Below are 57,671 nucleotides of genomic sequence, written 5' to 3' on the forward strand. Positions count from 1 at the left end.
ATACACTTGATTTTCTAAAATATTTGCAACAATGACTCGGCTTCCGTTTCGACGAGCAACCTCAATTGCACGTTCATAAGCTAAATTGGCTTGATCACTACCGTCTACGCCGACAAGAATATTTTTATACATTTGTTCTTCCATTTTCGTCACCTTCCCGATGGAGGCTGATCTAAAAGGCTTCTTTGACTAAGAAACTAGAGTCAAAAATGAATTTAGGACCCTTGCGCAGAACGCCCTTTTGTCCAGCTGATTCTCTCTTAATTTAATGGTTCCTCTGGTTCATGAAAATTAGCCTAAGCTAGTTAAAAATGCACTGATTTCTTCTTTTGTTTTTCGATCTTTATTTACTAAGCGTCCTAACTCTTGACCGTTTTCAATTACGACAAAACTCGGAATACCAAAAATATTCCACTCGGCAGCCACGTCAATAAACTGATCACGGTCGACTTCGATAAATTGAAACGCTGGAAATGCTTCTTCAATTTCAGGCATGACTGGTTTAATGAAACGACAGTCTCCGCACCAATCAGCAGTAAAGAAGAAAACATTTTTACCTTTTTCAACATAAGTTGCTAGTTCTTCTAATGAATTAGGATAAATCATTTAAACATCCTCTACTTTCCGTAAACAATTGTATTAACTGTTGATTTATCCAAGCCACGTAATGCTTGTAACAACATTTCCCGCGCTGCTTCATAATCCGCAATACTAAACATTGTTTGATGCGTATGGATGTAACGACCACAAACGCCGATGACTGTACTTGGTACACCGTTATTAGTTGTGTGCGCAGCCCCAGCATCCGTTCCGCCTTTAGAAACAAAATATTGATACGGAATATTGTGTGTCGCTGCTGTATCTAATAAGTATTCACGTAAGCGAGGCAATGTGATCAAACCTGGGTCGAAAATCCGTAATAACGTTCCTTCACCTAAATGACCATATGTCCCTTTTTTCGTGTGAATATCATCTGCCGCTGAACAATCCACCGCAAAGAAGATATCTGGATTAAATTTATGAACAGATGGTTTAGAACCACGTAAACCAACTTCTTCTTGTACGTTTGCTCCAGCAATTAATGTGTGGCCTAATTCTTCATTTTGTAACGTTTCCAATGCATCTAATACCAACGTACAACCATAGCGGTTATCCCATGATTTGCTGATAATATTTTTGCCATTGGCTGTTTTAATCGTTTCTGTTTGTGGAACAATGGAATCCCCTGGACGAACGCCAAAGCTTTCAGCTTCTTCTTTTGAAGAGAATCCTGCATCAAATAACACATCAGAGACTTCTAATTGTTTTTGACCACTCGTACCACGCAACAAGTGTGGCGGAATAGATGAAGAAATACATGGATAGTTCCCTTTACTTGTTTTTAACGTAAAACGTTGTGCTGAAACAACATAAGGATTCCAGCCACCTAAAGGAACCACTTGGAATAAACCATTATCGTTAATTTGAGTTAACATGAAGCCAACTTCATCCATGTGGGCTGCTACCATTACGCGTGGCGCTGCTTCCACTTTTGAACGTTTAATCCCAAAAATACCACCTAAACCATCATATTGAACATCGTCCACTAACGGGGTGATATGTTCTTTCATGTACGCGCGAATGTCGTCTTCAAATCCGCTGGTTCCTTGTAATTCAGTTAATTCCTTGATTCGTTGAAATGTTTTTTCTTCCATAGATGTATGTCCTATTGCTTTTGATTTGTTGGAAATTACGCCAACCAAGCGTCACTTTTTCTCTAAAAAGTCACTTTATCCTGTCGATAAAAATAGGTACTCCTTTCATATGATTTCACTCTTATTATAACGCAAATACTAGAAAATGCACATCGCTTTCTCTTTTTAAACGTGACAATGAGAATGCCCTAAAAGAATGATTGAAAAACTTTTTTTATTTCTCAGCGGCCCCTTCTCTATGGTAAAATAAGAGTGATACTGACAAAAGTAATAGTAAGCAGAAACCGACCAAGGGAGGTCATACAAATGAACGAAGAAAATGAGTTGACATACTTTAAAGGCGGCTTAGCGCTAGGCGTTGGTCTTGGTTTAGTAGGCGGCATTGCCTCAACCTTGTTCTACCATAAGAAAAAAACAATCTCCGCTGATCTCGTCTTAGAAAATGTAAAAGCTGCTTTTTTAAAAGAAGGACCGATTGAAGGTTCGTGGATTGAGTTTGAGAAAAAGCCCTTGCGGAAATTCGCCATCCACTCCAAAACGTATACTGGAGGAATTTGCCGCATTGAAGACGACGGCATTGTTCAATACGAATTCACTGCAGATGCCTACACAGGAACTGTCATTGACATCCAACGATTAAAAGATTAAAAAGATTGTTACAAAAGCACTTATTTGCTTTTGTAACAATCTTTTTTTCTTCTCATTTGTTTTTTGTAAAAGGGATGTTTATTTTATGTCAAAAAAATCAAATCAATGATGAATAAATACTCTAAAATCGAATGCTTTCTGCATGGAAATCAGCTTAAATCTTTACTTATCAACGTTTGTCCACTTTTTTCATAAAAAAGATTAGACATTTTTTAAAAATTGATAAAAGAATAATCATTTCTAACGATTTTTTAATTTCTCCTTTTCATTTTTACATTATACTGAGAGTATTGCTAAAAATGAAAAGGAGCGTGTCAAATGAAGAAATCTGTTTTATTTACTTCATTACTTGTATTATCAAGCTTAGCTTTAGCGGCCTGCGGCGGTGGCAGTGACGATAAAGGAGCAAGCAACGGCGGTAGCAACAACCAAGTATACACAATGGTTGAATCCCAAGAAATGCCTAGTGCCGATCCGTCCCTTGCGACAGATGAAGTGAGTTTTACCACTTTAAATAATGTCTACGAAGGAATCTATCGTTTAGATAAAGACAACAAACCCGCGCCTGCTGGTGCAGCCGAAAAAGCAACTGTTTCAGAAGACGGTTTAGTTTACAAAGTTAAATTACGTGAAGAATCAAAATGGTCTGATGGCAAACCAGTTACTGCTGCAGATTACGTTTACGGTTGGCAACGAACAGTGGATCCTGCCACTGCTTCAGAATATGCCTACATGTTTGAACCAGTAAAAAATGCTGAAAAAATTTCTAAAGGGGAACTACCTAAAGAAGAATTGGGCATTAAAGCAATCAATGATCATGAATTGGAAATCACTTTAGAAACAGCAACACCATATTTTGACGATTTATTGGCTTTCCCTTCTTTCTTGCCGCAACGTCAAGATATCGTTGAACGTTTTGGTAAAGATTATACAAAGAGTAGCGATAAAGCAGTCTACAATGGTCCGTTTACGCTAACTGAGTTTGATGGTCCCGGAACAGATACTAAATGGTCTCTAACTAAAAATGAAGAATATTGGGACAAAGAGACTGTCAAGTTAGATAAAGTCGCTATCAACGTGGTGAAAGAAGCCCCAACTGCCTTAAATCTTTATGAAACTGGTGAAGTGGATGATACGTATTTATCTGGCGAACTGGCCCAACAAATGCAAAACTCGCCTGACTTGGTCCAATTAAAAGCCGCTTCTTCTTTCTATTTAGAAATGAATCAAGCAGATGAAAAATCACCATTGACCAACGCAAACTTACGTCGTGCTATGTCTTATGCCATCGATCGCGATTCATTAGCTAAAAACATTTTAGCCAATGGTTCTCTTCCTTCACAAGGCTTCGTTCCTGTGGATGTCGCGAAATCACCAAAAACGGGTGAAGACTTTGTTAAAGAAGCTGGTAGCGACAAATTAGTCAAATACGACAAGAAAAAAGCTGTGGAATACTGGAACAAAGCGAAACAAGAACTTGGTGTTTCCAACTTAACGGTTGATTTAATGGTAGACGACTCTGAAGGCGCTAAAAAAATGGGCGAATATCTTCAAGGATCACTGTCTGATACTTTGGAAGGCTTAAAAGTAACTGTGACGCCTGTCCCTATGGCTGTTCGCTTAGATCGTACCTTAAAAGGGGATTTCCAAATCGCTGTTCGTGGTTGGAGTGCCGACTATTCAGACCCAATTAACTTCTTAGATTTATTAGAAAGCTCAACTTCTAATAACCGTGGACGTTACAGCAATCCTGAATACGATAAATTCATTGCTGCGTCCAAAACCACAGATGTTAACGACCCTGAAAAACGCTGGGAAGATCTAATCAACGCTGAAAAAACAGTAATTGCTGATATGGGTGTTGTGCCAATTTACCAAAAAGCAGAATCACACTTACGTTCACCAAACGTGAAAGAAATTATTTATCATCCAACCGGTGCTAAATACGACTTCAAGTGGGCGTATAAAGAATAAAGTAAAGGTCTCCTTCAATTTTGGAAGGAGACCTTTATTATTTATACTGACACGTTTCTAAATGATCATTCACCAAACCCGCTGCCTGTAAAAAGGAATAGACTGTCGTGGCACCTAAAAATTTAAATCCTCGTTTCTTTAACGCTCGACTAATCTGTTGCGATAATTCCGTGGAGGCTGGAACCTCTTCTGGGTGCTGCCAGTGATTAACGATTGGTTGCTGATCGACAAAGTTCCAGAGGTAGCGATCAAAGGAGCCAAATTCTGCCTGAACTTCTTGAAAAACTTGCGCATTCGTAATGGTCGCTTGAATTTTTAAACGATGACGAATCACACCAGGATTTGCTAGTAAAGCTAAAATTTTTTCCTCATCATATCGCGCAATTTTCCGATAATCAAACGCATCATAAGCTGCTCTGAGCGTTTCTCGTTTATTCAAAATAATCGCCCAGCTTAAGCCCGCTTGCATACTTTCCAAGGTCAATAACTCAAATAACTGTTGCTCTTCATGAACTGGACGTCCCCATTCATCATCATGATAGGCTTGCATCTCTTCAGTTGTATTCGTTGCCCAAGTACATCGCTCCATTGTACTGCCTCCTTTTATTTGCTAAAAAAGATGCGAACAAAGGGTACTGCCTTTTGTTCCACACCTTTTCTTATTCCTAATAAAATGCCCAGAAGTTTAACGCTTCATTCATCACTTCTTCGGCTGTAAATGTCCGTTTTGAATGGCCCTTTTCTTCTGAATCGTTTGGATCATTAATCCAGAAATCGCCTTTTTCATCCACACCACTCATCACCATAATGTGACCAGTTGTAGTGAAATAGCCTGGTTTTACAGAAATAATGACTGGATGACCTTCCTTCAAGAAAGCTGCCACTGTTTCAATATTCCCAATTTCTTGACAGTTATAGCCTTTCATTTCAGCATATGCACTAAAAATAGACCACGCCGTCCCTTGTCCTTCCATAAAGAAGTCATTTTTTGCCCAAGCTAACACATCTAGCGGGGTAACCTCTTGGTGATCCATGTATGAACCAACCATTGCAAGCGACACAATCGCACAGCCATTAATTTCGATTGTATTCGGCTTATCTACATTGCCAAATCCGTACGCGGTGTCTTTCCATTTAGCATCTGTCTGCAATTCTAACGGCAAATCCAGATGTCCATCATATTGCTTCTTTTCAATTTCTTGATTGACCTGTTGTCCATAGCTTAAAGGTTTGACTTTTTTCTCAATTTTAACTGGTGCTGGTTCTTTTGTTTTACTTGATTCAGCACTAGCTTTAACATATGAATCATCAAACCAACTTGAAAACCCACCTGATTTCATCGGCGAAAACTGCGCTAACAATCCGCCAAAGCCAAACGATACCAACAACACCGTGAGAACTTTTTTTTGGTAACCTGATGGTTTTTTTGACATACTATTCATCCTTTTCTATCTATTGACTACATCCGATAATCTTATGTATTTCTTATATGCTCACACATTATACTACTTTCTTTTTCGAAAAACAGAAACGTTGGTAAATTCTCATAATTATTGAAGGCGAACATATTTTCTTGAATTTTATCACAAAATTAGGTAAAATACAGGTAATTAGTCATTTGAGTTTTATTCTATTTTATTCGTAAAGGAGGCAGAAGAATGGATCAACATAAAGCTACCATCAAGAGCATTTCTAAACTGATTACGCTCTCTTCCCAACATTTCTTTTCGGCATTTTTAGAAGATTCTCAAGATCAAAAGAATAAAGAAAAGGAACGCAGTGCGCTTTTACAAGAGCTCCAAGTCGCTGCCGCCCAAAAATCCTTAGTGGTCTTACAATTGAAAGAAGTCCCTACAGCGCATAAATTCGAAACGGTGATCGGCTGGATTGTCTCAAAAAATATTTCGGACAATATCGTCGTTCGTTTACAAACGGATGAACAACAGTTACGCATGATTCCTGTTGCTTCTGTCATGAAAGTCAGCACGTTAGCCAATCGTCACCAACGTCAAATTCACTAGAATATTGAAGTCTTTATAAAATAAATGGAAACCACCAACCCTGGCGATTGCAGGTTGGTGGTTTCTTTTATTTTAGGGATGCGCCAAAGCGACCTCAATTAAACGATTTTCTGTTTGTAAAAGATCAAACAGTGTGCCAATTCTTTCTAATTGTTCCAAGTCTATTTGATAAAGTTTCACTCTTGGTTTGGTGAGCCAGGAGCCTTGTGTAAGCTTCATTCGTTCTTTGATTAACACGCCTTGTTCATAGAGCGTTTTTATCTCTAATTCAGAAACTTGGTCTGTCAAAGAGGCCCAGCGACCATGGTGAGCCAATTCTGGTAAAAAAGTAGTGCCTTCTTTTTGAGGGAACGCCTTTAGTAACTGTTGATTAATCTCCCAAGCTTCTTTCAGAAATTTAGCTTTTTTTGATAACTCATCGTAGTAAAACAAATCAATTTTAACAAGATCGTACCATTCCTCTTCCTCTAATTCCTTGATTTGTTGCTCCTCAAAGTGTGCCCAACTACTTGCTAACAACTCTTTTTCTAATCTCAATAGCTCTTGTTCTGCTTTTTCTTTCGCTACTTTCATGCGCGCTTTAGCCGCTTTTTCTTGTCGTAAGCTTTCTTGTAGAAATTGAATTTGCTGCTCTTCTTTTGTTTTTATTTTAGATTGTCTGCCCACTTGTTGGGGTAAACTTGCCTGTTGATAATATGTACCCGTTACGGATGCTTGTTCTATTTGTCGTACATTATTTAGCCACTCGTTAACAATTTCTATCAATGATTGCGCGGTTGGATAATTCATTTGTTGTAAGCTTGCTTCGAGGTTGCAAGGTTGTGCTGCATTGGAACAGATTGGTATAAATTCACAAAAATAACAATTCTCTGTGTCGCTTGTTTCGACTTGTCCCTTTGTCCAGATAAAGAGAGGAAACAAGTGTTGCAACTTTTCTATCAAAATCTTCGGGTCTAAGGCCAGTCCTAAACAACGGATGCTTAAATAACTTTTGCTAGCTGATTGCTGTAACAGCTTTTCTGGCATTATTGTTCTTTCGTCCAGCCTAGCAAATGACTGTTTTTGTTGCCATTGCTCAACTAGCTCCTGCTCACTTAACGGACCGAAAATGGTTGCTCTTTTTGCCACCTGTGGCAAAGCCTTCGGATAAAAAGAGACTTCTAACAATTCACTCAGTGAAACCACCGCCTTTTTTCTTTTTTTATTCATATTATACAGTACTCGACAACGAAATAGCTAGTTGCTTTAAAAAGAAAAAAGTCCTGAGTCAGAAGTAAAGGAAACTTCTGACTCAGGACTCAACTTATTTCTTAGGAACAAATAATTGCGGTGCTACTTTTGCCAATAAGCCTAGAACTAGACTTACATACAAACAATTGACGACAGTACTTGTACCGTTTAGAACAAAGGAATAGAGATATGGGCTCATTCCTTCTGGTGCATACATGCCCCAAACCAATACACCCGCCCAAAAATGCCAAAACCAGCGGGCGAAGACTGCGACAACACTTCCTAAAATAATCGTACGAATGGCTGATTTTAAACGATTCGCTTGAAAATACAGTTGAATTTTTCTAGCGAATACGCCACCCATTCCTCCAAACGCAAAAGCAAAGGGATATTCAAAAATAATCTGTGGAACGGACAAGAAATTTTTCATGGCTGTACCGAGAATAATATTTAACATGCCCCAAACAAAGCCTGCTGCAACTCCAGGAAGCAACCCACGACGAAACGAATAAAGAACTAATGGGACCATTCCCAACGATAGGTCCAAGCCACTATTGGCAAATTCAATCGGTAAAAAAGAGAGGGCCATTGCCATTGCTGCGACGACTGTTCCTTCTACCCAAATACGTAAATCCATTTTTCTAGCCAAACAAATTTCCTCCTATGTTCTGACGCTCTCAACCACTAATACATCGTTATTTTACCATAGGGTCTTTAGAAAAACACGTTTGTCGAACAAGCAAAAAAATAGCTGATCAGCATTTAAGGGAATCAACTCCTACTCAAACGCATGCCAGCTACTTTTTATCCATTAATCGTCCCGCTCAGTTGTCAAAATTTTACCAGAATGAGCATCGATTTTTACCTCTATTTTTTGTTGGCCCTCTTTCACTTTCACTTCCCAATAGGTGATTCCTAATTCTTTCTCTAACTTCCAATCTGTTGCCTGGCCGACTTTCGCTTCTTTTTCAGCCAAGGTTGTGGCTTGTTCTCTGGAAATGATATTTGTTAAATCAAGTGCCTCTTCTTGCATTTTAACGCCATTTTGTTCATCGGCATCCAAGGTTTCGACTTTTTCTTTTGTGAATTCGCCTGTTTCTGCGTTCACTTCAACTTGATATTCTTTTTGCTGATCCACGCCTTCTATTTCATAAAAATAACGGCCAAAATCTGTATCTAACTGCAGACTTGTTATTTTAGCTTCTGGATATTTTTTCTCAAATGCTGTCGTTACTTTTTCTAAAGAGACAGCTACCACAGTTGCCTTCTCTGATGTCGTCGTTGCTTCTTGTTGTACGGATGAACTTGTTTCAGTAGTTGATATTACTGTTTCTTTTTGTTCATTTGTTGATGAAACAGTAGTAGGCGTTTTGGGTGTACAACCAGCTACCAAAAAGAGTGCCAAGCCAGTCAGAGCGCCATAGAGTATTTTTTTCATTAAACAACCTTCTTTCCTTTTTATCATTTTATTATACTTGATTTCTCATCCAAATCATAGCTACAAAAAAAAAGCCCTACTTTAGTTGATAAAGTTAGAGCTCTCTCAGCCTTCATGGGCCAACATAAAAATTTCACCGAAATCATTCTCTTGTTCAATGTGCCAAATGCGTTTTTCACTATTATAGACAAGCGTTGCCAAAATTTCTTCTTTTTGGTAAGAGGTATTTTTCATCTTGCTAAGTGAATCTTCCACCAAGTAAATAGGAATCCGATATTCTTCTTTATCCACTTCCGTTTGTTGGAAGCAAAAAATAACACCTTCTTGCAAGATACCTTTCATATTTTTAAGTAATTCAGGACTTAATTTTTCGACAGGCGTATTTCGTTTAAAGAAGGCCTTTTTCTGGTTGACTTTCTCTAAAACAACACGTGTAATTTTATCAGCAAAGATTCGATAAAATTCATCAATATAACGATAATAGACACGCGTCATCTGATCTGCAAATTCAAAAAAGACAAAATCATTTTGTAGCTTATAAAAGAAAGGCGAATGCAAACTATTCTTCATGTGTCCAAAATAAAGAAGTTCCGAAATTTCTAATGGCGTTAGCTCTTTTAGCATCGTCACATCGGAAAAGTCAATCCATTTAATTTCTTCAGTCATCCAACGACGTTGTAGCGATTGAAAATAGCGATTGACGCTTTCTTCTCCACGAATAATTTTCAAGCCTGAATGCATATCGTATTCGCCAGCTTCGGCAGAAGGATCTAATAATAGTAAGTTCTGTGGATGATGCACAATTGAACGAACAAAATCGGAATGGGTAATTCCTTTAGATAAAACCGCGTTGCTGGTTACATCTATATGTACATAAATTAAATCAAGCAAATTCCCATCTCCCCTCTACTAGCCTCCTTACCATTTTACAATATTTTCAAAAGAAAAGCTTGTTTCTTTTACTTTAAAATTCCATTACAAAATGAGGATTTTTTTGAAAAATCAATCGATTCAGTTGTTTTTTATTAAATTAAGGTCCGGCCAGCTTACCTATTCCCCAAAGAAAATAAATAGGTTTTTCAAATAAATTGTGGTAAACTTGATACATTAAAAGGAGGGAGAATATGCGCCCAAAAGAGAAAAAAAGAGGAAAAAATTGGTTAATCAACAGTTTATTAGTTTTACTATTTATCATTGGCTTGGCCTTAATTTTTAACAATCAGATACGCAGTTGGGTGGTTCAACAAAATAGCCGCTCGTACGCCGTTAGCAAGTTGAAACCAGCCGATGTGAAGAAAAATATGGCTCGTGAAACAACGTTTGACTTTGATTCAGTTGAGTCCTTGAGCACAGAAGCGGTGATGAAAGCCCAATTTGAAAACAAAAACTTACCTGTGATTGGTGCCATTGCGATACCAAGTGTCGAAATTAATTTGCCCATTTTTAAAGGATTATCAAATGTCGCTTTATTAACTGGTGCCGGGACCATGAAAGAAGATCAAGTCATGGGGAAAAACAATTATGCCTTGGCTAGTCATCGAACGGAAGATGGTGTTTCCTTATTTTCACCTTTAGAAAGAACCAAAAAAGACGAACTCATTTATATCACTGATTTATCTACTGTTTATACATACAAAATAACTTCTGTAGAAAAAATCGAACCAACCCGTGTTGAGTTAATTGATGACGTTCCTGGTCAAAATATGATTACCTTAATTACCTGTGGCGATTTACAAGCAACGACGCGAATTGCTGTTCAAGGAACATTAGCAGCAACAACGCCTATTAAAGACGCCAACGACGATATGTTGAAGGCTTTCCAATTGGAGCAAAAAACTTTAGCCGATTGGGTGGCTTAATAAAAAAATCCTTGAAAAGTTTTGACACTTTTCAAGGATTTTTTGCTTTATTTCATCACTTGGCGTTCTTGCTGTTTCAAACGAGCAAAACCATAACGAATACCTGCAAATAATAAAACTAACGGAGATAAGAAAACAGAGATTATTAACCATTCACTTGTATACATACTACTAAAAGATAAATGATACGTGACAGCATACACTAGCGGCAGACTCATTATCAACAATAAATAATACAAACTCAATTCAAAAACATAGGATAAATAACTACTGTTCATCTTACTTCCCTCCCGTCTCTTTTTCCCTGAACAATTTGTTAACACTATTGTACCAAGGGGAAACAGAAAGTACTATCGGACTATAGTCCTAATCTTTCAGCTGTGCTTTTATTTTTTTCAACCATTCTGAGGTACCTGCTTCCACTAAGCGGTAAGTTTCCTCAAAATCTCCAGTATAATAAGGATCAGGTACGTCCATGGTTTCTTTACCAGCCACAACTTCCATAAATAAATGAATCCGCGGTTGCTCTTCTTGAGGAGCTAATGCTTTTAAATCGGCCACATTATTCGTATCCATCCCAATGATATAGTCATATTTTTTAAAATCACTTGGCTGGATTTGTGTCGCCCGCATTCCTTGATAGGAAATTCCTTGTTGCTCCAAAATTTTTCTGGTTCCCTTATGTGGCTGACTGCCAACTTCCCAGTGGCTAGTAGCTGCTGAAAACACTTGAATAGTCGATTCTAAACCGGCTTGTTGGACTTTCTGACGAAAAATCGCTTCTGCCATTGGCGAGCGACAAATATTGCCTAAACAAACAAATAACACAGTTACCACAACGTTTCACTCCTTCATAAAACTTTTTATCCTTCACACATTACTCATTGGCTTCTTGTTCATACAAATGATAAGCCATAAATTCTGTATCTTTCGCTAAACGGAATAATTGCGTCGCCATTTCCAAAGGAGTCTGAGGATATTCCTCAAGAATCCATTTCGTTAAGACGCCGCTACATCCATAGGAAAAGAAATTCGCATAAAATTGTTTGTCTTTATCTGTTAAATGGTTCTCAACATCGACTTGTTCAAATAATGAAATAAATAAGCGATTGGTCGAAGCGGAAAAAACATTAAGAAGAACTTCTGAATCTGAGGTCACCGTTGTATAGTAAAAATGACTCTTCTCTTTAATCGCTTTTAATAACTTCAGGGCTTGTTCCTCCCAGTTTTCCAAACAAATATCTGTTTCTAAGTAAATCAATGCATCGTGACGATAAATCCAACGTAATAAATCATATTTATCTGTAAAGTGATAATAAAATGTTTGACGATTCAAGCCCACTTTTTTGGTAATATCTTGGACACTTATTTTACGAAAATCCTTTTGTTCACATAATTCTATTAAAGCTGAAGCGATTGCTTGTTTTGTATCGTGCGTTCCGCTCATGCTGATTCCTCCGCTCCTAATATGTATATACCTCTATAATTGCAAAAAAACGGCCAGATTACAATATTTTCAGATACATTTTATGCATATATTTAAAATTAAATGAATAAAAAAAGCGGCAACTAACGATTTTTGTTAGTTACCACTCCTTGTTATCAATTATTAATAGATGACTATTTAGCCTGGAAAACGCCATACAACAGCGCGGAATCCTGCTGGTGGTGCTGGTGACCAGTTAGAGTTAGAAGAAACATAACCAGAACCTCCTGGGTTGTTCGCTTCAACGATTTGAACACTTCCACCACTTACACCTGTAACCAAGACAGTATGCACGCCACCAATCCAGCTATCTGGACTATAGGCACTTTCATATTGAACAACATCGCCTGGTTGCACGTTACTCCAGCTAACTTGTGTTGCGCCAGAAGCAACATAGCCACTGTTTGGACCACCATAACCGAAGTTAATACCGCCTGCCGCTAACCAGCGACGAACAGATACTAAACATTCGCCTGGTTGATTCCAACCTGTTGCATAAGAATTACCAACATCTGCTAAAGCTGCATTAATTGCGGCTTGTTTTCCTGAAGTCACGCCACCATTCCCTGGTTTTGCTTCATTGCCTTTTTCAGGAGTCGTTGGGTTAGTTACAGGAACTTCTTTTTCTTTTTCAGGTGCTGCTGCCACAGGTGTTGTTACAACACTTTCTGTTTCAGTACTTGAAGTTGTTGTTTCTTGCGTTGTGGTACTTTCAGTAGTTGTTGATGATTCTACTACTGGTGTTGCGGCTTTTTCTTCAGCGGCGGATGCTGCTGCCTCATTGGCTGCTTTTGTTGCTTTCGCTTGCTCTGCTGCCGCTTTTTGTGCTGCGGCTTGTGCTTGCGCTGCCGCTTGTTCTTCTGCTTTTTTAGCAGCTGCACGTTGGCGTGCTTGTTCTTCTGCTAAACGTTTTTCCGCTTCTTTTTTCTGTTTAATGAAGCCGTCTTTTTTCCCTTGTTCTTCAGAACGTTGTGCTTCTAAATCATTTTTAGCCACTTCTTGTTGGATCTTCAATGTTTTTAATGATTCTGTTTTGTCATTTAATTCTTTTGTTGCTGCTTCTAATTCAGCAATTTGTTTTTCAACATTCTTTGTTTTCTTTTCAACAGTCGCTTTGTCTTCTTTTTGTTGTTCTAGTAATTCATTGTTGGCGCTCATCATTGTTGAGACCGCTTGAACGCGACCAATTGCATCTGCTACTGAATCTGCATCTAAGACAGCATCAATAATTGAATCACTTTGACCATTCACTTGGACATCGCGTGCTTGTTTTGTCATTTGTACTTCACGTTTTTGAATACGGACATTCAAATCAGAAATTTCACTATATAATTTAGATACTTCTGATGATAGCTTGTTCTTTTTAGCTGTTAATGTATCGATTTGTTTGGCCGTTTCAACCATATCATTTTCAATCGCGGCAACTTTTGCTTCTGCATCTGACATTTGGCTTGTTAACGCATTAATTTTTTGATCTTGTTGTTGAATCTTTGTATCGTATTCATCTGCAAATGCTGCGGATGGCAACGCTACGCTTGTTAATGTAATGGAACATACCATTAGAGCCGATAATACACTTTTCTTCAATCTGTTGTCCTCCGAAAATCCTTTTTTGTTAAGCTTTTTTATTATTTATTAAAATTTGAATAAATTTCTCTTTTTCAACGATAGAGCAATTGTAGCATAGCTGTATGTCACTGAGATAATATGGATGTTACAGTAATATTTCAATTTTCTTCTTGTAAATGACAAAAAAAGCTTCACTTTTTTCACAACTTTCTTCAAGGCTCCAGGGTAATCTTCTCATTGTTTTGTTATTTAAAGAAAATAAAAAAAGCGAAAAACGCTAACAAATGAGCATTTTTCGCACACGAACAAAATTTTCAATTTTTATTTTACGGAAAACAGTTTTTTCAGCGGATAAGATAAAATAACATACCAAACCATGTTCAATAGCAATGTAGGGCCCAACACACGCGTAATAAATAAAATCGGGCTGACATCCGCTAAATGAAAGGCCACTTGAATCAGTACCGCAATCAGTTCATACAACGTGGTAAAAATAACGATCCCAAAAAAACCAGTTAGTAAATTTGTTTGAATTACTTCTTTAAATGTATACATCAACATAACCGAAATCGTCAGTGCGACTGTATAAATCCCGATAATGCCAATGTAGTAGCTATCGCAAATAAAGCCTAAAATTAACGAAGTAATTAATAAATAACGTTTAGAAAAATTAGGAACGACGAACATAAACGCAAGTAACAGCAGATGAGAACTGGCGAAGTAAACATTACTTGTCCACGTTTCAAAAGACTTTGTTAAATGAGCATCAATTAACATTAAGAAAAACAAGAGAATAGGTGTGATGTATTTTAAATACTCTTTCCGAATCATTCGCTTTCCCCTGCCGATCTTTTCACGACCGTCACAACGGAGATACCATAGACATCCGCATAAGGTTTCACATAGACTTCACGATCTAAACCAAAACTATCTGGTTTCACTTTAATAACTGTTCCTACCGCTAAATCGGCTGGTGAATTACCCCCTAAGCCAGAAGTCTGAACGACATCGCCTTCTTTCAGAGTGGCATCGCCAGTTAATTGTGACACAATTAATGCATTTGTCTTATTGTCGTAATTTTTAAGTAAACCAAACGATTCGCCATTTGCGGAAGTTACTCGCACAGGGAAATGGTTCGAGTTAACATTTTTAGACGTTAGTAGTTCCACTTTTGCAGTCGTTGCATTGACTTCAATAACACGCCCCACTAACCCTTTTTGCGCCATGACCGCCATGCCCGCTTCAATGCCGTCATTGGTTCCTTTATCGATAATTAATAAGTCTTGCCAAGTATCCGGCGAACGCGTAATGACATTCGCAGTTACTTTTTCATAGTTAGCTAACGTTTCGTTCAGATTCAATTCTTGTTTTAAACTATCAATTTCGCGTTTATAGTTATTGTTTTGGACAGCTAATTCATTATAGCTATCAATTTTTTCTTTTAGACGTTCATTTTCTTTAAACGTGTTAATTAAATTGCCCATTGAAGACAAGCCGTTTTCCACCACACGAGCTGGAAAAGAAATCACACGATCCACCATACTAACGCTATTGTTGACGCCACCTTGAACGACATTGGTTTTGCCTTTTTCAGAACGTTGCGCAGCAGTTAAACTAATAATGGTTACTAAAATAATGACTAAAATTAAGGTAATGATTATATTTTTATTTGGATTAAATTTTTTCACAAAGACACCCCAGATATTCTTCAGACTGATAGTATTAATTTTACCACTAATTGACTATAAACAAAAGAGTTGGCGATCGTCTTTAGCTTTTTTTATCATTTCTTTTTTAGGGCTTATTTTCAACGAAAAAACCAACGAAAAGAAAGGAAACTTCCTTGGTTTTCGTTGGTTTAAAAAGAAATTATTTTTCTTTGTTTTCTTCGTTTAATAATGCTTTTCTTGACACGTTGACACGGCCTTGTTTGTCAATTTCAGTTACTTTGACAAGGACTTCGTCGCCTAATTTCACGACATCTTCAACGTTGTTCACACGTTCGTTTGCTAATTGAGAAATATGAATCAAGCCATCTTTGCCTTTAATTAGGTTAACAAACGCACCAAATTTTTCAATGCGGACAACTTTTGCTAAGTAAACTTGACCGACTTCAACTTCTTTGGTTAATTCTTCAATAATCTTGATGGCTTTTTTAATCATTTCAGCATCTGATGAAGCAATACTTACGTTACCGTCTTGATCGATATCAATCTTAACACCAGTTTCATCAATGATGCTGTTGATTGTTTCGCCACCTTTACCAATGACATCTTTAATTTTCGCTGGTTTAATTTGAATCATTTCAATTTTCGGTGCATATTGACTTAATTCTTCACGAGGAGCAGCAATCGTTGTTGTTAATTCTTCTAGAATTTCCATCCGTGCTTTCTTCGCTTGGTCTAATGCTTCCGTTAAAATTTGTTCTGTAATTCCTTGGATTTTGATGTCCATTTGTAAAGCAGTGATTCCGTCTTTCGTTCCTGCTACTTTAAAGTCCATATCGCCAAGGTGGTCTTCTAAACCTTGAATATCTGTTAAGATTGTATAGTTTTCGCCATCACTAACAAGACCCATTGCAATACCTGCAACTGGCGCTTTAATTGGCACACCCGCATCCATTAATGCTAATGTTCCCGCGCAAATACTTGCTTGTGAAGAAGAACCATTTGATTCTAACACTTCTGCTACTAAGCGGATTGTGTAAGGGAAGTCTTCTTCTGATGGAATAATTTGTGCTAAGGCACGTTCACCTAACGCACCGTGACCGATTTCACGACGACCTGGTGAGCCCGCGCGTCCTGTTGAACCAACAGAGAATTGCGGGAAGTTATAATGATGGATGAAACGTTTGCTATCTTGGACACCCAATCCATCGATAATTTGATGTTCCCCTAAAGGCGCTAATGTACAAACGGATAAAGCTTGTGTTTGACCCCGAGTAAATAAGCCAGAACCATGCACACGTGGTAAAATACTTACTTCTGATGATAAATGACGAATTTCGTCTAATTTACGGCCATCCGGGCGAATCTTATCAATCGTGATTAACTCACGTACGACATCTTTTTCAAGATCTTCCGCAATTTGTTTCACTTCTTTTAGTAATTGCGCTTCTTCTTCGTGTTCCGCAAATTTTTCAGCGTAAACTTCTTTGACTGTATCTTTTACTTTGTCAATTTCAACTTCACGTGCTAATTTTTCTTCCGTCATTACGGCTGTTTTCATTGTATTGTAGTACGCATCAAAAATTTCTTTTTTAAGATCAGCGTCCACTTGTAATAAGTCCACGTCCATTTTTGGTTTACCTACAGCGGCAACGATTTCTTCTTGGAACGCCACTAGTTCTTTAATGGCATCAAAACCGAAAAGTAAGGCACCTAACATATCTTCTTCTGATACTTCTTTAGCACCACTTTCAACCATGTTGATGGCTTCTTTTGTTCCAGCAACAGTTAATTCAATATCTGTTTGTTCCGCTTGTTCTACCGTTGGGTTTAAAACATATTCGCCATTAATACGACCAACGTCAACACCAGCAATTGGTCCATCAAACGGAATATCTGAAATTGCTAACGCTAAGGAAGACCCAAACATTGCAGCCATTTCTGGTGTACAATCTTGATCCACACTCATAACGATGTTTGTGATTTGGACTTCGTTACGGAAGCCTTCTGAGAACATTGGACGAATAGGACGGTCGATTAAACGAGCGGTTAATGTCGCACGTTCACTTGGACGACCTTCACGTTTAATGAAGCCACCAGGAATTTTTCCTACCGCATACATTTTTTCTTCATAGTTTACAGTTAATGGGAAAAAGTCTACATCTTTTGCTTCTTTAGAGGCAACAGCAGCACTTAAAACGACCGTATCGCCGTAACGTACTAAGACAGCTCCATTGGCTTGTTTGGCTAATTGGCCGATTTCTACTTCTAGTGGGCGGCCGCCCCAAGTTGTTTTAAAGACTTGTTTTTCTGTCATAATTCTTCTCCTTTACTCTTGCTCTTTGGAAAAGTCAGACGGCTACTAAACAAATGAAAAAGTAACAAGTCGTTGTTGCTCTTTCATTTGGTTAGTAGTTCCTAAAAACTTTCCAAAGAGGACCTTCAATAGTGACAATAAGATAAAAAGCGAGATTCTGATTGAACCTCGCTTTATACGTAATGATTAACGACGTAATCCTAAACGTTGGATCAATTCGCGGTAACGTTGGATGTCAGTTTTACGTAAGTAAGCTAACAAGTTACGACGGTGACCGATTTTTTTCATTAAACCACGGTAAGAATGGTGATCTTTTTTGTGTGTACGCGCATGTTCGTTCAATTGGTTAATGTCTTCAGTTAAGACAGCAATTTGTACTTCTGGAGAACCAGTATCTCCTTCATGACGTGCGTATTCTTTAATGATTTCGTTTTTTCTTTCTTGTGAAATTGCCATTTGTTCCACCTCTTTCTCTATTATTCGTCTGATCACTGAGTGAAGCGTTGGTGACTCGCTAAACCAAGTGATAGATGGTGTGTTTCCACACAAGCTTACTTTACAGGAAACACCGCTAAAATGCAAGCTTAATCTCTATTATTCGATAGTTTTTTTAAACAATCTAGCCCCTTTTTTGGTGATTTTGTGATACACTAAATGGTGGTAAACAACTGATTATTTCAGCGCATGAATAAATAAAAGAAGAATTTTTTTATGTTTCAAAGGAGGAACCATTGAATGATTACAATGAAAGATATTATTCGTGAAGGGAATCCCACACTTCGTGCTGTGGCAGAAGAAGTGCCTGTCCCTATCACTGAGGAAGACCGACAATTAGGTGAGGACATGTTGACTTTCTTAAAAAATAGTCAAGATCCAGTCAAAGCCGAAGAATTACAATTACGTGGTGGCGTTGGTTTAGCTGCACCACAATTAGATATTTCTAAACGAATTATTGCTGTCCATGTTCCTAGTAACGACCCAGAAAACGAAACGCCTTCATTAAGTACGGTGATGTACAACCCTAAAATTTTGAGCCATTCTGTGCAAGATGTATGTTTAGGTGAAGGGGAAGGCTGTTTATCTGTCGATCGGGATGTGCCTGGGTATGTCGTTCGTCATAACAAAATTACCGTCAGTTATTTTGACATGGCTGGCGAAAAACACAAAGTTCGTTTAAAAAACTACGAAGCGATTGTGGTTCAACATGAAATTGATCATATTAATGGCATCATGTTCTACGATCATATTAACAAAGAAAATCCATTTGCTTTAAAAGAGGGCGTTTTAGTCATCGAATAAAGAAAAAAACTGCGCCGTTTGTCTGAAAACAAACGGCGCAGTTTTTTTAAATGGCCTTCATTTCTTTTAAGGCTTTCCAAATGCCATCATTATCATTGGTATCTGTGACCATTGTGGCCACTTCTTGAATGGAAGGACTCGCGTTGCCCATTGCGACGCCAATCCCTGCATGGCTTAGCATTTCTCGGTCATTTTCGCCGTCCCCAAAGGCAATGATATTTTTTGCATCAATGCCCACACGTTTGGCTAAATACGTTAACGTAGCTGATTTTGAGCCATCTTTAGGCACAACATCTACGCTATGTTGATGCCAGCGAATAAAGCGAAATTCTGGGTATTCTTCTTCAAACGTACACTGATCTTCTGCGTCATAAAAAGCCAGCGCTTGGTAAATATCATTTTGACGATAAAAGTGTTCATCATAAGCAGGTGAATGAAAATGAAAAGAGTTCATCGCAATTTCCATTTTTTCAGCACGGTGTTGGTTGCTCTTCTTAATATCATCTAAGCCCACACAAGCAAATCCTAAGCCGCGTTGATCACTATCTTGTGCCAAACGTTCCAACGCTTCAGCATGCAATAAATTTTGATAATATTGCTCATGATCCACAAAAGCCGCAGCGCCATTACATAATACGTAATTGGTAAAATCTAAATCCCAAATCACCTCTTGCGCCATATAACGACTTCTGCCAGTTGCCAGCGTAACTAAGTGTCCTTGCTCCCGCAATTTTGCTAGCGCTTCTCTCGTGCTATCCAATGCTTTCTTCTCCGAATTTAACAACGTCCCATCAATATCAAATGCAAAAAGTTTTCTTTCCATCATTTCTCCTTATTCGCTCGCTTTCGCTAAATATTTACTGCCTTCTCGTTGTGCTAAAGGACTCAACACTAATTCTTTCATCAATTCCTCGACCCATTGCGGATTCGTTTTACTATATTGGCGTAATGACCAGCCAATCGCTTTTTGAATGAAGAACTCCTCTGTAGTTCTATCATAAATAATCGCCTTTTTCAACAGGTCCTGATTGGTCTTTTCTTTCAACATCAACTGTAAATTCAGCGCAACACGCCGATTCCAGAAATTTTCAGCGCCATAAAAAAGGGCAAAAATCGTTGGCAATTCAGTCAGATGCAACGCCACCCACGACCCAAAAAATTTTCGCCAAGCATCCACACTATCCCACCACGCTTTTTGTGGAACATAGGCTTTAAACGCTACGACCTCTTCTAATGAAAATCTCCGAACATTTTGAAGAGCTAAATCAATAGCGACATACTGATATTCTCGTTCTGTTTTTTGATAGTAAGCCTCAATCTCTTGGCATAATTTTTCCTTTGGCCACGTATGACTTTCTTTTAAAAGTTGTTTACTTAACGCTTGACGTTCTGGGGCGGGGATGCCTGCAAAAACAAATTGGTGTTTCATATAAGCAGACATTTTTGCTGCTGTTTCTGGGTTCTTCTGAAATTGAAGTGTGTCCATTCCTTCGCTCCTTATAATAAAAAAAACTATACTAAAACAGTGTACCATGTTTTAGTATAGTTGGTTGATCAATTAATCAAAATACGTTAAGTTTTTGTTGTCTTTATCTAACCAGGCATAGCCGAGACCCATAATTAAGCCACCACCGATAAAGTTACCGATAAAGGCCCAGAACAGATTATGAACAACATTACCAGCTGTGAAAGCTTCAATTGCGCCGTTCGAAGCAAAGTAAGCTAAACTGAAGGCTGGGAAGTTGGCAATCACGTGTTCAAAACCAAGGAACGCAAAGATAAAGATAATGAAAATAATGGCCGCGACTTTGCCGGCGTCATCTTTCATTCGCATACTCACTAATACGGCTGTATTAACCACAATATTGGCGAACATAGCTTCAACTAAAATTTGCAGGGTGGTTTTTTCTAATTTTCCAGCAATCGACGTAAAGAAGAAACTATCTTTTGGTAAATCTTGGAACGGCACCGTAAGTGATACCAAGAAACCAAATAAGACACCACCAATTAAATTGAATAAGATACAGGTAAATAAAATTTTTGCAGCTAAGGAAAAGTTGACTTTTTTACGATAGACGCCAACAGTCATGTACAACATATTCGAGGTACCAAGTTCGGCATTCATATATAAAATCATCACAAGTGACCAACTGAACATGAAGGCGTAAAGCATTTTCCCTAAACCATGAGAAATTCCTTCTCCTTTAATTGCGATTGCAAAAGCAACGGCTGTTCCCAACGTTAAAAATAGACAAGCAAGCATTGCACGAACAGCGTAGCGGGAAAAGCTGTTTGAGAATAAATTCACTTTCTTGTCGATGGATTTATCAATTTGTTCAAACAATGGTGAACCAGACTTCATTGTAAACTCCCTTTCATTCCGTTTTCAACTTATATTTTCAAAACATCTCTCCTTATTCTAATGAGGAAAAGTGTTTTTGTCTACCTTTTTTTCAGATTTCACTTTAAAACCTTGACGTTTCCTATCCTATTAAGTATACTAGATTTTGTGTAAAATAATTGCAGCAGAAGAATAATAACTCGTCAACAGTTCATTGCCAAACTTGGTTCAACTGCGTAACCGCGGCTGCAAAGGCGAAGGTTGAAGAATGAACTGAACGAATATGAATTTTTCATCTAATTATTTTACTCCAAAAAAAACATTTATTTATTGGAGGAATTTTTAATGTCTCGTTATACTGGACCATCATGGAAAGTATCTCGTCGTCTAGGTATCTCTTTATCAGGTACTGGTAAAGAACTAGCTCGTCGCCCTTACAAACCAGGACAACACGGACCTAACAGCCGTGGTAAAGTTTCTGAATACGGAATGCAATTAACTGAAAAACAAAAATTACGTCATATGTATGGCATGAACGAACGTCAATTCCGTACGTTGTTCATTAAAGCAAGCAAAATCAAAGAAGGTAAACACGGTGTTAACTTCATGGTTTTACTAGAACAACGCTTAGATAACGTTGTTTACCGTTTAGGTCTTGCAACTACTCGTCGTCAAGCACGTCAATTAGTTAACCATGGCCACATCACTGTAGACGGCAAACGTGTTGATATTCCATCATACCACGTTGAAGTTGGTCAAGTGATCGGTGTTCGTGAAAAATCTCAAAACATCTCAACAATTAAAGAAGCGGTTGAAGCAACTGTTGGACGTCCAGCATTCGTAAGCTTTGACACTGAAAAATTAGAAGGTAGCTTCACTCGTTTACCAGAACGTGATGAACTTTACCCAGAAATCGACGAAGCACTTGTCGTTGAATACTACAACCAAAAACTTTAAGATTTCAAAAGGTCGAACTACGGTTCTTACCTTCTTTCAAAACCTTGCCTTTCTTGGGCAAGGTTTTTTTCTTTGCCCTCTTTACAAAATTGTTTACTTCCGCTAAACTATTGTTAACCAAATAAAACAATTGGTTAACAATAGAAAGTGAGGCTTCTTATGAATAAAGCATCGTTACGCTCTTTAATTTTAGCAGCAGAATTCGCTGTAATTATTGCTGTACTTTCACAATTTACAATTCCATTGGGGATTGTCCCACTAACCGGACAAACATTTGCCATCGGCTTAACCGCTACCGTTTTGGGCAAGCGAACGGGGACCTACGCTATTTTAATTTACTTCTTATTAGGATTAATTGGTTTACCCGTTTACGCTGGGATGTCTAGTGGGTTCGGTGTACTCTTTGGACCAACTGGCGGCTATTTAATCGGATTTATCTTTAACGGCTTATTAACTGGTTATATTTTAGAAAAAACAACCTTTAACTATACTTGGGCCATTATCGCAAATATTGCCGGTGCCTTAGTTACCTTAGTTTTCGGCATGATTTGGTTGAAATATTCCGCAAATCTGCCGTGGCCAAACGCTTTCGCTGGCGGGTTTGCTCCGTTTATTATTCCTGGTATCATCAAGGCTGTCGCAGCTGCTTATGTTGGTATTTTAATTCGCCAACGCTTTATGAAACGTTTTTTAGCACACCTTTCTTAAGGGGAAAACTTTTTTCTTTTCCTTGTCTGTAGTACACTAAAAGGACAAAGGAGTGAAGTCCATGTCCTCATTATTAAAACGATTGGTTCAGTTGGCTTTGTTAGTCGTCGCTGTCTTGCTGATTCGACACTATGTGTTCTCCCCTGCTGCGGTGAACGGCTCTTCAATGGAACCAACACTTCATAACAACGACCGTTTATGGGTGACCTCGATTAAAAAGCCTCAGCGCTTTGATATTATCGCTTTCCCTAGTCCTCGCAACGGCCAACGAGTAGCCAAACGTTTAATTGGTTTACCTGGCGAAACAGTCGAGTATCGCGATGATACCCTTTATATTAATGGTGTATCACTCAGTGAAGATTACTTAGCAAGTGCTAAACGAAATGTCTCTAAAAATGAAAATTATACCCAAGATTTTACCTTAGAGACCTTAGAAGCCACCCAATCCCTGACCGTTCCAGAAGGCATGTATTTTGTCTTGGGGGATAATCGCCCGCGCTCAGATGACAGTCGTTACTTTGGCTTTGTTAAACAAGCGAGCGTGGAAGGTGTTTTGACTTTTCGTTATTATCCGTTAGATAAAATTGGCTTTCCATAAAAATAATAAACCGCCCTCAAAAAGTTAGACTTTTTGAGGGCGGTTTAGCTTTTATTCACGTATTCTTGTTAAGGTCCAGTCACAAGATTCCACGTAACCGCGGCCTTGTATTGTTGCCCTTTAACACCTTGATTGGCTGGCACTTCAAGTTTGACATTATTGAAGGTGAAATCCAACTGATAAACATTACTACCCGTGAATTGCTGGTTGGCAATAATATCCGTCGCTGTGTTATTAGCTGTTAAGCTAATGGCACTTGTGGTACCGACCGCATTTTTCAACTCGGTTGGTTGATTGTAATTGGTGAAGCTAGAGACAGGCGCCGCCCCTAATAATAAGCGGGTCGCTGTAGGCAAGCTGTCTGTCGCTGATTTTGGTTGCGACAGTTGCGCCGTTAGGCTCCAATTCGGTTGCGTTTTCTTGATTCGGACATACGGATTCCGTGTACCGTTACCGTAGTAATCCGCGGCTTTTTTCAAGTTGTGTTGTTGCTTACTTCCTGCAACGCCCACTTGGCCGAAGTCGAAGGTTGGCACACTGATGAAGCCTTCGGTCGTTGGCGTGACTACTTCTTGATCATTTGGACGAATTCTCACGAAGTTGTCCACTGTACTATCTTTAATACCACCAAATACTACAACTTCTGCTTTCAAAACAGTGTTTGGTTTCCCTGTTGCGCGAGTTGTGAAAGCAATTGAAACTTTTTTGCCGATAGGAACGGCATTTGGTAAAGAAACCCCCTCTGTCCAAAGTGTACTATTTACTGGGATTGATTTTGTCGTTTCTCCTTCTGGTGTCACTTCCATAAAGGTCGGGATCGTCAGACCAGCTGACCAATTGGGCCCTTTTTTCAAGTTAAGATTCTGTAAGGGTGCTTTGCTAGTATTCGTGATCGTTGTTGTCCAGATTACATTGGTATTCGTATCGATCACTTCTTTTGGTCGAGTTAATGTGACACTAGCCGTTGGTATTTCTTCCTTATACATGGCGGTCATATCATCATTGCCATCAAAAGTCGCATTAAACGTTGGTGTTGTGGTTTTGTTCAACGTACTTGGCTTGGTTTTCCCTTTGTACCACCCTTGGAAAGTATAGGTCTTGCCACCTGCAGTATAAGTCGTTGGTAAAGCTTGTGCCGCTGTGTACTTGAAGGTGTTACTATTCATTGGTACTTGGTTACCTTGGGTGAAGCCTGTTGGTGCGGTAATTTTGGCACCGTTGACATCTACGAAGTTTTCGGTGACTTGTTTCCGTGTGACTTTGTAATTCATGGTTTGTTTGAAGTCTTGTGTCCCATCAAAACCAGCCAAAACGATCTTATTCTCTGGATTTCCTGTCGCACGAGCTATAAATAATAATCTTGGAATAGTGTTTATTGAGCTACCAACACCAAATGTTGATTTTATTGAAAATTTATTATCTACTCCTTTTTTAAAGGATTTATCTAACTCATTTAATTGACTAGGAGCACTATTGTTAAACACTGGGTCAGTCCCGACAAAGCCCACTGGATACACAGAAACAGGTAATGTGGTATTCATTGTTTCAATTTTGTCCACATATTTTAGTTCCGTTGTAATATTCCAGTCGTTGATTGCATAACTACGAATATCATAAATATCGCTAGGAACTTCATCAAAGTTTGCTGGAATATTAACTCTTGATTGGGTCGTAATAGTATAGACATTGGCTTCATTCGTATTTTTAATACTTACCAGTGGATTCATGGCGCCCGTTGTCACATATGTCTGGTCTACCGCTTTTCTTAGTGTCTGTGTGTAGTTTCCAGAAAACGTTAACGGTTCATTGAAAGCTTGTCCTTTTTCATCGACAAATTCTGCATGGAAACCTGGGTAAACCCACGTATCTTTGGGAATTAGTTCCTCATACACCACATTCAAGTCATCATTATCATCATACGTTACTGCATAGCTTGGCGCTTTCGTAGTTGTCAAGGCACTTGGTTTGGTTTTGCCTTTGTACCAGCCTTTGAACTTGTAAGTTTTTGTGCCGACTTTGTAGGTGTCAGGTAAGGTGTCAGCTTGTTTGAACGTATAATCATCACTTGTGATCACCGTTTGTTTTCCTTGGGTGAAACCTGTGGGCGGTGTGATTTTGGCACCGCTTGTGGCTACGAAGTTTTCGGTAACACGGCGGTTTTCTAAATAATAATAAACAGTTTTATCTGGGGTAGCTAAATTGTAAGTCGCTCCTACGTTACCAGAGTAAACACCCATTGCATAAAGTGTCTCAGTCGTATCCCAGTTCCAATAATATTGTTTGGTGTTATATGATGTATTACTGGTTTTACCTAATTCATATGCATTTGTACCAGGACTTGAACTAACAACCGTACTTGGATTTACAATATCTTTTCTGACCTCATTCGCAAGTGGATATTTCGTTTTATCCCCTGTATAAGTTGCCGTTGGTGAGATTGAAATGGTGCGATAGTATTTCGGAATTTCATGTGTAACACTTCGTGTACCATATGTGGTACCTTCCACAGACTCTGGTAAGGTATAGACTTTTTGTGGAATCGTTAATTTTTTAAGATTCGTTGTCGTTACATTGGTTCCTGTAATCGTTGAAAAAGGTGTTGTTGTACCACTTTTCGTTGTTTCAGACATCGTTGCTTTCAATGTGAAATTAGCAGGATTGATTAAATTACCTTTTTCGTCTACATAGCCAAAAGTAATTTCTTTGCTAGGTAATGTATAGGTTTTGGTGACTACTTCCTCATACACCACATTCAAGTCATCATTCCCATCATACGTCACCGCATAGCTTGGTGCTTTGGTAGTTGTCAAGGTACTTGGCTTTGTTTTACCTTTGTACCAACCTTTGAACTTGTAGGTTTTACCACCTGTTGTGTAGGTGTCTGGTAAGGTGCCTGCTTGTTTGAAAGTGTACGCTTCACTATTTATAACTGTTTTCTTACCCTGAGTGAATCCCGGGGGTGGTGCGATTTTTTGTCCACTACTATTAACAAAATTCTCATAAAGTTTTTTGTAATAAATATAGTAGGTAATCGTTGCACTATTATTTCCTGCATTAAATTGTCCTGTTGTTCCCACAAGATTGTCACTAAACATAATATTAGTACTTACTCCGCTATGAGGATTAAGATTAGTTATGCGCCACGTCTTACCAGTCGCTTTAGTAAAGTTATATGCTGAAATATCATAGTTGCTTCTCGTATAAGTTGTTGATGTATATGCTCTGGAAGTCATCACACCTGTTCGGCTATCTGGAAATGTTGTTTTAGGCGGCGTTAACACAATTTTATCAATTCTATTGGTGGTAGCTGTAGCAAAATTAATCGCAATGTCGTTACTAAAGAAAAGCCACGAACCCCCATTACTAGTGCCTACAGTTTTTAGTCCTGTATTAAAACTATAAAGTCCATTGCCAGCGTTTGTCATAGTTAAAGGATATCTTAACAGTGTTCCTTCAACTTTAGAGTTGGTTGATTTAAATAGTACTGGATTCATGGAAAGGCTCATTTGTTCCTTACTAGACTGTCCATCCTCATCGTAAAATTTTAAACTCCCTTTTAAACCTAAGTTACCAGCAAATTTATCCACATATGTCATTTCATTTCGTCTATTGACTGCACCAAAACCATTAAATCGAATCATGGAATCGATATATTTTTTTTCATTGTGTATACCAGAAGTAATTCTTGTCTGAAAATACAACGTTTTGATATACCCAGTATTTCCAGAAGTTCTCCCGTGTAGACGATTAATAAATGCAGTGACCGTCCTAGTGGACTCTGTCCAAACAAAATATTCGCCACCACTATTGGCATTATGAGAGCCTTCCCCTAGAACTACATTTTGTTCCTCGGGGCCAACTTTAATAATAACTGAAGTGGGTCTAGTCATTCCTGCTGCCAATTTTGATTCAATTCGAATCGGACCAACAATATCTGAATTTGTGTCATCTGTTGTAATATTTTCAAATTTCAACCGATAATCAACTACATCATTGAGACGAACCGTAGTTTTATTCGTTGCCCCTGTAGCTGCCCAGACAAATGCCCTAGGCATAATTTTCGCTTGAACACTGGATGGTTCAAGTATATTTTCTTCTTGAACGATTTCCGTTTTTTCTTTTTGTTCCGCTTCTTTCGTTTCTTCTTCCTGACTCGTGTCAGTCGTTACTTGACTATTTTCCGTACTGGCTTTCGTTGTTTCTTCCTTCACGCTACTTGCTTGCGTCTCTTCCTTGGCACTACTTTCGGCGGTTGGACTACTTTCAATCGTCACGGTTTCCGCAACTGCCGTCACACCAGAAAAGGCGTTAATTACTAAAGAACTACACAAGCCAATGGTTGCTAATCGTTGCCACTTAGTTTGCTTCATGTCGTCCCTTCTTTCTATGTACGATTCCCGCCAAGCCAATTAAGACTAAGCCGAGAATGCTCAAATTTGCCTGACTCTTGCTCCCTGTACGAGGGAGCGTTGAGCCAGTTGTGGTGGTCTGTGTCGAACCACCACTTCGTTGATCTCCTTGCAGAGGACCAGCTGGTTCCTTGGGATCAGCAGCTGGCGCATCTGTTTTCGGTGGGGGATCTTTAGGAGCGGGTGTTCTCGGATTTTGGTAAAATTCAATCCCCACCGAACTAGAACCACCATCAGACGCTTCAACATTTATAAAAAAACTAGGAGAAGATAGTAGACACACAATCATTAAATAACGCTTTTTTTTCATTGAAAAACCTCCTTTTGAATTTAAGTATCTCTCACAACCTTTTATATACCACTATGATAGCAAAGAAAAGGCTCTTCAAAACAACAGTTTTTTCCAGTTGATACCCCTTATTTCAACAAGTTCCTTATATATCGTGTCTTTTAAGCTACGTTATTTAAAGGAAACAAGGGAAAACAGTAAAGACTATCCCCTTTTTCAAAAAAATCATCTTTAATTTCTTAAATTTCCATTACCTAAACTAAAGAAAAGCTCACAATGTTAGTAGTTAAAACTAACATTGTGAGCTTTTCTCATTTTTGACGATTGGATAATTCGATAAAATAACACTAAAACACAAAATAACTGTCTGTTTCTCTTATTGGGCAACAGCCAATTGGTACAATGGCAGGAGTTGTTGGTAGGTTGCCAACATATAAGCTCGTGCTTTTTCAGGGCTTTGCCATAAAGCACTATCTTTGGGAATGATGCGCCCGATTTCAAATTCCCCTTTCTTTACATCTCTAAAACGAGTTAAGGCTTTTTCTAAATCCGTGTCTGGCAGCGGAGTAATTTGAGGAACCGTGTGATCCAAAGAAACATACGTATCTTCTGGTAATACTTGGAATAATTGCTGATTCTCTAAAAAGGCTTGCGCAATCTGCTTTTCATTTTTAGGATTATCAATAAATGACAACCACATAAACACATAGTCGCCCCAAATGCCTAATTGAAAATGCGGCTGCATTTTATAGCCGCGCTTATTCGGACTGAGTGCGGACCAAGTATTTTCTGGTGGATACACGGTGCGACGGCGATGTTGCGCAATATGGACAAACAACTCCGTTCCTAGTTCAGGCGCTAGTTGTTCGGCAAAATACGTGTCTAATTCTTGAAAAATCGGTTGAATTTGCGCACGGATAACCGCCATTCGTTCATCTAATCCAGCAACTTCAAAGGCTGCGAATTCTTTTTCTGTAAACATCAACATTTCTCTAATTCCTCTCTCAACTCGTCTTACACTTCTATTTTTGTCGATTTTGCCATGTTTCCAGCGTCATCCCACGATAAACATCTGTGACAATTTTCCCTTTACTAATTCGGGCATTGGGCAGTGTTCCTTCGTAGGTAAAACCAATTTTCTCCATGACACGACCAGAAGCTGGATTGTCTTGATCATGTAAAGCAAAGATTCTCATGAGTTTCATTTTTGCAAAACCCAGTTCAACTAACGCCGTCGCGGCTTCAGGCATGTAGCCTTTGCCCCAAAAGGCACGGTTCAAGACATAGCCTAATTCTCCAATATTATTGGTTTCATTGACCCGCAAATCAATCGTGCCAATCATTTTGCCTGTTTTTTTCACTTCAATCCCATATTTTCCTAATGGTTCCCCCATAAAATATTTCGCAATACTGGCTCTTGTTTCTTCTTTGGTTTCATTTTTAGGAAACACAAAACGCGTCGTTTCTTCATCTGAAGCATATTCAAATAAATCATCTGTATCTGCTAATGTCACTGGTCGTAAATGCAATCGTTCCGTTTCCAATTGTTGGTTTTCTGCAAAAATCAATGGATAATTCATGAGCAAAACTCCCTACTTTTCTAAATACTTTACCGAAAAACAGCGAAACACGCAAGGAAAATCGGCATTTCCCTCGCGTGTTTCTTTAATTGGCGTTTAAGCGAATGATGGCAATGATCGTTTGAACAGCTTTGGCCATTGATTCAACGGTAATAAATTCATATTGCCCGTGAAAATTCTCGCCACCTGTAAATAGATTAGGCGTGGGAATGCCCATGAAAGAAATCTTAGAACCATCTGTCCCGCCACGAAATGGCGTGATGATTGGTTCAATGTCACAACTTTCCATTGCTTGGACGGCCAATTCTACAGGCGTCCAATCTTTTTCGATGATTTCCTTCATATTATAGTATTGGTCTTGGAAAGTAATTGTTAGTCTGGGTTTATCCGCCAGCGCATTTAAACGTTGGACTTGTTTTTCCAAAAATTGCTTTCTCGCTTGAAAGTTTTCTTGATCATGATCCCGAATGATATAGACAAGTTCTGCTTTTTCAATACTTCCTGTAAATTTATTGAGTAAATAAAATCCTTCATTTCCACGTGTTTGTTCTGGTACTTCCTTTTGCGGCAGTGATTGATCAAGTTGTTCGCCTAATTTAATGGCATTTACTAACGAACCATAGGCCGTTCCCGGATGGACACTGGTTCCCTCAATTGTTATCACAGCTTGAGCAGCGTTAAACGTTTCATACTCGAAATGCCCCACGCGGCCACTGTCGATTGTATACGCAAAAGCGACTGGGAAGTTCGGCGCATCAAATTGATCGGCCCCGCGTCCAATCTCTTCATCTGGACCGAAAGCGAGCCAAACATCCCCCCGCGCTACTTCTGGATGTGCCAAAAAATACTCAACAGCAGCTAAAATCTCGACAATTCCCGCTTTGTCATCTGCTCCTAAAAGTGTGGTTCCGTCTGTAGTAATCAACGTTTCCCCTTGATACTCTTTTAAATTGGGAAATTCAGCAACCGATAAAACGATGCCTTGTTCTTGATTCAAGAGGACATCTTGGCCATCATAATTAGTGATGACTTGTGGACGGATGTTTTCTGCTGAAAAATCCGCCGTATCCAGATGTGCAATCAAGCCGATGCTCTTCGCTGCAGGTTGGTTACCAGGCAACCTTGCCGTTAAAAAACCGTTTTGTTCGTTATAATGCACATCGGCCAAACCTAATTCATGCAGTTCTGTTTCAATCATTCTTGCTAAAACCACTTGCCCGACCGTCGTCGGTGTGGTTTGACTGTTGGCATCTGAACGGGTGTTAACTTTCACGTAAGTTAAAAATCGTTCGACTAATTTTTCCATTTTTTACTCCTTCTTCCTGAATCATTCTGTTAAATAAGCATTGCGCAAGTGGAAATAATCCCCATACAAGTGATAACTAATGCCTTTCAATTTAGGATTGATTAGATAATTTGAGGCACTTTGATACAGCGGTACTTGGGCAGCATCTTGGTTCAACAAGATGTCTTCCGCTTCTTTGTATTCTGCAAACTGTTTCTCTGGATTATTGGCATTAATCGTTCGTGCATCTTCTACCAGTTGGTCGTATTTGGCATTATGATAATTGCCATAATTGTAACTTGATTCTCCCGCATATAAGTTAAAGTAAGAGTCTAATTCACTACTGCCGGCAATCCATCCTGAAAGAGACAACTCATAATTTTTTTCACGTCGCGATTGGTTCACATTATTACTTGGTTGCGATGAAATGGTAATTTCTAAACCTGGCAGATTTTCTTGTAACTGACTTTGAACATATTCCGCAATTCGTTTTCCTTGATCTGTATCTGCCGCTAGCAAGGAAAGTTTCACTTTTTTACCGACATCCGCTTGGGCTTTCGTCCATTCAGCTTGGGCTTTTTTGATGTCATTTTTCAAATATTCGCCACTGTAAGCTCGGAAATCTTCATCTGTTTCTGGGTTCGCATAAAGTTTACTTGGAATCAATCCGTTGAGGGGTTTTGACCCATCGTTTAAGACACTTTGTGTTAAGGCTTCTTTATCAATTGCTTGGCCAATCGCTTTTCGTAAATGAACATTCGCTAATGGCGTTCCTTCTTTTTTGTTGAAATCTAAGAAGTAGTTGGCCACATCTGGATGACTGACATAGCCTGGATCCTCTTGATATTGTTGAACATATTGTCCGTTAATGCGAACTAAGTCTAGTTCATTCGCTTGATATAAGTTAATCCCAGTATTATCTTCTTTGATTGTACTAACCGCAACTTCTGCCAGTTTCACTTGATCCGCATCATAGTATTCTGGATTTTTTTTCAATGTCCAAGTATCTGAAGTCGCATCCCAATTGGCTAGCGTAAATGGCCCGCTATAAAGTAAATGTTCACTATCCAAGGCGTAATCTTTGCCTTGCGCTTCGACAAATTTTTGATTTTGTGGCGCTAACCAAGCAATCGAAACGACTGCTAAGAAGGAAGGTTGGGCCTGTTTTAATTCAACAATGAATTCTTTGTCATTAGGGGCTGAAATCCCTAATTCATCGACTGACTTTTCACCGTTGCGTATTTCAAAACTATTTTTAACACTATCTAGTAAATAGGCATTCGGTCCAATCGTCGCTGGTGTCACCAGTTTTTTCCAAGAATAAACAAAATCTTGGGCCGTGATTGGCTCGCCGTTACTCCACTTAATCCCTTCCCGCAAGGTAAAGTGGTACTTGCGCCCATCGTCACTAATCTTGACATCTTTAGCTAGAGCTGGCACCGTGGCACTATCATCATCAAACCGATACAGGCCTTCAAATAAATGTTGCGCCATTGTAAAGGTATTTTTATCTGTTGTTTGTGTTGTATCCAATGTTGAGATTGATGCAGGTGAACTAATACTGATTTTTTGTTCAGCTGCTAAATTTCCCGAATCTACTTTCTCTGCCGCTTCTTTGGTTCCGCCACATGCGGCTAAAAGAAACCCTGTTGCAATCAAACCTACTACTTTTTTCCCCAATTTCATGTTGTTGCCCCCTCATATTTTTTAAACAAATAAAAAAAGCATTCGTCCTAAAAAGGACGAATGCTTATGCAATCGCGGTACCACCTTTGTTGATCTCTTCGCTAAAAAAGATCCGCTCGTTTCCAGTACAATCATACTGTAGCGCTATAACAGGCGCACCTGAATTGGTTTAAGCAAACGGCTTCAACCAACCTGTTCAAAGGCCATTTTCCCCTTTAACGTCACTACCTCTTCTCACCAAACGAGGCTCTCTGCAAGCTATTTTAAAAAGTACTTTCCTTCTCATCACATTTTGTTCTTTTATTTGTTTCATCAATCATACTGATTTACGGATAGTTTAGCAAACATTTTCGAGGCCGTCAACTACATTTTTAATTTAAAACTTTTTTGTTTTTCATCAAAAAAAGAAAAGAGGTTTCAATCCCTCTTTTCTAAAACAATTTTACTCTAATCCTTTTTTAACGTCTTCTATCATCAAATGCATTGATTCTAATCCACCACCGCTTAGATACCAAACATCTGGTTGAAGCATAATGACTTTATCATTTTTACCAGCATCGGTTTTTTGAATCAATTCGTTTGCAGCGACGTTATCTTTTGAATCGTCGCCACCAATTGCTTTGGTGCGATCTACCACAAAGAGAATCCCAGGATTTTTTTCTAAAACATATTCGTAAGAAACACTTTGCCCATGAGTGGAAGCTTCAATCTTATCGTCTGCTGCTTTGAAGCCAAATGTATCATGAATTAAACCGAAACGAGAGCCTTTTCCGTAAGCGGAAAGTTGTCCTTCGTTAACTAACACAACAAGCGCATTATTCGCGCTAGCTTCTGCTTGTTTTTTCACGTCAGCAATTTCTTTTTCTAAGCCGGTTATTTTTTCTTTGGCTACCTCTTCTTTATCAAAAATAGTGCCTAACGTTTCGATATTTTGTTTCGTTGATGCCCAAGGATTTTTGGCATCTACAGCTAAGTAAATGGTTGGCGCAATGGCTTTTAATTGTTCTTGATAATCTTGTTGACGACCAGAAATAATAATTAAGTCTGGTTTTAGTTGATTGATTTTTTCTAAATCTGGTTCTTTAATACCGCCTGCTGATTCAACTTTTTGGTATTTTTCCAAATACGCAGGGATATTTTTGGTTGGCGCACCTACCACGCGGTCACCAACACCTAGTGCATCCATTGTATCCAAGGAACCATTATCAAAAACAACGACTTTCTTAGGATTTTTGGGAACGGTTAATTGACCATTGGTGTCTTTGACTGTGACTTCCGTTTTAGCTGCTGTTTCTGTTGTTGCAGAATCTGCTGTTTTTTTATTTGTTTGACAAGCACTTAACATTAACAGTCCCATCATTGAAACTGCCATCATTGCTAAAAATTTCTTTTTCATTCTTTTCCTCCAAAAACGTTATTTTTAAATTGCCCGATTTAGTGATAAAGACAAAAGCGTTTTCCTTCAATTTCACAAATCCGGATATTCATTTCATAAAGATCATTTAAAATACTTGTTTGAATAACTTCCTCTGTTGCGCCATGCGCATAGAGCTTTCCGCCTTTCATGGCGACAATTTCATCTGCATAGCTTGCGGCAAAATTAATATCATGTAGAACAATCAGAATCGTTTTTCCTAGTTCATCCACTAAGCGTTTAAGAATCTGCATCATTTGAACCGCATAATTCATGTCGAGGTTATTTAAGGGCTCATCCAATAAAATATAATCGGTATCTTGGGCTAAAATCATGGCAATATACGCCCGTTGTAATTGGCCTCCAGAAAGGGTATCAATGTATTCTTCTGCCATTTCAGTTAAGCCCAATTGTTCCAACGCTTCTGTTACTTTTTCATGATCAGCGCTTTTTAAGCGACCTTTGGAATAAGGAAAACGACCAAAATTGACCAGTTCTCGCACAGTTAATTTAAGTTGTACACCGTTGGCTTGTTTTAAAAGGGCAATTTTTTGTGAAAAAGCTGATTGCTTCCAGGTTTTTACTTCTTGCTTGTCCAGATAAATTTCCCCGGTATCTTTGGGAATTAAACGACTCATCATGGCTAGCAGCGTGCTTTTCCCAGCGCCATTTGGTCCAATAAAGGCCGTTAATTTGCCTTCAGAAATAGGTAAATCAATGTCTGAAACGACAAATTTATCGCCATATTTTTTTGATACATCACTCATCTGGATCATGTGCGTTGCTTCCTTTCTGCAATAATTTTCCATATAAAATAAACGCCCCCAACAAATTGAATCACCACACTGAGCGGGGTATTCAAATGAAAGACCTGTTCAACCATCAATTGACCAAACACCAGTAAAAAGACTGCTATTAAACTCCCTGCCACAAACAGTTCTCGGTGGCGATAGGTTTTCATGAATTGATAACTCATATTGGCCACGATAAAACCTAAAAATGTAATCGGTCCCACTAATGCTGTTGATAAGCCGACCAGACTACTGATCAAACACAACAACACTAATTGAAACTGATTCACAGCAATCCCCAAATTCTGGGCTTGATGGTTCCCTAAATGTAAAACGTCTAAACGGTAACTTTCCCGCCAAAGTATCCCACAAATCATGAGTACCGCCACACCAACGAAAACGAGATACTGACTATTGACGTTACCGAAACTGGCAAACAACTTTCCTTGGAGTAAGTCGTATTCGTTAGGATCCATAATCACTTGTAAAAACGTACTAATACTACTGAAAAAAGTACCTAAAATCATGCCAATCATCAATAATAAAAATAAATTGGATTGATTTTTGCGTAATAGAAAATACGATAAACTAGTACTTAAAAACACCATTAAAAAGACGTTCATCAAAAACGAGCCAAGACTTACTTGACCTAACGCTTGTGCGCCTCCTAAAAGAAAAAATAACACCGTCTGCACAAAGACATACAAGGAATCCATCCCTAAAATGTTTGGCGTTAGGAAATGATTTTGCGTGACTGTTTGAAAACTAATAGTTGAAAAAGCCGCAGCGATTCCAACAAAAATAAAAGCCAATAACTTTTTGCCTCGTAACGCCAAAGCAAAGGACCAATTGCCATACGTGTTATAAGTTAAATAACAAAGGCTCACAATTACTACGGCAGCTAAAAGCAAAAGTAATGAAAGCCATTTTTTTAAAGGCCGTTTCATTGTTTGCGCCCCCTTAGTAATAATAAAATGAACAAAATGCTCCCTAATGTTCCGACAACCACGCTGACAGGAATTTCATAGGGGGCAATCAATACTCGTGCTAAAATATCACAGATTAACAAGAACAAACTCCCGCAAATCCCAGTTAACCACAAGGTATTTTTCATATGATCGCCATAACGTAAAGACACGAGATTGGGAATCACAACCCCTAAAAACGGAATATTCCCCACCATCAATAAAACGATGGCACTTGCTAAAGCAACCAGCGTCAAACCTAAAAACTGAATTCGCTGGTAATGGACGCCAAGACTATTTGCAAATGCTTCACCCATACCAACGACAGTGAAATGATAAGCAAATAAATAAATAACAAACCACAAAGGAATCATTAAGAATAACCATTCATAATTCCCTTTCATAACTGTGGAAAAATTTCCTTGTAACCAAGCAGACATATTTTGAACCAATTGGTATTGATAGGCAAAAAATGTGGCAATTGAGCCTAGAATGTTACCAAACATCACGCCCACCAAAGGGACCATCACTTGATTCTTACTTGGTAATAATCGAATGAGCGCTAAGAATAATAAGGTCCCGCTTAGCGCAAAAATAAAAGCAATTGCCGTTCGATAGAGAAACGGAGCTGTTGGGAAAAATAACATTGCGACTAAAATACCCAACCTTGCACTATCGGTTGTTCCAGCGACACTAGGAGCGACAAATTTATTTTGTGTGAGTTGCTGCATAATCAATCCAGAAATACTCATCGTACTACCAGCAATGATTAAACTCAACGTGCGGGGAACACGGGTGGTAAATAAAACAAATTGTTGCTGCGCATCTAATTGAAACAACTGAGAAAGTGCAATGTCCTTCACCCCTATCACTAATGACAATAAACTGAAAAGTAATAGTAGAACAAACAAACCAATCTTTTTCATGAGAAAACTCCGTTTTTATTTAATTGAGAATGATTCTCATTCTTAATTACAGTGTATGAGAAAACCATCACAAATGCAACCACTTTTTTTCCTTTATTAAAAACTTCTTCTCAAGCCGACTGACCAACGACTTATCTAAGATATGCTATAATGGAGGGAAACGTTAGGAAAGGAGTGTTACTGAATGGCGAATGATGACTTACAACAACGTCTGGATAAAGGAATGTACGGTACGCCCCTCGTTAATCCTGAAGAACAACACAAATACATGGGCACATTTCGTGAACGCTGCCGTCTCTCCATGACCGTCGCTGAAATGAAAGATGCACAGAACCAAAAACATTTATTAGAAGAATTAGCGAAGCATCCTGAAGTTACAGTACTTTTAAATGGCGAAATCTCTTCTGACCTGCAAAGTACCTATATTAAATTATTAAATCAGCATGGCGCAAACTTTAAGATTGTTAACAATTTTGTGGAGAACAACCCTGACTCTCTCGGCTTACTGTTAGCTGAAAAACATGCAGTCGATGAACCTGTGATTGACGTTACAGAAAAATATCCTCAAGCAACAGAAACGCCAAAAGAAGAGCCAACAGCTAAAAAAAGCTTTTGGCAAAAACTATTTCACTCATAAAAAGCTCAAGGAAAGTTATGAGCGCTTCCATTTTAAATAGAATTATGCTATTATGAAAATGAAAAAGAGAGGTATGCGGGTACATACCTCTCCTTTTATACCAACACCAGTTATAAGAACTGGTGGCTTACTGAGTTAAGTTTTGAATCTTAACCGTTCGGCCTACGAAGCTTGTGAACGGTTATTTTTTATTGTTTTTCGTTGCTTCAAGGATACCGAAAATCAGTAACGCAACAAGGGTTGCAAAACTAATCATCAATTCCAATGTCGCTTCGATTGACAAAAAAAATGCTCCTTTCGTTAAAGTGCATCGGATACACATAGGCATCACCTGCCTCTCTAACTCAGAGCCACCGTCATACAACTTTCATTGGTAATAGTTTTAGTATAACCTATTGGGTGCACCAAGAAAACGTTTTTATAAAGAATACCGCCAAAAAATCTATTATGAATTTTTTGGCGGTATTCTTTTTTTATTGAACCACTTCTGGGTATAAAAGTTTTAAAACGTCCATTGTCAAGCGTCTACCCTGTCCAGCGTATGGATACACATGCATGTGCATGGCTGGATTAAAGTTCGCTTCGATAATCCCGTACGTTAAGCTATCACGTGTGCCTTTTACGTCTTTGTCAGGAATGATTAAATCAATGCCACAAATTTTGGCTCCTAAAGCAGCTACGGCCTCAATGGCGATTTGTTTATAACTATCATCAATGACATCGGTCATATCAATCGAATCCCCGCCCGTGCTAACATTAGAATTTTCTCGCAAGTACACGATTTGCTCTTTTTCTGGCACAGAATAGATAGTTAAACCTTGTTCTTTCAACATTAGTTTTTCTAAATCATTTAACTGGATTAACTCTAGTGGTGCACGGTGATTGGTCCCCCGCAATGGATCACTATTTTTAGCGGCCACCAATTCTTCTACAGTGTGTTTGCCATCTCCGGTAACATTGGCTGGCACGCGCAACATGATGGCTTTTACATCATTATCTAACACAAAGAACCGATATTCTGTTCCAGGTAAAAATTCTTCAATTAAAACCGCTGTGTCCTCTTTAAAAGCAATCCGTAACGCTTCCGTAAAGTCTTCCAACGAAGCTCCTTCTTTAAAAATCGTAATTCCTAAACCGTAATTCGTTGATTTTGGTTTCACGACAAACGCTTTATTGGCGTAGCGTAAATGTGCTTCTTGTGCCTCAATAAAAGATGAAAATTCTTCACCGCCAGGCACATGGAAACCTGCTGCAGACAAAATTTTCTTTGTCACGGTTTTGTTTTCCATAATCAATGGTACCACGTAGTTATCTTTGCTAGTCATGTTGGCATTTTTGACGTATTCAATGTGCTCGCCATGTTGCAGTTTCAAAAATTGTTCTTGTTCATCTAAAATTTCGATTTCCAAACCTTTTTGAATCGCATCAAATAAGAAAATTTGTGTGGATAATTCCATCTCACGGAAACCAGCTAATTGATAAGGGCGTTCAAAGGCCATACTTTGATATTGGTTTCCAAAAATATTTCCCAGTTCACTGTTGGAGTTTTCTTGAATAATCGTCCACATTTTGCCAGAAACGGTGTCTTGAGGATTCCGCAGTTGTTGATAATACTTACCGACGACTTCTTTGCCTTTACGAATGCCTAGAGCATCTAACATATCAATCATTTCTGAAAAAATCCGATCGCCTTCTGCAATTAACTTAATCGTTTCATGAGGATGACCAAGAGCCACTTGTTCATTAAAAATATCGCCAGTTTTTACCCATTCATCCGCTTCTTCTTTTTCATCTGTCCACAATAAATACAACATGAAATAATGTAAGAAATCCACGGTATCTTCCACAATGCCTAAACGTGAAAAAGGATTTAAGTCTAAATTACGCAACTCGATATAGCGAATACCTGTTTTAGGCAGATCAGACATTTGTTTCCCACCACGTAAGCGCACAGGCGCATAAAATTCTTTTTCTTCAGAAAGTAAACCATTTTCCACCATGCGATGAATATCTTCTAAATAGCGTTCCAATGAGGCATAAGATACTTTCACATTGTCATGATTTCTGTAGCCATACGTACTATTCCGAATACTGCGAATGGGTTCTTGTGGTTGGTCGTCATAGACTCTAAAGTAGCCGTCTTCACTAACTGGTGAAGCCCCAAAAAGATACGTAATTAACCAGCGATAACGTAAAAAGTTACGGGCAACTTTCATGTACACTTTCGTTTTAAATTGTTTGCAGTCTGTCACTTCGGATTGTTCATCATATAATTGCTGAATCAGGGCTTGGTCATATTCAAAATTAAAATGAATTCCGCTGACCATTTGTTTTCGTTTGCCATACTCTTTTGCCAAATAACGACGATATAACACCGCATCATATTGATCTAATTTAGCAATTTTAATCTCTTCATCTTTTGTTGGTAATTGTGGCGGCATACTTAATGGCCACAGCATTTCATCTTCTGGAATCGAACGACGAGCCACATCGTGAATGGCATCTAAAAAACGAAGCATTTCTGTGCCGCTATTTGCTACAGGCGTGATTAGTTCTAATTGTGTTTCACTAAAATCTGTTTGAATATATGGATGATAAGAACGGTTACCAAAAACCGTGGGATGATCAGTTGTCGCTAAAAGCCCTTCTCGTGTACTACGTTGGTTTTCTTTTTCTAAACCAAAACGAGCCATCAATACGTAAGGACGAACATTTTTCTTTTGCATTAATTCTCTATAATTCATCTTGTCGCCTTTCTTTCTACAAACTATCTGTTTCTCTTACTATTATATAGGAAAACGAGTAAATATGCTGTTTTTTTGAACGTTCGCTTGGGAATTTTCGAGACACTTTTAGAGAGCGCCTTTTTCCGTTATACTGAAAACAACTAGTTTATAGAAAGTGGGGATTGCTCATGAAAAATCGTGCATTACTTTTAATTGACTTTCAAAAAGGCATCGAAAGTCCGACGCAGCAATTGTACCGTCTACCAGCAGTGTTGGATAAAGTCAATCAGCGTATTGCTGTCTACCGCCAACACCATGCGCCCATTATTTTTGTTCAACATGAAGAAACCGAATTACCTTTTGGCTCAGACTCTTGGCAACTTTTTGAAAAACTGGATGCACAACCTACAGATTTTTTCATCCGCAAAACACATGCGAATGCCTTTTACCAAACAAATTTAAATGATTTATTGACGGAACAAGCCATTCAAACGTTAGAAATTGCTGGTGTCCAAACCGAGTTTTGTGTGGACACTACAATTCGGGTGGCTCATGGTTTAGGCTATACGTGTTTGATGACACCGAAAACCACTTCCACCTTGGATAATGGACATTTAACCGCGGCACAAATTATCCAACATCATGAAGCTATTTGGGCTGGCCGCTTTTTGACTTTTTTGAGCCTGTGACAAAAATCACTTTGGATTTTTGTTCCGGGCTCAAAACATGATAAACGGCGGGAACAGAACCAACACTACGCGTTGCTTCGATCACAACAACTTCTAAGGTGTTTTCTCGACATGCGTCTCGTCACAGTAAAGCCTTCAAAAGAGCTACAGCTCTAAGAGTTGCGATGTTTCACTGTGAAGCATGAACAGATGAAATCATCGTACCTACTTGGTGAAGGTCCTTCGGAAATAAGCCGAAATTGTTGAGAATCACGAAGAACGTAGTGATTCGATGATGAACAATACCTACTTGGTCTCCAAAAATTAAAGAGCACCGGGTAGGTATCATGCAACATCAACTCGTACCTCGTTGTGTTTTATGACAATTTTCGGAAATTTCTTCTTATTGCTGAGAAACACTATTTGCAAAGCAAATAGATGTTAATCAGTACCTACTTGGTTCTCGGAGCTAAACGGTTCTGTCCCGACCTCTTTTCCAAAAAATTGTTTGTTCACTATGTTTTCTTGTCGTATTTCATGTTAGTATAAGGAAAAAGTGTTCAGTTGATTAGTTGAAGATTTAGAGTGTGGGACATAAGTCGATTAGGCTTGTCTCTCATGTTCTGTCTTTTTTTATGTCATCATTCACTAAACTAATAAATAATTGGAGGTATTTTATGAACAAATTTTTTACAGCCCAACGTTTAAAAGACACCGCCTATGTAACAGTCGGTGCATTCATTTTGGCCATTTCAATCAATGCGGTCTTATTGCCAAATAAACTTGTCGCAGGCGGAGCCAATGGCATTAGTATTGTTATTAATTATGTTTTCGGGATTAGTCCCGCCATTGTTCTTTACGCCATCAATATTCCTCTTTTAGTGCTTTGTTTCTTACTTCTTGGGAAAGAGGTCGGTGTCAAAACCATTTATGGCAGTCTTATTTATCCATTTTTTGTAGGAATTACTTCGGGGATGCCTGTTTTAACACATAATATTTTTCTAGCAGCATTATTTGGCGGTATTATTACAGGTGCTGGCCTAGGCTTGGTTTTCCGTGGCAATGCCTCAACTGGTGGTACAGCAATCATTTCACAAATTGTCAATAAATACTTCAAAGTTTCCTTAGGTATTGCTATTTTATTCGTCGATGGTTTAGTCATTTTATCAGCAATGTACGCTTTTAATGCAGATATTGTGTTATTCTCTTTAATTTGTTTATTTACAATTGGTCGTGTCGTTGACATGATTCAAGTTGGCCTGGTTCGCTCGAAGAATGTGATGATTATTTCACCAAAATATGTCGCTATTCAAGAACGCTTATTACGTGAACTAGATAAAGGTGTGACCTTGGTGCCAATCGAAGGCGGTTATCGAAGCGCGAAAGGCATGCTCTTAATGACCGTCATTCGTGAAAAAGATTTTCCCCGCTTAAAAGAAGCCATTCTTGAGATTGATGAAGAAGCCTTTTTGATTTCAATGAGTGCAAGTGAAGTCTACGGAAAAGGATTTAGCTTGAAAAAAGTAGCTGATTCTTATGGCGTTGAAGCTACTAATGCCAATAATTTACAATAGTTTTTTGTAGGAGAAGAGCCGCAAAATCTGTAGAGATTTTGCGGCTCTTTTTACATCTTCATCCAGACAGGTTCTAAGCTATTGCCATCCAAATCTTGCACTTCTAAGCCATACATTTGCTCTTCTGGTATTCCCATATCAACTCGGTAACAGTTGCCTCCGTTAGCTTTGGCGGTTTCGCCAAACTGTTTTACGGCTTCGGCACTCTCTAAACTAAAGGAAATTAATGCTCCACTGGTTGTTTGCGCATCAATAATTTGCTTTTCTTGGATAAATTTTCCATAAAAATCATGGTTCAACAACATAATCCAAAATTGATCATCCCACATCATCGAACTAGCTTCCTCTGTTGAAAATTCCTCGTTCTTTTTGAATCCAAGTTTTTCATAAAATGCTGTAGAACGTTGGACATCCGCTACTGGGAAGTTAACAAAAACCATTGTGCCCATGTGATTCATCCCTTTCTTTTAATCATCTACGACAGCTAAGTGTGCGTTGCGACAAAATCAACAAGCTTGTTTGATTTATACTAGCATATTCATAAAAGAAATGTTACTAAAACGTTTTCTTAAGGTAATTCTCGATAAGCCAAGTGCTGAATGATTTCACTATGTTGTGGATAATCGTTTAACAATTCCGCTTGAGTAAATAACTCGAAGTCTTCAAACTCAAAGCCTGGTGTAACCACACAACTGACTAACGCAAATCCTGTCGCTACTGTAGAGCCAAAGATTGTGCCGGCAGGAACTGAGAACGAAAGCTGTTGCCCTTGAACTAAGTCTTTCCCTAACTGAACAGCTTGATATGTTCCATCAGGAAAAATACAGTGAACGGTTAACGGCTGACCATCGTGAAAAAACCATAATTCATCCGCTTTTAAACGATGAAAATGTGACGGACTTTCTGTATTTAATAGAAATAAAATCGCTGTATGCAACGCCCGTTCGCCTCGTTTGGTCGGAATCAATTGTTCACTTTTATTGGTTTGTTTAAAATAACCGCCCTCAGGATGCGCTTCTAATCCTAACTTCTCAATCCACATTTGTTCTGTCATCTTCTCCCTCACTCCTTCATTTTTTTCAGAAACAATTTAGGAAGAACTTAGAACATCCGTCCCAATCCTAAAATAAACGGCGGGACAGGAGTAGCTTCTTCATTCTTGAAGCTAAATACTCCTGTCCCACGTTCTTCCCAAACCTGTTTATTTTCTACAACTAAACATCTTTTAATAAGCCTTTAAATAAGCCCATTGCGAAATCGTTGGCATTGAATGGTTCTAAATCGTTAATGCCTTCACCTAGACCAACTAATTTCACTGGCAAGTGTAATTCATTCCGAATAGCAATGACAATACCACCTTTGGCTGTTCCGTCTAGTTTGGTTAAAACTAAGCCAGTGACATCGGTTGTTTCTTTGAACTGTTTGGCTTGTGTCATCGCATTTTGCCCAGTAGTTGCGTCCACGACTAAGAGAACTTCGTGAGGCGCATCTGGAATTTCTCGTTGAATGACTCGTTTAATTTTTTCTAATTCCTTCATTAAGTTGACTTTATTTTGTAAACGACCTGCTGTATCCACTAGCAAAACATCGGCCTGTTCTGCCTTGGCACGTTCCACTGCATCGAAAACGACCGCTGCTGGGTCGCCGCCAGCATTCCCACGCACAACTTCAACGCCAGCCCGTTCACCCCAAACAACTAATTGATCGATGGCGCCCGCTCGGAACGTATCGGCAGCGGCCATTAAAACTTTCTTTCCTTCCAACTTGTATTGATGGGCTAATTTACCAATGCTGGTTGTTTTACCAACTCCATTAACACCAACAAATAAAATCACGGTTAAGCCATTTGGCTGTAAGTTAATCGCATTATTTTCATTAATTCCTGCTTCTTCATACAAATCAACCATTTTTTCAATGATGGTATTTTGAACTTGAGCTGGTTTTTTCACATTTCGCAGTTTCACTTCTTGTCGCAAGGCTTCTGTAATTTTTAAGGATGTATCAAAGCCTACGTCTGCACCAATTAACGTTTCTTCTAATTCTTCAAAGAAATCTTCATCGACGCTCCGGAAATTAGCAAACAATTCGTTCAACCGTTGACCAAATGTTTTACGTGTTTTTTCCAAGCCTTTTTCATATTTTTCTTGGACTTGCTCTTCTTTCGACTCTTCAATTTCTTCTGAAACCTGCGTGTCTGTTGGTTCTGTCAACGGAGTCACGACACTACTTTCTTCCTCAGGCGCTTCCACAACAACTTCTTGTGTTTCCTCTGTCAAGATTTCTTCTGGCTCTTCTTCTAATGCTTCTTCTACGCCAGCTAATTTTTCCATTTCAGCGTTATCTGTTAAATCGGCTGTTTCTGCGACTTCTTCCGCTGTCGTTTCTGGCGTTGTTTGCGCCTCTTCTGCTGCGGTTTCTTTTGATTCAGCAGGCGCTGATTCATCACTAGGTGTTTCGTCTACTGTTTCTTCAACAATCTCTTGTTTTTCTTCTTCCTTTTTTTCAGCGGAAAAAGCTTTTTTAATTTTATCAAAAAATCCCATTCTTATTGGCCTCCTTCCAACGGCATTAAAATATATTTTTCGACCGCTTTGGCAACGCCATCTTGGTCATTCGTGTCTGTAACGACATCTGCAGCTTCTTTAACTAATGGAATCGCATTTGCCATGGCGACACCTAAGCCAGCGTATTCAATCATCGGTAAATCATTTTCTTCGTCCCCTAGGGTCATGATTTCTTCCGCACGGATTCCTAAATCTTTGGCTAACAAGGAAATACCATAGGCTTTCGTAATCCCTTTTGGCATAAATTCTAATAAGTTATTTCGCGTTTTAATAATTTCAAAGCGCTCATAAAAAGAGGCCGGAATTTCCTTGATGCGTTCATTTAAATACGCTTCATCAATCGCAACAACAACTTTATTATAAATTCGATTCGGGGTTAACTCTTCTAATTTGTAGGACTCAAAGGTTAATAATTTGTTTAGAGAACTATAAATTGAAGGATAATTAGGTGCAGAAGGCAATTGCATCACGACCTCATCGGATAAGACATCAAACGGCATGTTGAGTGTGGTTGCTAATTGGTAAAGCTCATGAATCGCTTCCAAGGGCATCAATGTTTTCTCAATAATGGCCCCTGTATCATTTTTTTGAACCAACCCGCCGTTAAAAGTAATGCTATAATCGCCTTCATCTTGTAAACCTAATTCTTCTAAGTAAGGACCAATAGCTGCCAAAGGTCGACCTGTGCAGATAACAACTTTCACGCCTGCTTGTTTCGCAGCCATCAGTGCTTGTTTATTCCGTAAAGAAATCTCTTTTTGGCTATTTAATAATGTTCCATCTAAATCAATAGCAACTAATTTTATCAAACGTTCGCTCCTCCTTGCTTCTGGCTAATTGCTTTTTTCAATTGCGCCACCTTCTTTGACCTCTTCCAAGCGAACTGAAACGATTTTTGAAACCCCAGATTCTTGCATAGTCACGCCATATAAAACATCTGCGGCTTCCATTGTCCCTTTACGATGTGTCACCACAATAAACTGTGTGCCATCTTCAAATTCGCTTAAATAATGGCCAAAACGAGCAACGTTGGCTTCATCTAAAGCTGCTTCTACTTCATCTAAAATACAGAACGGAACTGGTCGAACACGAATAATTGAAAAGAGTAACGCAATCGCCGTTAATGCCCGTTCGCCTCCAGACAACAAGCTTAAATGTTGTAATTTTTTCCCTGGTGGTTGCGCCTCAATCTCAATCCCTGTATTCAAGAGATCCTCTGGATTGGTTAGCACCAGTTCTGCCCGTCCGCCTCCAAACATATTAGGAAATACCACTTTGAACTGGCCACGAATTGCTTCAAAGACTTCTTTAAACCGTTCTTTCACTTCTTGGTCCATTTCATCCATGGTTTCAAATAATTGTTCTTTCGCATTTAATAAATCATCTCGTTGACTGACTAAAAATTGATGGCGTTCATCGACTTGTTCAAATTGCTCGATGGCACTTAAGTTAACAGGTCCTAACCGCTCAATTTCTTGTTTTAGGCGTTTCACTGTTTGCTGTGCTTGCGCTAAATCATCGATTGGGAAATACGCTTCATAGGCAGCTTCAAAGGTTAAGCTGTATTCTTCCTGTAAGTAACTTAATGAGCTATCTAATTGCATTTCTGCACGATTTTTTAGGACTTCAATTTGTGTTTTATCTGCTAAATACTGTTGTTGGCGTTTGTTTTCTTCCGCTAATTTTGTATCTAACTCGTCTACTTCTTCTTGCAACGCTTGTCGTTGACTACGTGCCGTTTGTAAAGACGTTTGCAACGCTGTTTGTTTCTCCGCTAATTGCGCGACTTGTGCCGCTAAGCCTTCTTCGGTTAACTGGTGATCGCTAGAATGGCTACTTAATTGTTGTAGCTGTTGACGGATGGCCGTTTCTCGAATCAACAATTCGTCCAATTGTTCTTGTTTGTCTTGCTTTTGACGAGCAAAATGGGCACATTGTTCCGCCGCTACTGCTTGTTCTGCTTGAACTGTCGTCAAGCGTTCTTGCGCTTGGGCTTTAAAGGTTTCCATTTGGCTAGCTTCTTGTTCCACTTGTTTCATTTCAGCATCTAAACGTTCTTTCGTTGCCGTTAAGTTTGCTTGTTGCTCTGTCAATGTGGCTTTTTTCGTTTGATATTCGGTTAAGAATTGATGCAATTCCCGTGATTCATATTCAAACAGACGTTTTTCTTTTGTTAAACGAGTAATCGTTTCTGTTTGATTGGCTAATTTATTGTCAATTTCTTGTTGTTTTAAACGATTTTGTTCACCAGCAGAGCGCAACATTTCTGCACGTTCCGTGGCTGTTTTCACTTCTTGCGAGAGCGCTTGGACTTCTTGTTCTACACTTCTTAGTTGTGTTTCTAATTGAGTCATTTGTTCAGTAATTGTTTGAAGTTCTTGCGCTTGTGAAAATAGGCTTCCTTGGTTGCCACGTTTATTGGCTCCCCCAGTCATCGAACCGCCAGGATTCATCACATCGCCTTCCAATGAGACAACACGATATTGGTAATTGACTAATTTTGCTAACTGGTTGGCACTCGTTAAATCTGCCGCTAAAATCGTGACGCCTAAGAGATTTTGAATAACGGTTTGTACTTGTTCTGGATAACGAACTAATTCACTGGCAATCCCCACGAAGCCCGGTGCACCAGCCAAACGATTCTGAACCATCGCCGATACAGAGCGCGGCTTAATGGTAGTCAATGGTAAAAAGGTTGCCCGGCCACTGTGTTGTTGTTTTAGGAAGGTAATGCCTGCTCGACCATCTTTCTCATTTTCCACAACAATATGTTGTGCCGCACCACCTAAGGCCGTTTCAATCGCCAACGTATATTCTTTAGGCACTTCAATTAACTCAGCCACTGCGCCAACAATCCCAGTTAATTGGTTTTTGTGACGCAATACAGCTTTCACGCCTTGATAGAAGCCAGCGTAATTTTCTTGAATTTCTTGCAAACTTTTTTGGCGTGCCTTCGCTTGTTGCACTTGATTCATCGCTTGGTACATATCGTTTTGACGCTGTGCTAATCGTTCACGTTTGGCTTCAAGCGTTGCTTTCAACCCGGTGTATTCTTCCAGTTGTTCTTGTAAGCCTTGTTTTGCGACTTTTTGCTCTTTTTCTAGCGTCTCTTTCATTGCGAGAGCTTCAACCATCTGTTCTTCTAGCGCTTCGTGTTTTGCTAGCGATTGTTGATTTTTAGCTGTTTCTTGTTGATATTGTCGTTCTAAATATTTTAAGTCATTGGCTGTATTGGCTTGTTCTTGCATGACTTCCACATACTGACTGCGCAATTCTTCCATCAATTCTTTAGAAGACTTACTATATTTTTCCACATCTTTCGTTGCCAAAGCCAATGCTTCTTTTAACGTCTGACGTTGTGCCGTTTTTTCTGCGATTGCTGTTTCCAGCGTCTGCAATTCTTCCCGATAGCGAACAATTTTTTCGGCCGTTTCTGCCAATGTCTCTTCGTATTCGCTTGCCGTTTGGGAGGTGTGTTTGGAACGTTCAATTAAAACATTTTTTTGTCCTTCTGCTTGTTTCAACGCTTCTGTCACTTGTAATAATTGTTGTTGTTCCGTTTCAATTTGTTCATCTAAACGATTGCGCTTGCTTCGTAAACGTACCAATTTGCCTTCTAGGTCATGGACTTGCTTACTTGCGCCAGCTAACTTTTCTTCAATGGCTGTTAATTCTTGCGTTTTCGTTTCCCAAATAGCTTTTGCTTCTTGAATTTCGATCACAGTTAAATTGACATCAATTTCGGTAAGTTCTTCTTTCAAAGCTAAATACTTTTTAGCCGCATCTGCTTGGGCGGCTAGAGGAACTAATTGGTCTTCCAACTCGTAAATGATATCTTGGACACGGCTTAAGTTGTCCTCAGTTTCGAAAAGCTTTTGTTCAGCTTTTTTCTTTCGTTGTTTGTATTTTAAAACGCCCGCTGCTTCTTCAAAAATCCCTCGACGGTCTTCAGGTTTACTATTAAAAATCGCTTCAACTTTCCCTTGTGAAATAATTGAAAAAGATTCTTTGCCTAACCCTGAATCCATAAATAAATCTTGAATGTCTTTTAAACGGCACGCTTGTTTATTAATAAAAAAGTCACTTTCGCCCGTTCGTTTTAAACGACGGGTGACACTAATCTCACTATAATCCAATGCTAAATAATGGTCGCTGTTGTCTAAAGTCACGGTAACTTCCGCAATATTTAGCGGCTTACGACCTTCCGAACCGGCAAAGATAATGTCGTTCATTTTGCCACCGCGAAGGTTTTTCGCAGATTGTTCACCTAATACCCAGCGAACAGCTTCCGTGATATTACTTTTCCCACTTCCATTCGGACCAACCACTGCTGTCACATCATCTTCAAATTCAATAATGGTTTTATCTGCAAATGATTTAAATCCTGTAATTTCAATTCGTTTTAAATACACGAATATTGCTCCTTCCAGCCTTACTGAGGAATACTTTTCAGTGCCCGCTCAGCGGCATCCTGTTCAGCTAACTTCTTCGATTTTCCTTGGCCTAACCCAATGAGTTCACCATTCATGTAAACTTCAGTGAAAAAGGTGCGGTCATGAGCAGGGCCTTCTTCTTTAATTAAGCGATATTCAATTGAAACATCGCCTTTGCGTTGTAAAACTTCTTGTAATTGTGTTTTGTGATCCATCTCATGTGAAAAAGCACCGGCATCAATTTTCGGAAAAATAACGTCTTCAATAAATTTCTTGGCTGCGCCAACTTTTTGGTCTAAGTAGAGGGCACCTAAAAAGGCTTCAAATAAGTCACATAATAATGATGCACGTGTTCGTCCGCCCGATGCTTCTTCTCCTTTACCTAATAAAATGTAGTTGTCGAAGTGACATTCTTTCGCAAATTTGGCTAAACTATCTTCCCGAACGATGGCTGCGCGCATCTTCGTTAATTTTCCTTCTGGAAGTTCTGGGAATTTTAAATACAAATATTGTGAAACAATTAATTCTAAAACTGCATCTCCTAAAAATTCAAGACGTTCATTATCGGATAATTTTAAATAGCGATGCTCATTCACATAGGATGAATGAGTAAAAGCTTGCTCTAATAGATTGACATCATGGAAAACAATGCCGTAACGTTCTTTTAACTCTGTTGTTAACTGATTGTCCATTCTCCACATTCCTTTACATTTATTTACACCTTGTTTCATTATACTTTTTTTTTCACTTTTTTTAAATGGTTCTATTCAGAAAAAGCCTGTTATTCACTGTGTTCTCATTATTTTTTAGAAAAAAATAAATAAATAGGGCTATGACTGAGATAAAAGCGTTTGTTTACGTAAGAGATAGAAAGAGCGTGGGACAAAAATCACTTTGGATTTTTGCGCCACGCTCAAAAACTGATAAACGGCGGGAACAGAAGCAACTCCTCCTTATTTCTCGGAGTTAAACACTTCTGTCCCGACCTCGTTCTATCTCTATTAAATCAGCGGAACGTTGTTTAACGTTTTTCCGCAGTGACACCCACCGTTGCCCATGGATTATCTTTCGTATCAACTGCCCAAGTAAAGTCAACTACACGGTCGTTGACAGGCAAGACTTCATTTCTGTAAAGCGTTGGGATTACAAATGCTTCATCAATGGCATACTCTTGCCAATCGTAGAAGGCTTTTTTACGTTTTTCTTCATCAAATGATGCTTTTGAATCGATCGCATCAAGTAATTTAGTATTTTCTTCTGACTCAAAACGTGTGTAGTTAAAGGCTGAGTTTGGACCATATAAGCCGGTTGGTGAAGGATCTGAACCTGTGCCCCACGCGCCTTGATAGATATCTACTTCTGGATCATCATTTTTCAATTTGTCATAGAATGCTTGGAAATCAATTAAGCGTCCTGTTGTATACGTTACGTTTAAGCCAATTTCTTTCCATTGTTGGACATAGTAATCAGCAAGTGGTTGTGCAGTTTCGCCGCCTGACATTGAAGCAAACTTGATTTCTAGTGGTTTGCCTTCTTTGTCTTCGCGAATGCCATCGCCGTCTACGTCTTTATAACCAGCATCATCTAATAATTTTTTCGCTTTGTCTAAATCAAGCGTATAGCCTTTCGCTTCGCTATCATGCAAGCTCTTGAAGACTGGTGGGATTAACGTTGTTGCCCCTGTTCGTAAGCCGTTGTAGAATTTTTGGCCGACTGCATCATTGTCAATTGCATAGCCCATGGCTTGACGTAAGCTTTTATCTGCCATTTTAGCTTTTGGATTGTATTTCACTGTATTTGTTTCTTTGTCAAACGTACCCATTTTAAAGCCAATATACGTGTAGGCTTGTTCGGGACGTCCTAAGATTTGATACCCTTCAGTATCTTTGTATGTTGGATACGTATCTGTTGGCATTGATAATGCAATATCGTATTGTTTCGCTTTCATCGCTTCTACAATGCTCGCAGAAGGAACAGATTTGAACACTAATTTATCTAATTTAGGTTTGCCACCGTAGTAATGCTCATTTGGTAGGTATTCAACAGATTCACCTGTCACAATATTACTCATGTAGTATGGTCCAATAGTCACAGGGTTTTTACGAACTGCATCGCTTGATTCCATGTCTTTAACAGCAATTCCTTCAAAGGCATGTTTTGGTAAAACTGAACCCCAAACACCGCCACCTAATTGTTGCATTCCTGGGTGAACTTCTTTATAAGTGATTTTAACTTCTTTATCATTGACTTTTTCTATGCCAGAAATGGTTGGCGATTTACCATCATGGTAGTCTTCCATGCCAACAATATTCGTAAAGTTATCATCATAACGAATCCCTGTATAGTCTTTATGACCAATGACTTCATAAGAGAAAATCACGTCATCTGCCGTCACATCTTTACCGTCAGACCATTTCAAATTGTCACGTAATTTAATGGTTGCTGTATTGGCATCTTCATCTAATTTCAGATCCGCAGGACCCCCATCGACAATCTTAAAGTCTGCATCATTGTTAAATAATGGCTGTACCGTTGGAAGCATGTATTGTGCATCATAGTTGTCTTGATAAAATTCTTGCTGGAAAAGTCCTTGGAATTGTGTATCCATAACTACAGCGACATCTAATGTCCCGCCATCAATTGCTTTTTTATCATTTTTAACAGCGATTGGCATTTTTGAAATGTCTTCTGTTTCCGTTGCTTTATTGCCCCCGCCTTTATTGCCGCCACCACATGCAGCTAACCCGAATACTAACACAGAAGCTAACGTGATTGCACCTAAAATCCGTTTCTTGTTCATCTCTTTTCCTCCCTCATTTTTTGGCTAATTAGCCTAATCGTTGTCGTGCATCTGCTGAGCGCTTAAATGCTTGTCCAACATAGTTTATACTTAACATCAAGACTAAAATTAGAATTGATGCAGGTAACCAAACCCATTGTTTATTGACTAATACATCCCCACTGCTGGCGTAGCCAATTAAGGTTCCTAAACTTGGGACACTTTGTGGTAACCCGAAGCCTAAGAAAGTTAACGTTGTTTCGATCCCGATATTGGCCGCGAAATTAATCGTTAAGTTCGTAATAATTAATGAACTTAAATTCGGCATAATTTCTCGAAACATAATTTTAAAATCGCTTGTTCCCATTGTCTTAGAGGCACTAACGTAATCTCGGCGCCCTTCAGATAACGTTTTACTGCGGAACAACCGCGCTTTTCCAACCCAATAAAACGCACACATAATCCAAATAAAGGACCAGATACTATATTTAGGAATCACGGAAACGAACACAATAATAATTAACATAATTGGCAAAATCATAATAAAATCCACGATACGCATCAAAATATTATCAATCATGCCTCCATAATAACCGGAAATAATCCCTAAACCGACCCCGATAATAGACGTAATAATCGTAATGGCAAAACCGATTAAAATAGAGTTTCTAGCCCCGATAATCAATTGTCCTAAAACATCACGACCCCCTTCATCGGCACCTAAAATGAACTTGGTGCCATTCATTGTAACGGTACCTGGTTCCGCATATTTATCTAAAATACTTACATGCATAACGGCACTTTGGTCTAACACTAACGAACCGATAAAAACGGCTAATAAGATAATGACCAAAAGGATTAAAGAAAACATCGCCATTTTTTCTTTGACGAATTCTCGCGCAATCATCCGAAAGCCCATTGGTGGAATACTTTCTTGTAAGACTTCTTCTCTTTTTTCTTCTGTCAATTCCATTTTTATCACCCTTTCTTCGTGTTTTTTCTACTGAATTCGAATTCTTGGATCAACAATACTCATTACAATATCAGAAATTAAGGTTCCGATAAGGGTTGCCAATCCCAAAATCAACACGAGAGCGGTAATAACGGAATAGTCACGTTGAATGATACTATCAATAAATAATTTTCCAATTCCTGGGAAAGCAAAAATCTTTTCAATAACGACTGATCCGGCAATCAAAGCAGTAATTTCATAACCTAATTGAGAGGCAATTGGTAATGCTGCATTTCTAAAAATGTGTCGATTAAAAATTTTATTCGTTGGCACTCCTTTTGAACGAGCAGTCCGAACAAAGTCCATGTTTTTAACATCAATCACTTCACTGCGCAAATATTGAATAGTGACCGCTGTCCCTAGCAACGCTTGAGTGACCCCTGGTAAAATTAAATGCTTCAGTTTATCTAAATAATACGGCCACGTTCCCTCAGCCAAACCAACAGTCACGGTTCCACTCGTTGGGAACCAGTCTAAGCGATACCCAAAAATAAAGAGCATAATCAAGGCAAAGATGAATAATGGCACGGCAAAACTGAAGAAGTTGTAGATAACCACCATTTTGTCAAACCATGAATTTTGGTAACGGCCAGCAATTAAACCGAAAGGAATGGCGATTAAATACGTGATTATAACTGACACAGCGGCCAATGCAATCGTATTCCCCACCCGACCAGCAATGAGCGTGGACACAGGTAACTTAAAGATAAAACTATGACCAAAATCTCCATGTAAGGCATTGCCAATCCAACGGAAATATTGTTCGTACCAAGGATCATTTAACCCGGCAGCTTCGCGCATGGCTTCAATCACTTTCGGGTCTTGGTTCGGATTAATCAATCCTGTAAACGGATCACCTGGCATCATTTTAGCCAACAGGAAAATCAAGACACTTAAAATAATCACTTGCGGAATCATCAATAACAAACGGCGTAAAATTGTTTTCCACATTATTCAGCACCTCCATTTTTTAACGCTACTTGGTGGGTTGGACTAATCGCATGTAAGTTATAAACCCGCCCATTTTCATCATAATAGTCTTTATGATTTTCCCGATACTCTTGCTCAACTCTTCTTCGTTCTTCTTTGTGAGCTTCTCGGTTCGCTACGTCAATTTTAGGAATTGCTGAAAGTAAGCGTTTGGTATAAATGTGTTGTGGATTAGTGTAAATATCTTGGCGTGTACCGATTTCTACAAAACGGCCTTTGTACATAATGGCAATGTTGTCACACATATGTTTAACTACGCCCAAATCATGGGAAATAAATAAGTAACTTAACCCATATTCCTGTTGAATGTTTTTCATAAAATTCAATACCTGTGCTTGCACAGATAAATCCAGTGCTGAAACAGGTTCATCTGCAATAATTAATTTGGGGCTGGTAGCCACCGCTCGGGCGACGCCTAAACGTTGGCGTTGCCCACCAGAAAATTCATGAGGATATTTGTACAACGCATCTTCTGGCATCCCCACAATATCCAACAAACTTTTGACTTTTTTCTTTTCTTCTTGGTCACTTAACCGTTCAAAATTTCGAATTGGTTCGGCGATAATATCTAGTACTCGTTTTTTAGGGTTTAAACTTGACATCGAATCTTGGAAAATCATTTGGACATCTTTGTTGTATCCGATCGCTTTTCGACTTCGCGGCTTGGTTACATCTTGTCCTTGATAAATAATTTCACCATTTGTAATTTTTTCTAAACCAATAATTGCTTTTCCTGTCGTTGATTTTCCAGAACCCGATTCACCAACTAACCCATACGTTTTACCTTGTTCAATCATGAAATCCACACCATCAACCGCCAAAACATGATCAGTGATTCGATTGAAGAAGCCGCTGCGAATTGGATAATGAACTTTTAAATCTTTAATTTGAATAATTTCTGTCATTACGCTTCCCCTTCCCCGTCTCTAAAATGAAAATGTTTATAACATGTACAACGAACATAATGATTCGGTGCAACTTCATGTAATGTTGGATTTTCTTCATGTTCCGATGCATCAATCCAAGGAATTCGTGGGGCAAACCGACAACCTTTTCTAGGTAATTTGGTTAACGAAGGAACAATCCCTTCAATCACATGAAGTTCTTCTTCATCTGAATTCTCTTGGGGAATGGACTGAAGTAAGGAACGTGTATATGGATGTTTCGGATGACTAAACAATTCTTCAGCAGTGGCTACTTCTACAAACTGACCCGCATACATAACCGCTACACGATCAGCCATTTCCGCAACTACACCTAAGTCATGGGTAATTAAAATAATGCCGCTCCCTGTTTCTTCTTGTAAATCTTTTAACAAATCGAGAATTTGTGCCTGAATGGTAACGTCTAAGGCCGTTGTTGGTTCATCTGCAATTAAAATCGGTGGTTTACACGCGATTGCAATGGCAATAATCACCCGTTGGCGCATGCCGCCAGACAATTCATGAGGATACTGTTTCCCGACACGCTCTGGGTTGGGAATCCCCACTTGATCTAACAGTTCAATGGCCCGTGCTTGTTTTTGTTGTGCGGTCATTTTGGTATGATACGTTAGACTTTCTTTAATTTGGTCTTCAATTCGCATGAGCGGATTCAGTGCAGACAACGGATCTTGGAAAATCATCCCAATATCGTTTCCTCTGACTTTGTTGTACAATGTTTCATTAAACGTAGTTAAGTTTAAATTGTTGTATAAAATTTCCCCAGTAATTTTGGTATGATTGGGATCATGTAAGCCCATAATCGTTGTTGCTAAGGTACTTTTTCCACAACCAGATTCTCCGACGATTGCCAGAATCTCATTTTTCTTCAATTCAAATGAAACATCATCGACGGCATTATAATAATCATCTTTGATTCTAAATGCTGTTTCTAATCCTGAAACCTCTAGTAATTGTTCATTTCCTTGCATCCATACGCACCCCTTACGTCCTTTCAAAAACATTATATAAATTAACTAATATTTAATGATAGCACTTTCTAATTTTTATCAATGTTAATTTACAGCTCATTGTTTTTTCATAATTTTATAGAATTATTCCATAAAAAGCAAGATAAAATAACTTTTTTCGCAGTTATTTTTTTACATGTATGATTTTTTTTACAAAAATATGTGTAAAAATAGCCTTATTGCTTAATAAAATAACCATTATGTACGCAAAAAAAGTCGATCAACACGAATGTCAATCGACTTTGTCTTATTATTTTTTATGAATTACTCACAATATAATCTACAGCGGCACCAACTGTTTCAATTTTTTCTGCATCTTCATCTGAAATCTCTGTTCCAAATTCATCTTCAAGTTCTAAAACAAACTCCATTACGCTAATTGAGTCAGCGTTCAAATCATCTTTAATGTTTAATTGATCTGTTACTTGATCCGCTTCAATATCAAAGTGGTTTGAGATAATCTTCGCTACTTTTTGAAGTACTTCTTCACGAGTCAACTGTATTCACCTCCACTGCTTTTGAAAAAAGGTTCTTTCTTTTACTAAAACGCTAAGATACATTGTACTCACAATTTGGGTATTTGTCCATCTTTTTTTCATTTGAGTAACAAACTGATGTCAAGACAATTGCAAATTACTCTACTTTGCCTTCATAATATTCCACTAATTGTGGGACAACTTGGGTTTCTAACATTGTATGAATTTGACGAATGGTGTAGCGGACGGCATCAGGACCCGTGGCCCCATGCGTTTTAATGACTGGCGCTTTTAAGCCAAATAAAACCGCTCCCCCATGTTTTGAGTAGTCCATTTCGTCTTTCATGCCACGCAACGCATTCTTTAATAATAAGGCGCCCATTTTTCCTTTGACACCTTCAGAAAGAATCGCTGTTTTCAGCAAGCTCATCATGTTCATAGCTGTGCCTTCGATGGATTTTAAAACGGCGTTTCCTGTGAAGCCATCTGTCACCACCACGTCAGCTACGCCATTTAATAATTCTCGTGCTTCAACGTTTCCGACAAAATTAATCGTTTCATCTGCTGCTAACAATTCGAAGGCTTTTTTCGTTAATTCACTGCCCTTTGTTTCCTCAGTTCCGTTATTTAATAGACCGACACGAGGATTCTGAACGTTCCGAACTTTTTCAGCATAGAATGAACCTAAAACGGCATACTGAACCAAATGT

56 protein-coding genes and 1 other annotated feature (2 of these 57 cut by a window edge) are annotated in these 57,671 nt (G+C 38.8%); of the genes, 11 read left to right on the plus strand and 45 right to left on the minus strand.

Features of this window, described 5'->3' with window-relative positions; genetic code table 11:
* The 3 genes from IGL32_RS11830 to pepA form a co-directional block, all read right to left on the minus strand.
* A protein-coding gene (locus IGL32_RS11830) for a universal stress protein (RefSeq protein ID WP_156210192.1) crosses the window boundary here: on the minus strand, nt 1-144 show its 5' portion. Its footprint begins 312 nt before the window's first position; 144 of the gene's 456 nt are visible here — the first part of the coding sequence; it begins with the start codon at nt 142-144; its stop codon lies beyond the left edge, outside the window.
* A 147-nt stretch (nt 145-291) separates the two neighbouring features.
* Complete coding sequence (locus tag IGL32_RS11835; protein WP_002355015.1) at nt 292-606, minus strand: thioredoxin family protein; 315 nt, start codon at nt 604-606, stop codon at nt 292-294.
* An 11-nt stretch (nt 607-617) separates the two neighbouring features.
* Nucleotides 618-1,694, minus strand: coding sequence for a glutamyl aminopeptidase (gene pepA, locus IGL32_RS11840; protein ID WP_002355013.1), 1,077 nt, complete (start codon nt 1,692-1,694; stop codon nt 618-620).
* A gap of 306 nt (nt 1,695-2,000) precedes the next feature.
* Between pepA and IGL32_RS11845 the strand changes: the two genes are divergently transcribed.
* Both IGL32_RS11845 and IGL32_RS11850 read left to right on the plus strand, forming a co-directional pair.
* A complete protein-coding gene (locus IGL32_RS11845; RefSeq protein ID WP_002355012.1) occupies nt 2,001-2,342 on the plus strand; it encodes a PepSY domain-containing protein in 342 nt (113 codons plus the stop codon).
* A 318-nt stretch (nt 2,343-2,660) separates the two neighbouring features.
* Nucleotides 2,661-4,316, plus strand: coding sequence for a peptide ABC transporter substrate-binding protein (locus IGL32_RS11850; RefSeq protein WP_153853901.1), 1,656 nt, complete (start codon nt 2,661-2,663; stop codon nt 4,314-4,316).
* Between the two features lie 37 nt (nt 4,317-4,353).
* Here IGL32_RS11850 and IGL32_RS11855 read toward each other — a convergent pair whose 3' ends face one another.
* Complete coding sequence (locus tag IGL32_RS11855) at nt 4,354-4,905, minus strand: DNA-3-methyladenine glycosylase I (RefSeq protein ID WP_002378947.1); 552 nt, start codon at nt 4,903-4,905, stop codon at nt 4,354-4,356.
* Nucleotides 4,906-4,981: 76 nt separating this feature from the next.
* Entirely contained in the window at nt 4,982-5,758 is a 777-nt protein-coding gene (locus IGL32_RS11860; RefSeq protein WP_002383280.1) for a peptidase C39 family protein, read from the minus strand.
* A gap of 216 nt (nt 5,759-5,974) precedes the next feature.
* On the opposite strand from IGL32_RS11860, the gene IGL32_RS11865 reads away from it, so the two are divergent.
* Nucleotides 5,975-6,337 carry a hypothetical protein gene (locus IGL32_RS11865; protein ID WP_002354999.1) on the plus strand — a complete coding sequence of 121 codons (363 nt, stop codon included), beginning with the start codon at nt 5,975-5,977 and terminating at the stop codon, nt 6,335-6,337.
* 72 nt (nt 6,338-6,409) lie between these two features.
* On the opposite strand, the gene IGL32_RS11870 is transcribed toward IGL32_RS11865, so the two are convergent.
* The 4 genes from IGL32_RS11870 to IGL32_RS11885 all read right to left on the minus strand — a co-directional run bounded on the left by IGL32_RS11870 (nt 6,410) and on the right by IGL32_RS11885 (nt 9,896).
* Complete coding sequence (locus tag IGL32_RS11870; protein WP_156210191.1) at nt 6,410-7,546, minus strand: hypothetical protein; 1,137 nt, start codon at nt 7,544-7,546, stop codon at nt 6,410-6,412.
* Between the two features lie 94 nt (nt 7,547-7,640).
* On the minus strand, nt 7,641-8,216 hold the full coding sequence (gene thiT, locus IGL32_RS11875; RefSeq protein ID WP_002354998.1) for an energy-coupled thiamine transporter ThiT: 576 nt from the start codon (nt 8,214-8,216) through the stop codon (nt 7,641-7,643).
* Between the two features lie 162 nt (nt 8,217-8,378).
* The gene (locus IGL32_RS11880; protein ID WP_173963717.1) at nt 8,379-9,032 is read right to left on the minus strand and encodes a PepSY domain-containing protein; all 654 of its coding nucleotides are present in this window, start codon (nt 9,030-9,032) and stop codon (nt 8,379-8,381) included.
* Between the two features lie 78 nt (nt 9,033-9,110).
* Nucleotides 9,111-9,896 (minus strand): hypothetical protein, encoded by a 786-nt coding sequence (locus tag IGL32_RS11885; RefSeq protein WP_002354996.1) that lies wholly within the window; start codon nt 9,894-9,896, stop codon nt 9,111-9,113.
* Nucleotides 9,897-10,129: 233 nt separating this feature from the next.
* Here IGL32_RS11885 and IGL32_RS11890 point away from each other — a divergent pair, with 233 nt between their 5' ends.
* Nucleotides 10,130-10,864 (plus strand): class A sortase, encoded by a 735-nt coding sequence (locus tag IGL32_RS11890; protein WP_002354994.1) that lies wholly within the window; start codon nt 10,130-10,132, stop codon nt 10,862-10,864.
* Nucleotides 10,865-10,911: 47 nt separating this feature from the next.
* On the opposite strand, the gene IGL32_RS11895 is transcribed toward IGL32_RS11890, so the two are convergent.
* The 8 genes from IGL32_RS11895 to rpsO form a co-directional block, all read right to left on the minus strand.
* Nucleotides 10,912-11,142: a hypothetical protein gene (locus IGL32_RS11895; RefSeq protein WP_002387364.1), complete on the minus strand. Its 231-nt coding sequence runs from the start codon at nt 11,140-11,142 to the stop codon at nt 10,912-10,914.
* Between the two features lie 88 nt (nt 11,143-11,230).
* On the minus strand, nt 11,231-11,701 hold the full coding sequence (locus IGL32_RS11900; RefSeq protein WP_002387365.1) for a low molecular weight protein-tyrosine-phosphatase: 471 nt from the start codon (nt 11,699-11,701) through the stop codon (nt 11,231-11,233).
* Between the two features lie 40 nt (nt 11,702-11,741).
* Nucleotides 11,742-12,311, minus strand: coding sequence for a TetR/AcrR family transcriptional regulator (locus tag IGL32_RS11905; RefSeq protein ID WP_002354991.1), 570 nt, complete (start codon nt 12,309-12,311; stop codon nt 11,742-11,744).
* Between the two features lie 177 nt (nt 12,312-12,488).
* Nucleotides 12,489-13,910 (minus strand): CHAP domain-containing protein, encoded by a 1,422-nt coding sequence (locus IGL32_RS11910; protein ID WP_002398899.1) that lies wholly within the window; start codon nt 13,908-13,910, stop codon nt 12,489-12,491.
* A gap of 330 nt (nt 13,911-14,240) precedes the next feature.
* Nucleotides 14,241-14,750 (minus strand): rod shape-determining protein MreD, encoded by a 510-nt coding sequence (gene mreD / locus IGL32_RS11915; RefSeq protein WP_002381106.1) that lies wholly within the window; start codon nt 14,748-14,750, stop codon nt 14,241-14,243.
* The gene (gene mreC, locus IGL32_RS11920) at nt 14,747-15,607 is read right to left on the minus strand and encodes a rod shape-determining protein MreC (RefSeq protein ID WP_002383273.1); all 861 of its coding nucleotides are present in this window, start codon (nt 15,605-15,607) and stop codon (nt 14,747-14,749) included. The genes mreD and mreC overlap by 4 nt, the downstream gene beginning before the upstream one ends.
* Before the next feature lie 181 nt (nt 15,608-15,788).
* Complete coding sequence (pnp, locus tag IGL32_RS11925) at nt 15,789-17,903, minus strand: polyribonucleotide nucleotidyltransferase (protein ID WP_002367402.1); 2,115 nt, start codon at nt 17,901-17,903, stop codon at nt 15,789-15,791.
* 186 nt (nt 17,904-18,089) lie between these two features.
* Nucleotides 18,090-18,359 carry a 30S ribosomal protein S15 gene (gene rpsO, locus IGL32_RS11930; RefSeq protein ID WP_002354983.1) on the minus strand — a complete coding sequence of 90 codons (270 nt, stop codon included), beginning with the start codon at nt 18,357-18,359 and terminating at the stop codon, nt 18,090-18,092.
* A gap of 279 nt (nt 18,360-18,638) precedes the next feature.
* Between rpsO and def the strand changes: the two genes are divergently transcribed.
* Nucleotides 18,639-19,202 (plus strand): peptide deformylase, encoded by a 564-nt coding sequence (gene def, locus IGL32_RS11935; RefSeq protein ID WP_002354981.1) that lies wholly within the window; start codon nt 18,639-18,641, stop codon nt 19,200-19,202.
* 46 nt (nt 19,203-19,248) lie between these two features.
* Here the strand turns inward: def and IGL32_RS11940 are convergent, their stop codons facing one another.
* The 3 genes from IGL32_RS11940 to IGL32_RS11950 form a co-directional block, all read right to left on the minus strand.
* Nucleotides 19,249-20,025: a Cof-type HAD-IIB family hydrolase gene (locus IGL32_RS11940; protein ID WP_002383269.1), complete on the minus strand. Its 777-nt coding sequence runs from the start codon at nt 20,023-20,025 to the stop codon at nt 19,249-19,251.
* A 9-nt stretch (nt 20,026-20,034) separates the two neighbouring features.
* Nucleotides 20,035-20,688: a DNA alkylation repair protein gene (locus IGL32_RS11945; RefSeq protein ID WP_002354978.1), complete on the minus strand. Its 654-nt coding sequence runs from the start codon at nt 20,686-20,688 to the stop codon at nt 20,035-20,037.
* Nucleotides 20,689-20,760: 72 nt separating this feature from the next.
* Nucleotides 20,761-21,564, minus strand: coding sequence for a formate/nitrite transporter family protein (locus tag IGL32_RS11950; protein WP_002365340.1), 804 nt, complete (start codon nt 21,562-21,564; stop codon nt 20,761-20,763).
* A gap of 324 nt (nt 21,565-21,888) precedes the next feature.
* Here IGL32_RS11950 and rpsD point away from each other — a divergent pair, with 324 nt between their 5' ends.
* From rpsD to lepB, 3 genes are all read left to right on the plus strand, one after another.
* Nucleotides 21,889-22,500 (plus strand): 30S ribosomal protein S4, encoded by a 612-nt coding sequence (gene rpsD / locus IGL32_RS11955; protein WP_002365342.1) that lies wholly within the window; start codon nt 21,889-21,891, stop codon nt 22,498-22,500.
* Nucleotides 22,501-22,659: 159 nt separating this feature from the next.
* Nucleotides 22,660-23,208: a biotin transporter BioY gene (locus tag IGL32_RS11960; RefSeq protein WP_002354975.1), complete on the plus strand. Its 549-nt coding sequence runs from the start codon at nt 22,660-22,662 to the stop codon at nt 23,206-23,208.
* A gap of 61 nt (nt 23,209-23,269) precedes the next feature.
* Nucleotides 23,270-23,806 (plus strand): signal peptidase I, encoded by a 537-nt coding sequence (gene lepB, locus IGL32_RS11965; RefSeq protein WP_104659293.1) that lies wholly within the window; start codon nt 23,270-23,272, stop codon nt 23,804-23,806.
* A 68-nt stretch (nt 23,807-23,874) separates the two neighbouring features.
* Here the strand turns inward: lepB and IGL32_RS11970 are convergent, their stop codons facing one another.
* The 10 genes from IGL32_RS11970 to IGL32_RS12015 form a co-directional block, all read right to left on the minus strand.
* A complete protein-coding gene (locus IGL32_RS11970) occupies nt 23,875-28,176 on the minus strand; it encodes a WxL domain-containing protein (protein ID WP_197080447.1) in 4,302 nt (1,433 codons plus the stop codon).
* Nucleotides 28,163-28,525, minus strand: a complete 363-nt coding sequence (locus tag IGL32_RS11975; protein WP_085443609.1) for an LPXTG cell wall anchor domain-containing protein — start codon at nt 28,523-28,525, stop codon at nt 28,163-28,165. Before IGL32_RS11975 ends, IGL32_RS11970 begins: the two co-directional genes overlap by 14 nt.
* 355 nt (nt 28,526-28,880) lie before the next feature.
* Nucleotides 28,881-29,492 carry a YktB family protein gene (locus IGL32_RS11980; RefSeq protein ID WP_153853908.1) on the minus strand — a complete coding sequence of 204 codons (612 nt, stop codon included), beginning with the start codon at nt 29,490-29,492 and terminating at the stop codon, nt 28,881-28,883.
* A 34-nt stretch (nt 29,493-29,526) separates the two neighbouring features.
* Complete coding sequence (locus IGL32_RS11985; RefSeq protein WP_153853909.1) at nt 29,527-30,084, minus strand: GNAT family N-acetyltransferase; 558 nt, start codon at nt 30,082-30,084, stop codon at nt 29,527-29,529.
* A gap of 85 nt (nt 30,085-30,169) precedes the next feature.
* Nucleotides 30,170-31,390 (minus strand): peptidase T, encoded by a 1,221-nt coding sequence (pepT, locus tag IGL32_RS11990; protein ID WP_010816819.1) that lies wholly within the window; start codon nt 31,388-31,390, stop codon nt 30,170-30,172.
* A 21-nt stretch (nt 31,391-31,411) separates the two neighbouring features.
* On the minus strand, nt 31,412-33,055 hold the full coding sequence (locus IGL32_RS11995; protein WP_156210189.1) for a peptide ABC transporter substrate-binding protein: 1,644 nt from the start codon (nt 33,053-33,055) through the stop codon (nt 31,412-31,414).
* A 49-nt stretch (nt 33,056-33,104) separates the two neighbouring features.
* Nucleotides 33,105-33,350, minus strand: a binding site (T-box leader).
* Between the two features lie 147 nt (nt 33,351-33,497).
* Nucleotides 33,498-34,451, minus strand: coding sequence for a siderophore ABC transporter substrate-binding protein (locus tag IGL32_RS12000; RefSeq protein WP_016614260.1), 954 nt, complete (start codon nt 34,449-34,451; stop codon nt 33,498-33,500).
* Nucleotides 34,452-34,489: 38 nt separating this feature from the next.
* The gene (locus IGL32_RS12005; RefSeq protein ID WP_002354962.1) at nt 34,490-35,245 is read right to left on the minus strand and encodes an ABC transporter ATP-binding protein; all 756 of its coding nucleotides are present in this window, start codon (nt 35,243-35,245) and stop codon (nt 34,490-34,492) included.
* Entirely contained in the window at nt 35,242-36,207 is a 966-nt protein-coding gene (locus IGL32_RS12010) for an iron chelate uptake ABC transporter family permease subunit (RefSeq protein ID WP_156210188.1), read from the minus strand. The genes IGL32_RS12005 and IGL32_RS12010 overlap by 4 nt, the downstream gene beginning before the upstream one ends.
* On the minus strand, nt 36,204-37,151 hold the full coding sequence (locus tag IGL32_RS12015; RefSeq protein WP_002354960.1) for an ABC transporter permease: 948 nt from the start codon (nt 37,149-37,151) through the stop codon (nt 36,204-36,206). Before IGL32_RS12015 ends, IGL32_RS12010 begins: the two co-directional genes overlap by 4 nt.
* 184 nt (nt 37,152-37,335) lie before the next feature.
* On the opposite strand from IGL32_RS12015, the gene IGL32_RS12020 reads away from it, so the two are divergent.
* Nucleotides 37,336-37,788, plus strand: a complete 453-nt coding sequence (locus IGL32_RS12020; protein WP_002378959.1) for a YueI family protein — start codon at nt 37,336-37,338, stop codon at nt 37,786-37,788.
* Nucleotides 37,789-37,969: 181 nt separating this feature from the next.
* Here IGL32_RS12020 and IGL32_RS12025 read toward each other — a convergent pair whose 3' ends face one another.
* Nucleotides 37,970-38,071 carry a putative holin-like toxin gene (locus IGL32_RS12025; RefSeq protein ID WP_162780856.1) on the minus strand — a complete coding sequence of 34 codons (102 nt, stop codon included), beginning with the start codon at nt 38,069-38,071 and terminating at the stop codon, nt 37,970-37,972.
* 190 nt (nt 38,072-38,261) lie between these two features.
* Nucleotides 38,262-40,532, minus strand: coding sequence for a bifunctional glutamate--cysteine ligase/glutathione synthetase (gshAB, locus tag IGL32_RS12030; protein WP_002354955.1), 2,271 nt, complete (start codon nt 40,530-40,532; stop codon nt 38,262-38,264).
* A 170-nt stretch (nt 40,533-40,702) separates the two neighbouring features.
* Here gshAB and IGL32_RS12035 point away from each other — a divergent pair, with 170 nt between their 5' ends.
* Together IGL32_RS12035 and IGL32_RS12040 are read left to right on the plus strand one after the other, a co-directional pair.
* Nucleotides 40,703-41,203, plus strand: a complete 501-nt coding sequence (locus IGL32_RS12035) for a cysteine hydrolase family protein (RefSeq protein ID WP_153853912.1) — start codon at nt 40,703-40,705, stop codon at nt 41,201-41,203.
* A 656-nt stretch (nt 41,204-41,859) separates the two neighbouring features.
* Entirely contained in the window at nt 41,860-42,756 is an 897-nt protein-coding gene (locus tag IGL32_RS12040) for a YitT family protein (protein WP_002365354.1), read from the plus strand.
* A 50-nt stretch (nt 42,757-42,806) separates the two neighbouring features.
* Here the strand turns inward: IGL32_RS12040 and IGL32_RS12045 are convergent, their stop codons facing one another.
* The 13 genes from IGL32_RS12045 to plsX all read right to left on the minus strand — a co-directional run.
* On the minus strand, nt 42,807-43,205 hold the full coding sequence (locus IGL32_RS12045) for a VOC family protein (RefSeq protein WP_002354951.1): 399 nt from the start codon (nt 43,203-43,205) through the stop codon (nt 42,807-42,809).
* Between the two features lie 119 nt (nt 43,206-43,324).
* Complete coding sequence (locus IGL32_RS12050; RefSeq protein ID WP_002381091.1) at nt 43,325-43,810, minus strand: cupin domain-containing protein; 486 nt, start codon at nt 43,808-43,810, stop codon at nt 43,325-43,327.
* A 160-nt stretch (nt 43,811-43,970) separates the two neighbouring features.
* Nucleotides 43,971-45,299, minus strand: coding sequence for a signal recognition particle-docking protein FtsY (ftsY, locus tag IGL32_RS12055; RefSeq protein WP_002383251.1), 1,329 nt, complete (start codon nt 45,297-45,299; stop codon nt 43,971-43,973).
* A gap of 2 nt (nt 45,300-45,301) precedes the next feature.
* Nucleotides 45,302-46,129 carry a Cof-type HAD-IIB family hydrolase gene (locus tag IGL32_RS12060; RefSeq protein ID WP_010827829.1) on the minus strand — a complete coding sequence of 276 codons (828 nt, stop codon included), beginning with the start codon at nt 46,127-46,129 and terminating at the stop codon, nt 45,302-45,304.
* Between the two features lie 24 nt (nt 46,130-46,153).
* Entirely contained in the window at nt 46,154-49,732 is a 3,579-nt protein-coding gene (gene smc / locus IGL32_RS12065) for a chromosome segregation protein SMC (RefSeq protein ID WP_173963713.1), read from the minus strand.
* A 20-nt stretch (nt 49,733-49,752) separates the two neighbouring features.
* Nucleotides 49,753-50,445, minus strand: coding sequence for a ribonuclease III (gene rnc, locus IGL32_RS12070; RefSeq protein ID WP_002354946.1), 693 nt, complete (start codon nt 50,443-50,445; stop codon nt 49,753-49,755).
* A 329-nt stretch (nt 50,446-50,774) separates the two neighbouring features.
* Entirely contained in the window at nt 50,775-52,553 is a 1,779-nt protein-coding gene (opp2A, locus tag IGL32_RS12075) for an oligopeptide ABC transporter substrate-binding protein Opp2A (protein ID WP_002354945.1), read from the minus strand.
* A 28-nt stretch (nt 52,554-52,581) separates the two neighbouring features.
* The gene (gene opp2C / locus IGL32_RS12080; RefSeq protein WP_002365358.1) at nt 52,582-53,505 is read right to left on the minus strand and encodes an oligopeptide ABC transporter permease Opp2C; all 924 of its coding nucleotides are present in this window, start codon (nt 53,503-53,505) and stop codon (nt 52,582-52,584) included.
* Between the two features lie 27 nt (nt 53,506-53,532).
* Nucleotides 53,533-54,495 (minus strand): oligopeptide ABC transporter permease Opp2B, encoded by a 963-nt coding sequence (opp2B, locus tag IGL32_RS12085; RefSeq protein WP_002354943.1) that lies wholly within the window; start codon nt 54,493-54,495, stop codon nt 53,533-53,535.
* The gene (gene opp2F, locus IGL32_RS12090) at nt 54,495-55,439 is read right to left on the minus strand and encodes an oligopeptide ABC transporter ATP-binding protein Opp2F (protein WP_002354942.1); all 945 of its coding nucleotides are present in this window, start codon (nt 55,437-55,439) and stop codon (nt 54,495-54,497) included. Before opp2F ends, opp2B begins: the two co-directional genes overlap by 1 nt.
* Nucleotides 55,439-56,479, minus strand: a complete 1,041-nt coding sequence (gene opp2D / locus IGL32_RS12095) for an oligopeptide ABC transporter ATP-binding protein Opp2D (RefSeq protein WP_002367425.1) — start codon at nt 56,477-56,479, stop codon at nt 55,439-55,441. Before opp2D ends, opp2F begins: the two co-directional genes overlap by 1 nt.
* A 263-nt stretch (nt 56,480-56,742) precedes the next feature.
* Nucleotides 56,743-56,982, minus strand: coding sequence for an acyl carrier protein (gene acpP / locus IGL32_RS12100; RefSeq protein WP_002354939.1), 240 nt, complete (start codon nt 56,980-56,982; stop codon nt 56,743-56,745).
* A 136-nt stretch (nt 56,983-57,118) separates the two neighbouring features.
* On the minus strand, nt 57,119-57,671 hold the 3' portion of the coding sequence (gene plsX, locus IGL32_RS12105) for a phosphate acyltransferase PlsX (RefSeq protein WP_002395966.1). The gene runs 449 nt beyond the window's last position; only the last 553 of its 1,002 coding nucleotides appear in the window; its start codon lies beyond the right edge, outside the window — the gene reads right to left on this strand; its stop codon occupies nt 57,119-57,121.

It is taken from the genome of Enterococcus sp. AZ035, assembly GCF_050548325.1.
In the GTDB taxonomy this organism is placed as follows: Bacteria; Bacillota; Bacilli; order Lactobacillales; family Enterococcaceae; genus Enterococcus; species Enterococcus faecalis.

What these genes read in the sequence shown, in the direction of transcription:
- IGL32_RS11835 (WP_002355015.1), bottom strand. Translation starts at nt 606, where the DNA reads ATGATTTATCCTAATTCATTAGAAGAACTAGCAACTTATGTTGAAAAA.
- pepA (WP_002355013.1), bottom strand. Translation starts at nt 1,694, where the DNA reads ATGGAAGAAAAAACATTTCAACGAATCAAGGAATTAACTGAATTACAA.
- IGL32_RS11845 (WP_002355012.1), top strand. Translation starts at nt 2,001, where the DNA reads ATGAACGAAGAAAATGAGTTGACATACTTTAAAGGCGGCTTAGCGCTA.
- IGL32_RS11850 (WP_153853901.1), top strand. Translation starts at nt 2,661, where the DNA reads ATGAAGAAATCTGTTTTATTTACTTCATTACTTGTATTATCAAGCTTA.
- IGL32_RS11855 (WP_002378947.1), bottom strand. Translation starts at nt 4,905, where the DNA reads ATGGAGCGATGTACTTGGGCAACGAATACAACTGAAGAGATGCAAGCC.
- IGL32_RS11860 (WP_002383280.1), bottom strand. Translation starts at nt 5,758, where the DNA reads ATGAATAGTATGTCAAAAAAACCATCAGGTTACCAAAAAAAAGTTCTC.
- IGL32_RS11865 (WP_002354999.1), top strand. Translation starts at nt 5,975, where the DNA reads ATGGATCAACATAAAGCTACCATCAAGAGCATTTCTAAACTGATTACG.
- IGL32_RS11870 (WP_156210191.1), bottom strand. Translation starts at nt 7,546, where the DNA reads ATGAATAAAAAAAGAAAAAAGGCGGTGGTTTCACTGAGTGAATTGTTA.
- IGL32_RS11880 (WP_173963717.1), bottom strand. Translation starts at nt 9,032, where the DNA reads ATGATAAAAAGGAAAGAAGGTTGTTTAATGAAAAAAATACTCTATGGC.
- IGL32_RS11890 (WP_002354994.1), top strand. Translation starts at nt 10,130, where the DNA reads ATGCGCCCAAAAGAGAAAAAAAGAGGAAAAAATTGGTTAATCAACAGT.
- IGL32_RS11895 (WP_002387364.1), bottom strand. Translation starts at nt 11,142, where the DNA reads ATGAACAGTAGTTATTTATCCTATGTTTTTGAATTGAGTTTGTATTAT.
- IGL32_RS11905 (WP_002354991.1), bottom strand. Translation starts at nt 12,311, where the DNA reads ATGAGCGGAACGCACGATACAAAACAAGCAATCGCTTCAGCTTTAATA.
- IGL32_RS11910 (WP_002398899.1), bottom strand. Translation starts at nt 13,910, where the DNA reads ATGGTATGTTCCATTACATTAACAAGCGTAGCGTTGCCATCCGCAGCA.
- mreD (WP_002381106.1), bottom strand. Translation starts at nt 14,750, where the DNA reads ATGATTCGGAAAGAGTATTTAAAATACATCACACCTATTCTCTTGTTT.
- pnp (WP_002367402.1), bottom strand. Translation starts at nt 17,903, where the DNA reads ATGACAGAAAAACAAGTCTTTAAAACAACTTGGGGCGGCCGCCCACTA.
- rpsO (WP_002354983.1), bottom strand. Translation starts at nt 18,359, where the DNA reads ATGGCAATTTCACAAGAAAGAAAAAACGAAATCATTAAAGAATACGCA.
- def (WP_002354981.1), top strand. Translation starts at nt 18,639, where the DNA reads ATGATTACAATGAAAGATATTATTCGTGAAGGGAATCCCACACTTCGT.
- IGL32_RS11940 (WP_002383269.1), bottom strand. Translation starts at nt 20,025, where the DNA reads ATGGAAAGAAAACTTTTTGCATTTGATATTGATGGGACGTTGTTAAAT.
- IGL32_RS11945 (WP_002354978.1), bottom strand. Translation starts at nt 20,688, where the DNA reads ATGGACACACTTCAATTTCAGAAGAACCCAGAAACAGCAGCAAAAATG.
- IGL32_RS11950 (WP_002365340.1), bottom strand. Translation starts at nt 21,564, where the DNA reads ATGAAGTCTGGTTCACCATTGTTTGAACAAATTGATAAATCCATCGAC.
- rpsD (WP_002365342.1), top strand. Translation starts at nt 21,889, where the DNA reads ATGTCTCGTTATACTGGACCATCATGGAAAGTATCTCGTCGTCTAGGT.
- IGL32_RS11960 (WP_002354975.1), top strand. Translation starts at nt 22,660, where the DNA reads ATGAATAAAGCATCGTTACGCTCTTTAATTTTAGCAGCAGAATTCGCT.
- lepB (WP_104659293.1), top strand. Translation starts at nt 23,270, where the DNA reads ATGTCCTCATTATTAAAACGATTGGTTCAGTTGGCTTTGTTAGTCGTC.
- IGL32_RS11970 (WP_197080447.1), bottom strand. Translation starts at nt 28,176, where the DNA reads ATGAAGCAAACTAAGTGGCAACGATTAGCAACCATTGGCTTGTGTAGT.
- IGL32_RS11975 (WP_085443609.1), bottom strand. Translation starts at nt 28,525, where the DNA reads ATGAAAAAAAAGCGTTATTTAATGATTGTGTGTCTACTATCTTCTCCT.
- IGL32_RS11980 (WP_153853908.1), bottom strand. Translation starts at nt 29,492, where the DNA reads ATGTTGATGTTTACAGAAAAAGAATTCGCAGCCTTTGAAGTTGCTGGA.
- IGL32_RS11985 (WP_153853909.1), bottom strand. Translation starts at nt 30,084, where the DNA reads ATGAATTATCCATTGATTTTTGCAGAAAACCAACAATTGGAAACGGAA.
- pepT (WP_010816819.1), bottom strand. Translation starts at nt 31,390, where the DNA reads ATGGAAAAATTAGTCGAACGATTTTTAACTTACGTGAAAGTTAACACC.
- IGL32_RS11995 (WP_156210189.1), bottom strand. Translation starts at nt 33,055, where the DNA reads ATGAAATTGGGGAAAAAAGTAGTAGGTTTGATTGCAACAGGGTTTCTT.
- IGL32_RS12000 (WP_016614260.1), bottom strand. Translation starts at nt 34,451, where the DNA reads ATGAAAAAGAAATTTTTAGCAATGATGGCAGTTTCAATGATGGGACTG.
- IGL32_RS12005 (WP_002354962.1), bottom strand. Translation starts at nt 35,245, where the DNA reads ATGATCCAGATGAGTGATGTATCAAAAAAATATGGCGATAAATTTGTC.
- IGL32_RS12010 (WP_156210188.1), bottom strand. Translation starts at nt 36,207, where the DNA reads ATGAAACGGCCTTTAAAAAAATGGCTTTCATTACTTTTGCTTTTAGCT.
- IGL32_RS12015 (WP_002354960.1), bottom strand. Translation starts at nt 37,151, where the DNA reads ATGAAAAAGATTGGTTTGTTTGTTCTACTATTACTTTTCAGTTTATTG.
- IGL32_RS12020 (WP_002378959.1), top strand. Translation starts at nt 37,336, where the DNA reads ATGGCGAATGATGACTTACAACAACGTCTGGATAAAGGAATGTACGGT.
- gshAB (WP_002354955.1), bottom strand. Translation starts at nt 40,532, where the DNA reads ATGAATTATAGAGAATTAATGCAAAAGAAAAATGTTCGTCCTTACGTA.
- IGL32_RS12035 (WP_153853912.1), top strand. Translation starts at nt 40,703, where the DNA reads ATGAAAAATCGTGCATTACTTTTAATTGACTTTCAAAAAGGCATCGAA.
- IGL32_RS12040 (WP_002365354.1), top strand. Translation starts at nt 41,860, where the DNA reads ATGAACAAATTTTTTACAGCCCAACGTTTAAAAGACACCGCCTATGTA.
- IGL32_RS12045 (WP_002354951.1), bottom strand. Translation starts at nt 43,205, where the DNA reads ATGGGCACAATGGTTTTTGTTAACTTCCCAGTAGCGGATGTCCAACGT.
- IGL32_RS12050 (WP_002381091.1), bottom strand. Translation starts at nt 43,810, where the DNA reads ATGACAGAACAAATGTGGATTGAGAAGTTAGGATTAGAAGCGCATCCT.
- ftsY (WP_002383251.1), bottom strand. Translation starts at nt 45,299, where the DNA reads ATGGGATTTTTTGATAAAATTAAAAAAGCTTTTTCCGCTGAAAAAAAG.
- rnc (WP_002354946.1), bottom strand. Translation starts at nt 50,445, where the DNA reads ATGGACAATCAGTTAACAACAGAGTTAAAAGAACGTTACGGCATTGTT.
- opp2A (WP_002354945.1), bottom strand. Translation starts at nt 52,553, where the DNA reads ATGAACAAGAAACGGATTTTAGGTGCAATCACGTTAGCTTCTGTGTTA.
- opp2C (WP_002365358.1), bottom strand. Translation starts at nt 53,505, where the DNA reads ATGGAATTGACAGAAGAAAAAAGAGAAGAAGTCTTACAAGAAAGTATT.
- opp2B (WP_002354943.1), bottom strand. Translation starts at nt 54,495, where the DNA reads ATGTGGAAAACAATTTTACGCCGTTTGTTATTGATGATTCCGCAAGTG.
- opp2F (WP_002354942.1), bottom strand. Translation starts at nt 55,439, where the DNA reads ATGACAGAAATTATTCAAATTAAAGATTTAAAAGTTCATTATCCAATT.
- opp2D (WP_002367425.1), bottom strand. Translation starts at nt 56,479, where the DNA reads ATGTTTTTGAAAGGACGTAAGGGGTGCGTATGGATGCAAGGAAATGAA.